This window comes from Actinacidiphila paucisporea, assembly GCF_900142575.1.
GTDB lineage: Bacteria > Actinomycetota > Actinomycetes > Streptomycetales > Streptomycetaceae > Actinacidiphila > Actinacidiphila paucisporea.
On sequence record NZ_FRBI01000006.1, the window covers coordinates 285,758 to 342,317 of the forward strand.

52 protein-coding genes and 1 riboswitch (2 of these 53 cut by a window edge) are annotated in these 56,560 nt (G+C 72.9%); of the genes, 28 read left to right on the forward strand and 24 right to left on the reverse strand.

The genetic code is table 11. The features are described 5' to 3' along the window. Positions 1–234, reverse strand: partial view of an AMP-dependent synthetase/ligase gene (locus BUE44_RS12710; protein WP_073497351.1) — the 5' portion only. Its footprint begins 1,563 nt before the window's first position; 234 of the gene's 1,797 nt are visible here — the first part of the coding sequence; it begins with the start codon at positions 232–234; its stop codon lies beyond the left edge, outside the window. A 232-nt stretch (positions 235–466) separates the two neighbouring features. Between BUE44_RS12710 and BUE44_RS12715 the strand changes: the two genes are divergently transcribed. The 6 genes from BUE44_RS12715 to BUE44_RS12740 all read left to right on the forward strand — a co-directional run bounded on the left by BUE44_RS12715 (position 467) and on the right by BUE44_RS12740 (position 5,339). After that, positions 467–1,228, forward strand: a complete 762-nt coding sequence (locus tag BUE44_RS12715; RefSeq protein ID WP_073497353.1) for a metallophosphoesterase family protein — start codon at positions 467–469, stop codon at positions 1,226–1,228. A gap of 121 nt (positions 1,229–1,349) precedes the next feature. Continuing rightward, positions 1,350–1,832, forward strand: coding sequence for an SRPBCC family protein (locus BUE44_RS12720; protein ID WP_073497356.1), 483 nt, complete (start codon positions 1,350–1,352; stop codon positions 1,830–1,832). After that, a complete protein-coding gene (locus BUE44_RS12725; protein WP_073497358.1) occupies positions 1,832–2,989 on the forward strand; it encodes an ArsA family ATPase in 1,158 nt (385 codons plus the stop codon). The genes BUE44_RS12720 and BUE44_RS12725 overlap by 1 nt, the downstream gene beginning before the upstream one ends. A gap of 204 nt (positions 2,990–3,193) precedes the next feature. Beyond that, the gene (locus BUE44_RS12730) at positions 3,194–3,592 is read left to right on the forward strand and encodes a DUF5304 family protein (protein ID WP_073497553.1); all 399 of its coding nucleotides are present in this window, start codon (positions 3,194–3,196) and stop codon (positions 3,590–3,592) included. A 54-nt stretch (positions 3,593–3,646) separates the two neighbouring features. Then, entirely contained in the window at positions 3,647–4,588 is a 942-nt protein-coding gene (locus tag BUE44_RS12735; protein ID WP_073497360.1) for an ROK family glucokinase, read from the forward strand. 4 nt (positions 4,589–4,592) lie between these two features. Beyond that, entirely contained in the window at positions 4,593–5,339 is a 747-nt protein-coding gene (locus tag BUE44_RS12740) for an endonuclease/exonuclease/phosphatase family protein (protein ID WP_073497362.1), read from the forward strand. A gap of 35 nt (positions 5,340–5,374) precedes the next feature. Here BUE44_RS12740 and BUE44_RS12745 read toward each other — a convergent pair whose 3' ends face one another. Next, entirely contained in the window at positions 5,375–6,505 is a 1,131-nt protein-coding gene (locus BUE44_RS12745) for a glycosyltransferase family 4 protein (RefSeq protein WP_073497364.1), read from the reverse strand. Between the two features lie 83 nt (positions 6,506–6,588). Here BUE44_RS12745 and BUE44_RS12750 point away from each other — a divergent pair, with 83 nt between their 5' ends. Continuing rightward, a complete protein-coding gene (locus tag BUE44_RS12750; protein WP_235002084.1) occupies positions 6,589–7,830 on the forward strand; it encodes a glycosyltransferase 87 family protein in 1,242 nt (413 codons plus the stop codon). 29 nt (positions 7,831–7,859) lie between these two features. Here BUE44_RS12750 and BUE44_RS12755 read toward each other — a convergent pair whose 3' ends face one another. From BUE44_RS12755 to BUE44_RS12780, 6 genes are all read right to left on the reverse strand, one after another. Then, positions 7,860–9,020 (reverse strand): M48 family metalloprotease, encoded by a 1,161-nt coding sequence (locus BUE44_RS12755; RefSeq protein WP_073497379.1) that lies wholly within the window; start codon positions 9,018–9,020, stop codon positions 7,860–7,862. 46 nt (positions 9,021–9,066) lie between these two features. Further along, entirely contained in the window at positions 9,067–10,332 is a 1,266-nt protein-coding gene (locus BUE44_RS12760; RefSeq protein ID WP_200804404.1) for a hypothetical protein, read from the reverse strand. A gap of 99 nt (positions 10,333–10,431) precedes the next feature. Next, positions 10,432–11,484, reverse strand: coding sequence for a C40 family peptidase (locus BUE44_RS12765; RefSeq protein ID WP_073497383.1), 1,053 nt, complete (start codon positions 11,482–11,484; stop codon positions 10,432–10,434). A gap of 199 nt (positions 11,485–11,683) precedes the next feature. After that, positions 11,684–12,718, reverse strand: a complete 1,035-nt coding sequence (locus tag BUE44_RS12770; RefSeq protein WP_073497385.1) for a C40 family peptidase — start codon at positions 12,716–12,718, stop codon at positions 11,684–11,686. A 288-nt stretch (positions 12,719–13,006) separates the two neighbouring features. Next, positions 13,007–14,347: an NYN domain-containing protein gene (locus BUE44_RS12775; protein WP_073497557.1), complete on the reverse strand. Its 1,341-nt coding sequence runs from the start codon at positions 14,345–14,347 to the stop codon at positions 13,007–13,009. A gap of 348 nt (positions 14,348–14,695) precedes the next feature. Beyond that, positions 14,696–15,001: a hypothetical protein gene (locus BUE44_RS12780; RefSeq protein WP_235002086.1), complete on the reverse strand. Its 306-nt coding sequence runs from the start codon at positions 14,999–15,001 to the stop codon at positions 14,696–14,698. Positions 15,002–15,139: 138 nt separating this feature from the next. On the opposite strand from BUE44_RS12780, the gene BUE44_RS12785 reads away from it, so the two are divergent. Next, the gene (locus tag BUE44_RS12785; RefSeq protein WP_073497388.1) at positions 15,140–15,919 is read left to right on the forward strand and encodes a rhomboid family intramembrane serine protease; all 780 of its coding nucleotides are present in this window, start codon (positions 15,140–15,142) and stop codon (positions 15,917–15,919) included. Next, positions 15,916–16,197 (forward strand): Lrp/AsnC family transcriptional regulator, encoded by a 282-nt coding sequence (locus BUE44_RS12790; protein ID WP_073497390.1) that lies wholly within the window; start codon positions 15,916–15,918, stop codon positions 16,195–16,197. Before BUE44_RS12785 ends, BUE44_RS12790 begins: the two co-directional genes overlap by 4 nt. A 27-nt stretch (positions 16,198–16,224) precedes the next feature. On the opposite strand, the gene BUE44_RS12795 is transcribed toward BUE44_RS12790, so the two are convergent. The 6 genes from BUE44_RS12795 to ctaE form a co-directional block, all read right to left on the reverse strand. Continuing rightward, positions 16,225–17,622, reverse strand: a complete 1,398-nt coding sequence (locus BUE44_RS12795) for an aminotransferase class V-fold PLP-dependent enzyme (RefSeq protein WP_073497392.1) — start codon at positions 17,620–17,622, stop codon at positions 16,225–16,227. A 170-nt stretch (positions 17,623–17,792) separates the two neighbouring features. After that, a riboswitch (SAM riboswitch) is annotated at positions 17,793–17,910 on the reverse strand. Between the two features lie 84 nt (positions 17,911–17,994). Then, positions 17,995–19,059 carry an anthranilate phosphoribosyltransferase gene (trpD, locus tag BUE44_RS12800; protein ID WP_073497394.1) on the reverse strand — a complete coding sequence of 355 codons (1,065 nt, stop codon included), beginning with the start codon at positions 19,057–19,059 and terminating at the stop codon, positions 17,995–17,997. 141 nt (positions 19,060–19,200) lie between these two features. After that, positions 19,201–20,841 carry a cytochrome bc1 complex cytochrome b subunit gene (gene qcrB / locus BUE44_RS12805; RefSeq protein WP_073497396.1) on the reverse strand — a complete coding sequence of 547 codons (1,641 nt, stop codon included), beginning with the start codon at positions 20,839–20,841 and terminating at the stop codon, positions 19,201–19,203. Next, positions 20,838–21,908 carry a cytochrome bc1 complex Rieske iron-sulfur subunit gene (gene qcrA / locus BUE44_RS12810; RefSeq protein WP_073497399.1) on the reverse strand — a complete coding sequence of 357 codons (1,071 nt, stop codon included), beginning with the start codon at positions 21,906–21,908 and terminating at the stop codon, positions 20,838–20,840. The genes qcrB and qcrA overlap by 4 nt, the downstream gene beginning before the upstream one ends. Then, positions 21,905–22,717 carry a cytochrome bc1 complex diheme cytochrome c subunit gene (gene qcrC / locus BUE44_RS12815; protein WP_073497402.1) on the reverse strand — a complete coding sequence of 271 codons (813 nt, stop codon included), beginning with the start codon at positions 22,715–22,717 and terminating at the stop codon, positions 21,905–21,907. The genes qcrA and qcrC overlap by 4 nt, the downstream gene beginning before the upstream one ends. An 80-nt stretch (positions 22,718–22,797) precedes the next feature. Then, positions 22,798–23,418 carry an aa3-type cytochrome oxidase subunit III gene (gene ctaE / locus BUE44_RS12820; protein WP_073497404.1) on the reverse strand — a complete coding sequence of 207 codons (621 nt, stop codon included), beginning with the start codon at positions 23,416–23,418 and terminating at the stop codon, positions 22,798–22,800. Between the two features lie 215 nt (positions 23,419–23,633). On the opposite strand from ctaE, the gene BUE44_RS12825 reads away from it, so the two are divergent. Then, positions 23,634–24,053, forward strand: a complete 420-nt coding sequence (locus BUE44_RS12825) for a response regulator transcription factor (protein WP_073497406.1) — start codon at positions 23,634–23,636, stop codon at positions 24,051–24,053. A gap of 7 nt (positions 24,054–24,060) precedes the next feature. On the opposite strand, the gene BUE44_RS12830 is transcribed toward BUE44_RS12825, so the two are convergent. The 4 genes from BUE44_RS12830 to ctaC form a co-directional block, all read right to left on the reverse strand. Beyond that, the gene (locus BUE44_RS12830) at positions 24,061–25,344 is read right to left on the reverse strand and encodes a L,D-transpeptidase (protein WP_073497408.1); all 1,284 of its coding nucleotides are present in this window, start codon (positions 25,342–25,344) and stop codon (positions 24,061–24,063) included. Between the two features lie 121 nt (positions 25,345–25,465). Then, positions 25,466–25,864: a cytochrome c oxidase subunit 4 gene (locus tag BUE44_RS12835; RefSeq protein ID WP_073497410.1), complete on the reverse strand. Its 399-nt coding sequence runs from the start codon at positions 25,862–25,864 to the stop codon at positions 25,466–25,468. Next, the gene (gene ctaD / locus BUE44_RS12840; RefSeq protein ID WP_073497411.1) at positions 25,861–27,600 is read right to left on the reverse strand and encodes an aa3-type cytochrome oxidase subunit I; all 1,740 of its coding nucleotides are present in this window, start codon (positions 27,598–27,600) and stop codon (positions 25,861–25,863) included. Before ctaD ends, BUE44_RS12835 begins: the two co-directional genes overlap by 4 nt. Continuing rightward, positions 27,597–28,586, reverse strand: a complete 990-nt coding sequence (ctaC, locus tag BUE44_RS12845) for an aa3-type cytochrome oxidase subunit II (RefSeq protein WP_073497413.1) — start codon at positions 28,584–28,586, stop codon at positions 27,597–27,599. The genes ctaD and ctaC overlap by 4 nt, the downstream gene beginning before the upstream one ends. Positions 28,587–28,835: 249 nt before the next feature. Between ctaC and BUE44_RS12850 the strand changes: the two genes are divergently transcribed. Then, positions 28,836–30,197 carry a cysteine desulfurase/sulfurtransferase TusA family protein gene (locus BUE44_RS12850; RefSeq protein WP_073497415.1) on the forward strand — a complete coding sequence of 454 codons (1,362 nt, stop codon included), beginning with the start codon at positions 28,836–28,838 and terminating at the stop codon, positions 30,195–30,197. 34 nt (positions 30,198–30,231) lie between these two features. Here BUE44_RS12850 and BUE44_RS12855 read toward each other — a convergent pair whose 3' ends face one another. Beyond that, the gene (locus tag BUE44_RS12855) at positions 30,232–31,209 is read right to left on the reverse strand and encodes a carbohydrate kinase family protein (protein WP_073497425.1); all 978 of its coding nucleotides are present in this window, start codon (positions 31,207–31,209) and stop codon (positions 30,232–30,234) included. A gap of 201 nt (positions 31,210–31,410) precedes the next feature. Between BUE44_RS12855 and BUE44_RS35760 the strand changes: the two genes are divergently transcribed. Both BUE44_RS35760 and BUE44_RS12860 read left to right on the forward strand, forming a co-directional pair. Next, entirely contained in the window at positions 31,411–31,641 is a 231-nt protein-coding gene (locus BUE44_RS35760) for a hypothetical protein (RefSeq protein ID WP_079189686.1), read from the forward strand. A gap of 96 nt (positions 31,642–31,737) precedes the next feature. Beyond that, a complete protein-coding gene (locus tag BUE44_RS12860; protein ID WP_073497427.1) occupies positions 31,738–33,411 on the forward strand; it encodes a hypothetical protein in 1,674 nt (557 codons plus the stop codon). Positions 33,412–33,523: 112 nt separating this feature from the next. On the opposite strand, the gene BUE44_RS12865 is transcribed toward BUE44_RS12860, so the two are convergent. Next, positions 33,524–33,877: a HesB/IscA family protein gene (locus tag BUE44_RS12865; RefSeq protein ID WP_073497429.1), complete on the reverse strand. Its 354-nt coding sequence runs from the start codon at positions 33,875–33,877 to the stop codon at positions 33,524–33,526. Positions 33,878–34,124: 247 nt separating this feature from the next. Here BUE44_RS12865 and nadA point away from each other — a divergent pair, with 247 nt between their 5' ends. Further along, the gene (gene nadA, locus BUE44_RS12870; RefSeq protein ID WP_073497431.1) at positions 34,125–35,321 is read left to right on the forward strand and encodes a quinolinate synthase NadA; all 1,197 of its coding nucleotides are present in this window, start codon (positions 34,125–34,127) and stop codon (positions 35,319–35,321) included. 41 nt (positions 35,322–35,362) lie between these two features. Then, positions 35,363–36,250, forward strand: a complete 888-nt coding sequence (locus BUE44_RS12875; protein WP_073497433.1) for a GNAT family N-acetyltransferase — start codon at positions 35,363–35,365, stop codon at positions 36,248–36,250. A gap of 24 nt (positions 36,251–36,274) precedes the next feature. Here the strand turns inward: BUE44_RS12875 and BUE44_RS35765 are convergent, their stop codons facing one another. From BUE44_RS35765 to BUE44_RS12890, 3 genes are all read right to left on the reverse strand, one after another. After that, positions 36,275–37,342, reverse strand: coding sequence for a sensor histidine kinase (locus BUE44_RS35765; RefSeq protein ID WP_235002088.1), 1,068 nt, complete (start codon positions 37,340–37,342; stop codon positions 36,275–36,277). Between the two features lie 98 nt (positions 37,343–37,440). Beyond that, positions 37,441–37,719 carry a PspA-associated protein PspAA gene (gene pspAA, locus BUE44_RS12885; protein ID WP_073497435.1) on the reverse strand — a complete coding sequence of 93 codons (279 nt, stop codon included), beginning with the start codon at positions 37,717–37,719 and terminating at the stop codon, positions 37,441–37,443. Positions 37,720–37,743: 24 nt separating this feature from the next. Next, entirely contained in the window at positions 37,744–38,535 is a 792-nt protein-coding gene (locus tag BUE44_RS12890; RefSeq protein WP_073497437.1) for a PspA/IM30 family protein, read from the reverse strand. 195 nt (positions 38,536–38,730) lie between these two features. Between BUE44_RS12890 and BUE44_RS12895 the strand changes: the two genes are divergently transcribed. The 3 genes from BUE44_RS12895 (at position 38,731) to BUE44_RS12905 (ending at position 41,337) form a co-directional block, all read left to right on the forward strand. Beyond that, a complete protein-coding gene (locus tag BUE44_RS12895) occupies positions 38,731–39,315 on the forward strand; it encodes a DUF3043 domain-containing protein (protein ID WP_235002090.1) in 585 nt (194 codons plus the stop codon). Between the two features lie 68 nt (positions 39,316–39,383). After that, positions 39,384–40,157: a class I SAM-dependent methyltransferase gene (locus BUE44_RS12900; protein WP_407640023.1), complete on the forward strand. Its 774-nt coding sequence runs from the start codon at positions 39,384–39,386 to the stop codon at positions 40,155–40,157. Between the two features lie 121 nt (positions 40,158–40,278). Further along, positions 40,279–41,337, forward strand: coding sequence for a S1C family serine protease (locus tag BUE44_RS12905; RefSeq protein ID WP_073497441.1), 1,059 nt, complete (start codon positions 40,279–40,281; stop codon positions 41,335–41,337). Positions 41,338–41,376: 39 nt separating this feature from the next. On the opposite strand, the gene BUE44_RS12910 is transcribed toward BUE44_RS12905, so the two are convergent. Next, complete coding sequence (locus BUE44_RS12910; protein WP_073497443.1) at positions 41,377–41,583, reverse strand: hypothetical protein; 207 nt, start codon at positions 41,581–41,583, stop codon at positions 41,377–41,379. 140 nt (positions 41,584–41,723) lie between these two features. Here BUE44_RS12910 and BUE44_RS12915 point away from each other — a divergent pair, with 140 nt between their 5' ends. From BUE44_RS12915 to aceE, 10 genes are all read left to right on the forward strand, one after another. After that, on the forward strand, positions 41,724–42,926 hold the full coding sequence (locus tag BUE44_RS12915) for a bifunctional adenosylcobinamide kinase/adenosylcobinamide-phosphate guanylyltransferase (protein ID WP_073497445.1): 1,203 nt from the start codon (positions 41,724–41,726) through the stop codon (positions 42,924–42,926). Between the two features lie 292 nt (positions 42,927–43,218). Then, positions 43,219–44,304, forward strand: a complete 1,086-nt coding sequence (gene cobT, locus BUE44_RS12920; protein ID WP_073497447.1) for a nicotinate-nucleotide--dimethylbenzimidazole phosphoribosyltransferase — start codon at positions 43,219–43,221, stop codon at positions 44,302–44,304. Between the two features lie 93 nt (positions 44,305–44,397). Further along, positions 44,398–46,146 (forward strand): phosphatidylglycerol lysyltransferase domain-containing protein, encoded by a 1,749-nt coding sequence (locus tag BUE44_RS12925; RefSeq protein WP_073497449.1) that lies wholly within the window; start codon positions 44,398–44,400, stop codon positions 46,144–46,146. A 73-nt stretch (positions 46,147–46,219) separates the two neighbouring features. Next, positions 46,220–46,879, forward strand: coding sequence for a hypothetical protein (locus BUE44_RS37430; RefSeq protein ID WP_159450244.1), 660 nt, complete (start codon positions 46,220–46,222; stop codon positions 46,877–46,879). 37 nt (positions 46,880–46,916) lie between these two features. Next, complete coding sequence (locus BUE44_RS12935; protein WP_073497451.1) at positions 46,917–47,708, forward strand: adenosylcobinamide-GDP ribazoletransferase; 792 nt, start codon at positions 46,917–46,919, stop codon at positions 47,706–47,708. A gap of 220 nt (positions 47,709–47,928) precedes the next feature. Continuing rightward, positions 47,929–49,437, forward strand: coding sequence for a leucyl aminopeptidase (locus BUE44_RS12940; RefSeq protein WP_073497453.1), 1,509 nt, complete (start codon positions 47,929–47,931; stop codon positions 49,435–49,437). 233 nt (positions 49,438–49,670) lie between these two features. Beyond that, positions 49,671–51,059 (forward strand): dihydrolipoyl dehydrogenase, encoded by a 1,389-nt coding sequence (gene lpdA / locus BUE44_RS12945; protein WP_073497455.1) that lies wholly within the window; start codon positions 49,671–49,673, stop codon positions 51,057–51,059. Between the two features lie 123 nt (positions 51,060–51,182). After that, on the forward strand, positions 51,183–52,961 hold the full coding sequence (gene sucB, locus BUE44_RS12950; protein WP_073497458.1) for a 2-oxoglutarate dehydrogenase, E2 component, dihydrolipoamide succinyltransferase: 1,779 nt from the start codon (positions 51,183–51,185) through the stop codon (positions 52,959–52,961). Positions 52,962–53,112: 151 nt separating this feature from the next. Beyond that, positions 53,113–53,751 (forward strand): GntR family transcriptional regulator, encoded by a 639-nt coding sequence (locus BUE44_RS12955; RefSeq protein WP_073497460.1) that lies wholly within the window; start codon positions 53,113–53,115, stop codon positions 53,749–53,751. Positions 53,752–53,969: 218 nt separating this feature from the next. Continuing rightward, positions 53,970–56,560 carry the 5' portion of a pyruvate dehydrogenase (acetyl-transferring), homodimeric type gene (gene aceE / locus BUE44_RS12960; protein WP_073497462.1) on the forward strand. It continues 79 nt past the right edge of the window, so 2,591 of the gene's 2,670 nt are visible here — the first part of the coding sequence; it begins with the start codon at positions 53,970–53,972; its stop codon lies beyond the right edge, outside the window.

Here is a 56,560-nt window from a genome sequence, read left to right on the forward strand (position 1 = left end):
GGACATCAGGGCGACGCGGTCGCCGGGCTGCACGCCCTCGGCGATCAGCCCGCGGGCGGCGGCCCGCACCTCGGCGAGGAAGCGGGTCGCGGTGACGTCCTGCCAGTGGCCGGCGGAATCCTTGCGGCCGATGACGGCGGTGTCCGGGTGCTGGGCGGCGTTGCGGCGGATCAGGTCCGTCAGGTTGCCGTCGGCGGGGACCTCGTACAGGGCCGGAAGGCTGAACTCACGCAAGGCGACTGCTCCTCATCGGTGCCACGGCGCACCCGGAGGGAAGGTGATGGACGGGCTGGACGTTACCCATCGGTAAAGCTCCGGCGATAGGGGGGCACGACAAGATGTTTTAAGCATCACACACCGTGTGGGACGGGGGCACCGATGCCCGGAAGACTAGACCAGTGCCCCGCCGATCCGCAGGTGCCCCGCAAGCGGGGCGGCCCGTGCCCGGCGCTATAAAGTGGCATGCATGCGGGTGCATGTGGTGAGTGACGTCCATGGTGCGGCCGAGGCGCTGGCCCGGGCCGGCCAGGGCGCGGACGCGCTGGTCTGCCTGGGCGACCTGGTGCTCTTCCTTGACTACGCCGACCACTCCCGGGGCATCTTCCCCGACCTCTTCGGCGTCGAGAACGCCGACCGGATGGTCGAACTGCGCACCGCCCGCCGCTTCGAGGACGCCCGCAGGCTCGACGCCCGGCTGTGGTCGGGCATCGACCGGCACGACGCGATCGAGACCGCGGTGCGCAAGCAGTACGCCGAGCTCTTCGCCGCCTTCCCGAACCCGACCTACGCCACCTACGGCAACGTCGACATCCCCGACCTGTGGCCCGAGTACGCCGGCCCGGGCACCACCGTGCTGGACGGCGCCACCGCGGAGATCGGCGGCCGGGTCTTCGGCTTCGTCGGCGGCGGCCTGCGCACCGCGATGCGTACGCCGTACGAGGTCGGCGAGGAGGAGTACGCGGCCAAGGTCGCCGCCCTCGGCCCGGTCGACGTGCTGTGCTCGCACATCCCGCCGGCCATTCCGGAGCTGTGCTACGACACCACCGCCCGCCGCTTCGAACGCGGCAGCCAGGCGCTGCTCGACGCGGTCCGCGACGTCCAGCCGAAGTACGCCCTCTTCGGCCACGTCCACCAGCCGCTGGTGGCCCGCACCCGCGTCGGCCGCACCGAATGCGTCAACGTCGGCCACTTCAACCACACCCGCACCCCGTGGGTATTGGAGTGGTGAGGCACGAGGCGAACCGCGCCCCGCGTGGTGCCGGCCCCGCCACCTGGGCGCGATAGCCTCTCAGCACACTCCTCAGCATCTTCACGCAGCATCCTGCACCAGTAGCCCGGAGGCCACGGCGATGGCGGAACACACACGGTCGAGCATCACGATCGACGCGGCCCCGGCCGCCGTCATGGGCGTCATCGCCGACTTCGACCGCTACCCGGAGTGGACCGGCGAGGTCAAGGAGGCGGAGGTCCTCTCCCGCGACGGGGAGGGCCGCGCCCAGCAGGTGCGGCTGCTGCTCGACGCCGGCGCGATCAAGGACGACCACACCCTGGCGTACACCTGGATCAGCTCGGACGAGGTGCGCTGGTCGCTGGTCAGGTCGCAGATGCTGCGCACCCTCGACGGCTCCTACGCGCTCGCCGCGCTGGACGGCGGCCGGCGTACCGAGGTCACCTACCAGCTCACCGTGGACGTCAAGATCCCGATGCTCGGCATGATCAAGCGCAAGGCCGAGAAGGTCATCATCGACCGGGCGCTCGCCGGGTTGAAGAAGCGGGTCGAGGCCGCGCCCGAGGAAGCCGCGGGCGCGACCGACGCCGAGACCGCGAGCTGATGCCGGCGGCTCCGGCGCGCACTGTCCTGATCACCGGCGCCGGCGGCGCGGGCCGCACCACGGTCGCCGTCGCCACGGCCGCCGCGGCCGCCAGGGCCGGCACCCGCACCCTGCTGCTGACCTACGACACGGAGGCCGCCGCGGCGCTGTCCGGCGCCGTCCCCGGGCTCGGCGTCGCCTCGATCGACCCCGGCGCCGCCTTCCAGGACGCGCTGCTCGACCTGCAGAGCCGGGGCGGCACCCTGCTCGCGCTGCTCGGGGCGGCGCCGCTGGACCCGGAGGAGCTGACGCCGCTGCCCGGCGCGGAGGCGCTGGCCCTGCTGCGGGCGGTGCGCGCGGCCCACGACGGTACGTGGGAGCTGGCCGTCGTCGACCTGCCGCCGGTGCGCGAGGCGGTGGGGCTGCTGGCGCTGCCGGGGCAACTGCGGCGCTACCTGGCCCGGTTGCTGCCCGAGGACCGGCAGGCGGCCCGCGCGCTGCGGCCCGTGCTGGCCCAGCTGGCCGGGGTGCCGATGCCCACCGAGTGGGCGTACGAGGCCGCCGCCCGCGCGGACCGCGAACTGGCCGCCGTCCAGGCGGTCGTCGAGCACCCGGGCACGTCGGTGACGGTCGTGGTGGAACCGGGGGCGCGCGCCGCGGACGTCGTCCGCACCGCGCGCACCGGCCTGGCGCTGCACGGGCTGGGCCCGGCGTCGGTCGTCGCCAACCGGCTGCTGCCGGCGGACGCGGCCGACCCCTTCCTCGCCGCCCTGTCCGGCACCCAGCAGACCCACCTCAAGGCGCTGGCCGAGGTCTGCGCCGCCGACGGCGTCCCCCTGTACGAACTCCCGCACCTGGGACGCGAGCCGCAGGGCCCCGAGGAAGCGCTCGCCGTGCCGTACGAGGCCGCTCCCGCGGCCGGCGGCGAGCCCTGGACCGTGGAGGACCGCCTGCGCGACGAGGGCCACTTCGTGTGGTCGCTGCCGCTGCCGGGGGCGACCAAGGACGGTCTGGACCTGGTGCGGCGCGGCGACGAACTGGTCGTGGACGCCGGGGGTTTCCGGCGGATCCTGCCCTTGCCGTCGGCGCTGCGGCGCTGCACCGTGGAGGGGGCCGCGCTGCGCGACGGGGCGCTGCGGGTGCGGTTCACCCCCGATCCCGGACTCTGGCCGCGCTGACCGGCCGGTCCCGGGCCCGCTTCGGGTACCGTCGGGAGTCGAGGGCTGACGCCCGAGCTGCCGCGGTGACCGGCCGACGTACCGACGTACGAGGCCGTCCGCCGGGGCTGGGGTGCTCCTCCCGCCGAAAGCAGGGGGGAGCACGACGACCGACAGCCAGAGGATCCGCGCGCATCCGACCACCGCGCCCGTTTGGAGCCGATCATGAGCGAAGCCACCGACCGTCCGGACGCCGACGCGTGGGCCAAGGCCAGCGCCGAGGACATCGCGGCCGAGCATGCCAGGCGGCGCGAGCAGGCGGGCCAGCCCGGCGCCGCCGAGGAGCTGCGGCGTTTCGCGGAGGCGGTCGGCGACGCGGTCGGTGACCGGCTGGCCGCGCTGCGCAACCCGGCGGTGCAGCTCGCCGCGCAAGGCGTCCTGTCCCAGGTGCGTTCTGTTGTCGAACCCATCAAGGAGCGGAATCCCGACGTATTCGATCATCTGACGGCCGCGGGGGCCGAATTGCTGGCGGCATACCGGTCCGCGGTGGCGGGAGCGGAATCCCGCTGGACCTCCGGCGGGGCCTCCTCGCGTTCAACCGCTGAACACATCGACCTCGACTGACCCCCTCTCCGGTACGGTTCTCTTAGCGGGGATCGACCGAAAACTGAGGGACACATGGGACTCACCATCGGCGTCGACATCGGCGGCACCAAAATCGCGGCCGGCGTGGTCGACGAGGAAGGCTCGATTCTTGAGACCGTCAAGGTGCCGACGCCGCCGACTCCCGAAGGCATCGTGGACGCGATCGTGGAGGCGGTGCGCCAGGTCAGCGCCGGTCACACGATCGAGGCCGTCGGCATCGGCGCCGCCGGCTACGTCGACGACAAGCGTGCCACCGTGCTGTTCGCGCCCAACATCAACTGGCGGCACGAGGCACTGAAGGACAAGGTCGAGCAGCGCGTCGGTCTCCCCGTCGTCGTGGAGAACGACGCCAACGCGGCGGCGTGGGGCGAGTACCGCTTCGGCGCCGGACAGGGCCATTCCGACGTGATCTGCATCACACTCGGCACCGGCCTGGGCGGCGGCATCATCATCGGCAACAAGCTGCGCCGCGGCAGGTTCGGCGTCGCGGCCGAGTTCGGCCACATCCGGGTGGTGCCCGACGGTCTGCTGTGCGGCTGCGGCAGCCAGGGCTGCTGGGAGCAGTACGCCTCCGGGCGCGCCCTGGTCCGCTACGCCAAGCAGCGGGCCAACGCCACCCCGGAGAACGCCGAGACCCTGCTCGCGCTGGGCGACGGGTCCGTGGAGGGTATCGAGGGCCGGCACATCAGCGCCGCCGCCCGGCAGGGCGACCCGGTCGCCGTCGACTCCTTCCGCGAGCTGGCCCGCTGGGCCGGTGCGGGCCTCGCCGACCTGGCGTCGCTCTTCGACCCGTCCGCCTTCATCGTCGGCGGCGGTGTGGCCGACGAGGGCGAACTGGTCCTCGACCCGATCCGCAAGTCCTTCCGGCGCTGGCTGATCGGCGGGGAGTGGCGTCCGCACGCCCAGGTCCTCGCCGCCCAACTCGGCGGCAAGGCAGGGCTGGTCGGGGCCGCCGACCTGGCACGACAGGGCTGAGGCGATGACCGTGGAGGATCTGCCGGGTTCCAGCACCGAGCCGTCCTCGGCGGTCGTCCGCGTGCTCAGCTACAACATCCGCTCGATGCGGGACGACACGGCGGCGCTGGCCCGGGTCATCCGGGCCTGCGCCCCCGACCTCGTCCTGATCCAGGAGGCTCCGCGGTTCTTCCGCTGGCGCAAGGCCGCGGCCCGCCTCGCCAATGCCACCGGTCTGGTCCATGTGACCGGTGGCGCCACCGCGGCGGGACCGATGATCCTGTCCTCGCTGCGGGCCCATGTGGAGCGCACCGAGGACGTCCTGCTGCCGCACCACCCGCCGCTGCACCAGCGGGGGTTCGCCACCGCCGTGCTGCGGATCGGCGGTGCCAGGCTCGGCGTGATCAGCACCCATCTCAGCCTCAGCCCGGCCGAGCGCTACGACCAGGCCGGGCTGCTGCTGGACCGGGTGGCCGCGATGGGCGAGGCGAACGTGGTGGTCGGCGGCGACTTCAACGAGCCGCCCGACCACCCCGGCTTCGCCCGTATCGCCGCCCACCTCCAGGACGGCTTCGCCGTCGCCCCGTGGGGCGGCGAGGTCACCAACATGCGGGCGCCCTTCCAGCGGATCGACGCGGTCCTCACGACCAAGCCGATCGAGGTGCTGGGCTGCGGGGTGCCCGCGTCGGTCCCCGGCGTCACCGGGGCCGACCTGCACGCGGCCACCGACCACCTGCCGGTGCTGGCCGCGCTGCGTATCCCCAAGGCCTGAGGCGCCCGCCCCCACGGGGGCGGGCGCCTCCCGGCTCAGAGCAGGTCGCGCAGCCGCTGGGCCAGCAGGTCCCAGCGCCAGGCCTCCTCCACCCACGCCCGCCCGCGCTCGCCCATCCGGCGGCGCAGGTCGGCGTCCCGCAGCAGGGTCAGGATGCGCTCCGCGGACTGCTCGGGCGAACCGCCGCGCACCACCCAGCCGGTCTCGCCGTCCAGCACCGCGTCGGGGGCGCCGCCCGAGTCGCCCGCGACGACCGGCAGCCCGGTGGCCGAGGCCTCCAGGTAGACGATGCCGAGGCCTTCCACGTCCAGGCCGCCGCGCCGGGTCCTGCACGGCATCGCGAAGACGTCGCCGGCCCCGAAGTGCGCGGGCAGTTCGTCCCCCGGCACCGGCCCGGTGAAGCGGACGGCGCCGGCGACGCCGGTGCGCGCGGCGAGCGCCTCCAGTTCGGCGCGGTACGGTCCGCCGCCGACGATCAGCAGCGCCGTGTCCGGCTTCTCGCGCAGGATCCGCGGCATCGCCAGGATGAGCGTGTCCTGGCCCTTGCGCGGCACCAGCCGCGACACGCACACCACGACCGGGCGGTCCGCGAGTCCCAGCCTGGCCCGTACGACCGCACCGCCCGACCCCGGGTGGAAGGTCTTCTCGTCGACGCCCGGCGGCAGTTGGACCATCCGCTCGGCCGCCCGCGCGGTCAGCGCCGAGGCGATACGGGAGCGGGTGTACTCCCCCAGATAGGTGAGGGTGTCGGTGCCCTCACCTATCCTGCGCAGCAGCTGGCGGCTCGCGGGCAGTTGCGCCCAGGCCGCCTCGTGGCCGTGCGTGGTGCCCACCAGCCGCAGCGCGCCCGCCTTGCGCAGCGCCGGGGCCATCAGGCCCAGCGGGGCCGCCGCCCCGAACCACACCGACGAGCAGCCGTGCTGCCGCAGCAGCCGCACCGCGGTCCGCGTCACCCTCGCCGTCGGCAGCAGCATCGTCGAACGGTCCCTGACCACCGGGAAGGGCTGCTCGGCGTCGAACCGCGCGACCGCCGCGGCGTCCTTCCACGTCGAGGCGTAGACGACGACCCGCTCCGGATCGAGGCGCAGCGCCATGCTGTGCACGAAGGACTGGATACCGCCCTGGCGCGGCGGGAAGTCATTGGTGACGATCAGGGTCTTTTCCATCGCCGCCGAGATTACTCCGGCGGCACGGGCCGCCGCGCGCGTCCCTCCCCGCTGCCGGGCGCCGCGGGCCGCAAGATGCAGGGGTGAGATATCGGCTCATGAGCGGTCCGGTGCCGGTGGTCGTCGTGTGGGCGCTCAGCCGCGCGATGCTGCTGGCCTTCGTCTTCCAGCTGCTCCCCTTCCCCGGCCACGCCGCCGTCCACGACGTGACCGCGGTCTACCGGAACTGGTATCCGACGCTGCGCTCCGGCGCCTTCCCCGCGCACGACGTGGCCTGGCAGTACCCACCGGGCGCGGCGGCCGTCCTGGTCGCGCCGGCCGCGCTGCCCTTCCTCGACTACCCGGCCGCCTTCTTCTGGCTGGCCTTCCTCGCCGACGCCGCGGTCCTCGCCGCGCTGCTGCACGACGCCTCGCGCCGCGCACGGCGGCTCGACGGCGCATGGGTGTGGGTGACCGGCGTCCTGCTGCTCGGCCCCATCGTCTACGCCCGCTACGACATCATGGCCACCGCTGTCGGCGTCGCCGCCCTCCTGGCAATGCGCCGCCGTCCCGCCCTCGGCGGCCTGCTCGCCGGAGCCGGCGCGCTCATCAAGCTCTGGCCGCTGCTGCTGCTCATCGGAGCCCCGCCGGGCCGGGCCACCCGCCGCGCCTGGCTCGCCGCCGGCGCCACCGTCGCCGGCGGCTCCCTGCTCTTCTACGCCACCATGCCGGGCGCCTTCTCCTTCCTGGCCTTCCAGCGCGACCGCGGCACCGAGGTCGAGTCCCTCGGCGGCCTCACCCTCCACCTCGCCCGGCACGCCGGCTGGCACGGCGTCACCGCCCTCCACTACGGCTCCGTGGAATTCATCGGCCCCTACGTGGACCTGGTCAGCACGCTGTCGCTGGCGCTGAGCGTCCTGGCCCTGTGCTGGCTGCTCCTGTGGCGCCTGCGGGCCCGCGTCTTCACGGCCGCGACCCCTTACGACGCCGGATTCACCGCGGTGCTGCTGTTCACCGCCACCAGCCGGGTGATCAGCCCGCAGTATCTCGTCTGGCTGGTCGGCATCGGGGCGGTGTGCGTCACCCTGCGGGAGAGTGCGGTACGCCTGCCCGTCCTCCTGCTGCTGCCCGCGGCGCTGCTGACGACCCTGGAATTCCCCGTGTACTTCGCCCACGTCGTGCGCAGCGACCTCCTGGGCGTCGCCCTCATCCTCACCCGCAACGCCCTGCTGGCCGCCGCCTGCCTCGTCGCCTGCCGCCATATCCGGCGCGCCGCCGCCCCCGTCCCGGCGCCCGCCCCCCTACCGCCCCGCGCCGGCCGGGAGCGCAGCTCCCCGCGCGCCTGAGGTGCCGCGCCGTGCGGTCGGGGCAGCGCTCAGGCGGGGCCCTGGGCGCGGGCCAGTGCGATACGTCGGGCGGGGGTCGGGTGGGTGCCGAAGAGGAGGTGGAGGGCGGCGGGCGGGGCCGGCTCGGCCACGTTCGTGACGGTGAGCCGGCGCTGCATGGCGATGAAGTGGGCCGGATCCCCCGTCAGGCGCAGGGCGTGGCGGTCGGCGCGTACTTCGACGCGCCGGCTGATGGCGCAGCCGAGGGGCCCGGCGAGCGCCCCGCCGACCGAGGCGACGGCGGCGAGGAGCCACGCCGAGCGCGGGTCGGCGAAACGGTCCGCGCCGGCGAGGTCGAGCAGCGGACGCCAACTGACGACCGCGGCCAGCACGCACACCCCCAGGGCGGAGCCCACCGCGCCGAGCGCCGTGCCGCGGGCGACGTCGCGGTGCACCACGTGCCCGAGTTCGTGGGCGACGACCAGCTCGACCTCGCGCGGTTCCGCCGTGGTCAGCAGCGTGTCGTAGACGACGATCCGCCGGGTCCGGCCGAAGCCGGAGACGTACGCGTTGAGCGCCGTGGTGCGCCGCGACGCGTCGGCGACCAGGACGTCCCGCACGGTGACTCCGTCGCGGGCGGCGAGTGCGAGCAGGGCCTCGCGCAGGGGGCCCGGGTCCATCGGGGCGAAGCGGTTGAAGAGCGGCTCGAAGAGCACCGGCGCGGCCCAGGACAGGGCGACGGTGACGGCCGCCGCGCCGAGTGCGGCCCACGCCCACCACCAGCGGGTGGCGCCCGCGAGCGCGTAGACGGCGAAGAGGGCACCGCCGACCAGCGGCAGCGAGATGAGCAGGCCGCGCAGCACGTCCAGCGCCCAGCCGCCCCAGCCCTGGGTCACCAGGCCGAAGCGGACCCGTACGGCCCGGGTGCGGGCCCCGAAGGGCAGGGAGAGCAGCTGCGGGAGCAGGACCAGGGTGAGGGCGGCGCCGGCGACCCGGGCGGCCCACGCAGCGCCGAATGCGGCGACGAGCCCGGCGCCCGCCGGGGTGAGCCCGAGCGCCAGGACCAGCGCGAGGCCGGCCGCGCGGCCGGCGAGCGCGACCGGCCAGACCCCCTGCCGCAGGGCCCGGGACCGGGCGATGTGCTCGGCCGTGAAGTCCCCCTCGTCGAAGTCCCCCTCGTCCGCTCCCCCGGTGACCTCGGTTCCGTTCATCGCGACTCCCCCCGCACGCGTCGGTGGCGCTCGGCGCCGGCCCGTCTCATCCCAGCTCCTGCTTGACATACTCGCGCCACCGCAAGGTGAAGTCGGCGAGCGACAGGTGCAGTCCGGCCCGCAGCACCGCGTCAAGGTCCGCGTCGGCGCCGGCGGCGCGGTAGAGCGCCGTCAGGGTCGCCGGCGACCACTGGTCGGCGATCATGCGGCAGGCGAGCCAGCCGCCCTCGTAGGCCTGGGCGAGGTCCGTGGAGGTGGGGCGGAAGTCCGCGGCGGCGGGGAGGGCGGCGGGGACGTGGCCCGCGGCGACGTCCTTGGCCAGCTCCGGGGCGATCTCGGGGGCCGGGCGGCCGGACTCGCGGTAGGCGACCCAGTCGGCGAAGCCCTCCGACAGCCACAGGGGGGTGCGGGTGCTGGTCGCCAGCCGGGTGGCGACGTGGGTGGTCTCGTGGGTGAGGACGACCTGGCGGCCGAAGGCGGAGAGCTGCCCGAAGGCGGCGGGGTTGACCAGGACGCGGTCGGCGGGGGCCTTGGGGCTGCCGCCCAGTTCGCCGGTGGTGACGGCGGCGATGCCCTTGTAGTCGGCGGGGTCGGCGGCGAGCAACGCGCCGAGCTGGTCGAGGGTGCCCGGCGCCTCGATCACGACGCTGCCCGGCCAGCCGGCCCGCCCCCAGGCATGCTGCACCTGTGGCACCGCCAGGTCGGCGTCCGCCGCGTAGCCGCGCAGCGTCCGGGCGTCGCCGAGGCCGAGCACCAGGCTGTGCGCCCCGCGCACCACCGTGACCTTGCCCTGGTCCCAGAGCTGTACGGCGCTGCGCCGCCCGGCGGAGGCCCCTTCGTCGTCGGCGGCGACGTACCAGCGTCCGGCACGCTCGGTGAGGGTCAGATACGACGTGGAGACCACCGGCTCGGCGTCGTATCCGCTGAGCCGGTAGCGCAGCTGGACCTCCGCGGCCGTCCTGCGGGTCCCCTCGGTGCCGGCCTCGGGCGGCAGCGGGAAGGCGTCGGTGCGGACCAGGCGGTAGGACCAGTCGGCGAGCGGCACCTGGGCGAGGTTGCCGAACATCCGCCGCTGGGCGGCCAGGAAGCGGGTGGCCTGGGGGTCGACGCCGGCGAGGAAGGCCTGCTGGTCGTGCAGCCGCACCGCTGCCGCCCGCCGGTCGAGCAGCTGCTGCACGGCGGGGTCGGCGGTGGCCCGCCCGGCGCCGTGCGGCGCTCCCCCGCAGCCGGTGAGCGCGGCGAGCAGCCCGATCAGGGCCAGGACGGCGGTCACGGCGCCGGCCGTCGGGCGTCGTGGGTCCACCGCGGTCATGCGCCCGATCGTACGACCCGTCCCCGGCGGCCGCCCGGGGCCTGCCCACCTCGCGGCCCGCGGCAGCCCCCGGTCCACCGCCCCGACGAGGTCCCCGCCCTACGGCCGGGTCACCACCGTGATCGGCATCATGCCCACCGGGTCGTAGCGGACCCTGGCGCCCGGGTAGGGGGCGTGGATGACGCGGCCGGCGCCGACGTACATGGCGACGTGGCCGGCGTCGCCGCGGTAGACGATCAGGTCGCCGGGGCGTGCCTGGTCGAGGGGGACGTGGCGGCCGGCGTTCATCTGCTCCTGGGAGGTGCGGGGCAGGGACACACCGGCGCGGCCGTAGGCGTACTGCATCAGGCCCGAGCAGTCGAAGGCGTGCGGGCCGGTGGCGCCCCAGACGTAAGGGGCGCCGAGGACCTGGCGGGCGGCGGCGACCGCGAGGGCGGCGCGGCCGGAGGCGGCGGGCAGGTCGGGGAGAGCCGGGAGGGCGGCGCGGTCGCGGGAGGCACGGTCGGCCGTGCCCGGGGCGTAGCCGGCCTGCTGGGCGGGGGGCAGGGTGTGCAGCACACGTTGGGCGGCGGCCAGCGCCTGCTGCACCGCGGCCTTGCGGCGGCCGAGGTCCGCGGTGGTCTGGTTCAACTCGGCGAGCTTGCCGGCCGCCTGGCTGCGCTGGGCCTGCAGCGCCCTTTCCGCGTCCTGGAGTTGGCGCAGCCGGCCGGTCTGCCGGGCGCCGAGCCGGTCCAGGGTCGCGGCGCGGTCGAGCGAGTCCTCGGGGTCGTCGGACAGCAGCAGCGCGAACGACGGGTCGAGGGCGCCGCCGCGATATTGCTCGGCGGCCAACGCGCCGAGCTCGTCCCGCAGTTCGTTGACCCGCTGCTGGCCCTGTGCCGCGCGGTCCTGGAGCGTGGCGAGGTCGGCGCGCAGCCGCTGGGCGCGTTCCTGGGCGGCGTCGTAACTCTCGGTGGCCTGCTCGGCCTGCTGGTAGAGCCGGTCGAGCCGGGTCGCGGTGTCCTGGCCCGCGGCGGGCGAGGGGGCGGCCGCCGCGACGGGGGCGGCGCCGCCGGCCAGTGCCGCGGTGGCCGCTGCCGCCGCGGACAGCACGGTGACCCGGGTGGTGCGGACGGCCAGGCCCGGCTGCGGTGAGCGTCGATGGGATGCCACAGCAACGGACAGTAGCCAGCCGGACACCCGCAGGCCAAAGAGGCCGTGACCCGCACGCCTGAACGGTCGGCACCGCGCCGCAGGTCACAGGCCCCGTACCGTCACCGGCCGGTGTCCGGCACCACCCGAACGCCGTATTCCCGCGTGCCGCGGGCCGTGCCGCGGGAGAACGCGCCGCGACAGGCCGTAGCGCGGGTGGTCAGATGCGGACGCCGAACTGGAAGGGCATGTCGCTCATCGCCTCGTAGCGCACGTACGCACCGGGCTTTGGAGCGTGCAGCACCATGCCGTTACCGGCGTAGAAGGCCACATGGTGGTGGTCGCCGTAGAAGATGACCAGGTCGCCGACCTGGAGCTCCGACTTGCTCAGGTGGGTGCCGGCGTTGGCCTGCTCGGCCGCGGTCCTGGGGATGGTCACCCCGGCCTGGCGGAAGGCCCAGGAGGTGAGCCCGGAGCAGTCGAAGGAGTTGGGGCCGTTGCCGCCGCGGACGTACGGCTTGCCCACCCGGCCCTGGGCCGCCGCGTAAGCGGCTGCGGCGATCCCGCTGGCGGGGGTGCCGCCCATCGGCGCGCGGGCGCTGTCACGGCTCGCACGGGCGTCGTCGTTGGCTATCTGCCGGCGCTGCGCGGCGGTCAGCGAGTTGAGGATCTTCTGGGCCTGCGCCAGCTTGGTGTTGGCCTCGGCCTTGCGCTGGCCCAACTCGGTGCGGGTCGCTTCGAGTTCGGTGAGCTTCGCGGTCGCCTCGGCGCGCTCCTGGTCCAGGGTCCGCTTGGCGTCCTGGAGTTGCTGGAGCGCGGTGCTCTGCAGCGAGCTGATCTGGTCCAGCGCGGTGGCCTGGTCGAGATAGCTGTCCGGGTTGGAGGACAGGAAGAGCTGGAGCGACGGGTCGATTCCGCCGGTGCGGTACTGCGAGGCCGCGATCGTGCCGAGGCTGTCGCGCAGGGTGTTGAGGTGCTGCTGCTGCCGCGCCACCTGGCCCTGGAGGGTACCTGCCTCCGTCTGCAGGGACTTGAGCTTCTCGCTGGCCCCGTTGTACTTCTCGGTGGCCTGTTCCGCCTGCGTGTAGAGCGCGTCCACCTGGGACTTGGCGTCCTTGACCGAGGTGGGCTTGCTGGGCTTCGCCGGGGCGGCGTTGGCCGCCTGGGCGGAGAGCGCGACCGCGGCTGCGGCGGTCGCGGTGAGCACGGTCACGCGCGTGCGGCTTGCCGGCTTGGGACGACGGTGGGACGCCACGAAGGCGAGCTCCTTCTTCCTTCAGCCGCCTACCGGTTGACGACTGGCGGGCGGCCCCCGAGCGCCATCCGGATTGGATGATCGACTGCGCGGAGGTTCGAGCCCTGACCTTAGTGACCTTTCCGTGATCGGTTCAAATCCTTGATGGCAAAATCTCGACCGGTTCGCGTTTTCTTTACAGGCTTCATACGTACAGTGATGACTGTTTGACGGAGCGTGCACACTGATGTGCCAGTGACCACCCTTGAGGGTGACAGCGGTCAGGAACCGGCCGGCAGGGGCGTGCGGTCAGACCCGCGCGAGGCGGCGCAGCAGCAGCGTCGAGGCGACCGGGCGGGCGCCGGCCTTGGCGACCCCGTCGGCGACCTCGCGGTCGGCGGAGACCACCACGATCTGCCGTCCCGGCGGTTCGGCCCGCACCAGCCGCCTGATCAACTCGTCGGCGGTCTCACCGGCCTTGCTGAACAGCACCCGCACCCCGCGCGGCGGCGCGAGCAGCACCGGCATGTCCAGGTCGGCGCCGTCGAAGACGCAGGTCACCTCGGCGCCGCTCTGCGCGGCGAGCGCCGCGAGACCGCCCAGCAGCCGCAGCCGCTGCTTCTCCAACGGCAGTGACGGATAACCGGTCTTGGTGACGTTGTAGCCGTCGACCACCAGATGCGCCTGCGGCAGCGCGAGCAGCTGGTCGAGCAGGGCGGGGTCGGTCTCGGACAGTGCCCGGGTGGCGATGTCGCGGGCGCTGAAGGCGCCGGGCGCCACCGCGTCCACGGTGTCCGCGGGGCGTACCGCCATGGTGTCCCGTGGCGGCAGGGCGAGTTCGCGGCGCAGCCCCGAAGCGGCGTCCAGGACCGTGTCGAGCAGCAGCCGCAGCCGTACGTCCTCGATGCTGCGGCCTTCGCGGGCCGCCTTGCGCCCGGTCTCGATGACGGCCTCGGCCTCCGCGAGCCGGGTCCGCAGCCGGCGCGCCTCGCTGTCGGACGCGGCCTTGTCGTGGGCGGCGGCGGACCGCAACTCCTCCACCTCCGCCTGGAGCCTGCGCTGCGCCGCCTCGGCCCGCTTGACGTCGCTCAGCGCGCTCCGCAACTTGCGGTGCAGCGCGTCGCCCTCCTTGCGCACCGCTTCCAGCTCGGCCCTGGCCCTGGCCGCGTCCGCCCTGCCGTGCTCGTGCAGCGCCTCGACCTCGCTGCGCAGCGCGGCCAGTTCGCGCAGCGCCTCCTCGTCGGCCCGCTCGGCGTCGGCCCGTTGGGCCTCCTCGCCCGCGGTCGCGACCAGCTTGGCCCAGCCCGCGGGGCGCAGCAGATACGCGGCGGCCGCCACGTCCAGCGGATCGGCGGCGGGCGGCGGAGTGCCGCCCTCCAGCGCCCCGGCCAGCTCCGCCTGCGTGTCCCGCAGCCGGCCGGCGACCTTCTGCCGGAAGGCGGGGTCGTGCTCCAGGGCGGCGGCCAGCGCCGTGCCCGCGTACTTCACCCGCCGGGTGGGCGTGAAGCGGGCGTAGGGCCGCAGCGAGACCGGCAGCTCCTGGTAAGTGAAGCCGCCGAAGGCCTCCGCGGCGATGGCGACGACCCGGTGGCGTACGCCCTCGGGCAGCGGCCGGTCGAGCGCGGGCTCCGCGCCGACCGCCACTTCCACCGCGCCGTCGCCGGAGCCGCCACGCGATTCGCCGGCGTCGTCGCGGGACACGTTGTCGTCGCCCGAGCCGCCGTCGTCGTCCGCCCCGCCGTGGTCCCCGCTGTCGCGGGAGTCACCGGAGGCGCCCGCGTCGCCTGAGTCGCCGTGGTCGCCCGGATCACCGGGGTCGGCGGGTCCGGCCGGCGCGGGGGGCACGGCGGGCTCCGCCGCGGCACCACTCGCCCCGGCATGCGGAAAACCGCCGATACCGTCCACCAGTCACTCCCGTCCGGTTCCTCGGCGTCCTCCCGGCCCCCTTCGATCCCTCCGGCCCGCCGCCCTGCTGCTTCCATTGTCCTCGCCCGGCGCTCAGCCGGACGCGGAACCGCTCCCCGCGGCGCTTTCCGTACTGCCGTTCCCCTCGCCGTCACCGCCGGCGGCGCCCGCACCGGGGCGGTCCACCAGTTCGATCCGGTCCACCGCGTTGCACCAGCGGCAGCGCACCGACTCCACGGTCTCGGCCAGCACCTCGGTCTCCTCGACCGACGGCTCACCGCCGAGGTCCAGGTGCACGTACTCGACGACCCGCGACGAGCGGGTCACGTCGAAACGGGTCAGATTCCCGCACAGAGTGCAGCGCCAGCGCGTCGTCGCGGTCGGCAGCGGAACCGGCATCGCGGGTACCTCTTCCTCTGGTTCCTCTGGGATCCCTGCGTGGGAGCGTGCGTCCCGGTCACCCTAAGGCCTCGGAGGTGCGCCGCGCTGCGGCGAGGCGGCCTATGTCCGTTACGACCGCTGCGTCATGATCGGTCCATGGTCATCCCGGTGTACGACAAGAACCCGGTCCGCCGTACGCCGGTCGTCACGTACGGGTTGATCGCCGTGTGCACCGCGGTCTTCCTGCTCGGCCCGCTGTCCGGCTTCACCCCGGTCTACGGCACCGGCCACCGGCTGGCGTGCGAGCAGGCGCTGTACTTCGACCGCTGGGGGGTGATCCCCAGCGAGCTGGTCCACGGCAGGATGCCGCCGGCCGGCCTGGGCCTGCCCGCCGGATGCGCCGCGCCCGCCTCGTACGGCAAGACGCCGTTCCTGTCCGTCTTCACGTCGATGTTCCTGCACGGCAGCTGGCTGCACCTGATCGGCAACATGCTCTTCCTCTACGTCTTCGGCGACAACGTCGAGAACCGTATGGGCCGGGTGCGCTTCACGCTCTTCTACCTGGCGGCGGGCTTCCTGGCCACGTACGGCTTCGCCTTCGCGCACGCCGACGACACGCAGAGCCTGGTCGGCGCGTCCGGGGCGATCTCCGGCGCGCTGGGGGCCTATCTCTACCTCTATCCGAGGGCCCGGGTGACCAGCTTGTTCCCTTTTCTCTTCTTCCTCCCGCTGCGCTTCCCGGCGTGGATGGTGCTCGGCTTCTGGTTCGTGCTCCAGTGGTTCGCCGCCCAGAGCGCGGCGGGCGGCCCCGGAGTGGCCTACCTGGCCCATGTGGTGGGCTTCGCCTTCGGCTTCACGTGCGCGTGGGCCTGCTATCGGCCCAGGTCTAAGCTGGGCGTCGTTGCCGGGACGACCCAAGGAGACGTTCAGTCGTGATCACCGCGATCGTGCTCATCAAGACCACTGTGGATCGGATTCCCGAGATCGCCGAGGAGATCGCCGCGCTCGAGAACGTCAGCGAGGTCTACTCGGTCACCGGTACGTACGACCTGATCGCCCTCGTGCGGGTGGCCCGGCATGACGACCTGGCGGACATCATCCCGGGCCGGATCAGCAAGATCCCCGGCGTCGAGGTGACCGACACCCACGTGGCCTTCCGCACGTACTCCCAGCACGACCTGGAGGCGGCCTTCGCGATCGGCCTCGACTCCTGAGGCCGTGCCGCTCCAACGTCCCGGGCCCTACGCGGTGGGCGCGGGGACGCAGCGGCCCGACTCGGTGCGGTAGGTCCACGCGGCGCCCTCGCGGACGAGCTTGGCCAGGGCGCCGGTGAAGCGCCGGACGTGCTCGTGCGGGGTGCCGACGCCGAAGCTGACGCGGACCGCGTTGAAGGACAGGTTCTCGGGCGAGCCGCAGGCGCCCGGGTCCTCCGGTTCGCCGCCGAGCAGGTGCCGCACCAGCGGGTGCGCGCAGAACAGGCCGTCGCGTACGCCGATGCCGTGTTCCGCGGACAGCGCGGCGGCCAGGTGGGAGCTGTTCCAGCCCTGGACGACGAAGCTCAGCACGCCGACCCGGTCGGCGCCGTCGCCGAAGAGCGAGAGCACCCGCACCTCGGGGATCCCGGCGAGCCCGTCCCGCAGCAGGTCGAGCAGCTGCCGCTCGTGCTCGGCCAGCCGGTCGAAACCGGCCTCGGTGAGCGCCTTGCAGGCCGACGCGACGGCGTAGGCCCCGATGACGTTGGGCGATCCGGCCTCGTGCCTGGCGGCGGGCGACTCCTGCCACTCGGCCTCGACCTGGCCGTCGGCCCGCCGGACCACGGTACGGGTGGCGCCGCCGCCCGCGAGGTAGGGCTCGGCGTCGCGCAGCCAGTCAGGGCGGCCGGCGAGCACTCCGGCGCCGAAGGGCGCGTAGAGCTTGTGGCCGGAGAAGGCGACCCAGTCGACGTCGAGTTCGGCGACGTCCACCTTCCGGTGCGGCGCGAGCTGCGCCGCGTCCAGCACGATGCGGGCGCCGTGCCGGTGCGCGGCGGCGGCGAGTCGGCGTACCGGCCACACCTCGCCGGTCACGTTGGACGCGCCGGTGACGCACACCAGCTTGGGGCCCTTGGGTGCCGCGTGCAGGGCCACGTCCAGCGCGGCGACGGCCTGTTCGGGGGTGCGGGGCGCGGCCAGACAGGTGACCCGCGCGCCCTTCGCCCGCTGCCAGGGCAGCAGCGCCGCGTGGTGCTCGGTCTCGAAGACGAAGATCTGCGTCCCTGCGGGCAGCACCGCGGCCAGCAGGTTGAGCGAGTCGGTGGTGGAGCGGGTGAAGATCACCTGGTCGGCGGGGCGACAGCCGAGGAAGTCCGCGACGGTGGCCCGGCTCTGCTCGAAGAGTTCGGTGGACAGCTGGGACAGGTACCCGGCGCCGCGGTGCACGCTGCCGTAGTAGGGGGCGTACGCGGCGACGTCGTCCCACACGCGCTGGAGGGCGGGCGCGCTGGCGGCGTAGTCCAGGGCGGCGTAGCTGACTTCGCCGCCGGTGACCAGCGGTACGGTCACGTCCCGGCCGAGCACCGGCAGCGGCGGGGCGTCGCAGATCGCAGGAGTGGTGGCGGAGGTGGTGGCGGTCGAGGCGGTGGAGGTGGAGGTGACGGTCATGGCGGGCTCCTGGCGCGAGGGCAGGCGACAGCGCCGTGCGCCCGGCAGGGGCGCGACGAGGCGGTCGAACGGCGGCGTACGGAACGGGGACCGGTGCACGGCGGCACCGCGGTAGGGCGGAACCGGGGCCTGAGGCCCTATCGCATTCGCTTGCGCATGAAAGAACTCCCGAGTCCGGCTTGCTGCGAGCCTTGCTTGCTCACAGCCCGGTCATCACCCGGGGCACCCCGCCTCGGACGGAGGGTTGCCGGACAGCGAGCCGGGGCCTTTGCGCTGTCACTCGTGACCTGAAAAGGATTCTGCCACAGGTCGCCGTTTGCGCAAGGCGCCGTCCGAGGTACGGACGGCGCCCTGTTCTCGCGGCGGATCGGGTCAGGCGTGGGTGGCGGCCGCCCAGCGCTCCAGCACGGCGGCGGCCGCGCCGGAGTCGAGGGATTCCGCGGCCCTTGCCATGCCGGCGGCCAACTGGTCCTCCAGCGGGCCGCTGCCGGGGTCCAGCGCCACCAGCGCGGCGGCGGAGTTCAGCAGCACCGCGTCACGTACCGGCCCGGTCTCACCGGCCAGCAGCCGGCGGGCCACGTCCGCGTTGTAGGCCGGGTCGCCGCCGCGCAGCGCCTCGACCGGCACCAGCTCGATGCCGATGTCCCGCGGGTCGAAGGAGTGCTGGGCGACCTTGCCGTCGCCGACCACCCACACCTGCGAGGTGGCGGTCGTGGTCAGCTCGTCCAGGCCGTCGTCACCGCGGAAGACCAGTGCGGACGAGCCGCGTTCGGCCAGCACGCCGGCCATGATCGGCGCCATCCGCGGGTCGGCGACCCCGGTCGCCTGCGCCCGCACCCGGGCCGGGTTGGTCAGCGGGCCGAGGAAGTTGAAGGTGGTGGCCACGCCCAACTCCCCTCGTGCGGTGGCCACATGACGTAGCGCCGGATGGAATCTGACGGCGAAGCAGAAGGTGATGCCCGCCTCGTCCGCGACCTCCACGACCCGCTCGGGGGTCAGGTCCAGGTTCACCCCGAGGTGCCCGAGCACGTCGCTGGCGCCGCTGGCGGACGACGCGGCCCGGTTGCCGTGCTTGACGACCTTCGCGCCCGTGCCGGCGACCACGATCGCCGACATGGTGGAGATGTTGACGGTCCTGGCCCGGTCGCCGCCGGTGCCGACGATGTCCACGGTCGCGCCGGGCACGTCGATGGTGTTGGCGTGCGCGTACATCGCCCGCACCATGCCGGTGACCTCCTCCACCGTCTCGCCCTTGGCCCGCAGGGCCACCGCGAACCCGGCGATCTGCACGTCGGTCGCGGTGCCGCGCATGATGGCGTCCATCGCCCAGGCGGTGTCCTCGACCCCCAGGTCCCGCCCGGCGATCAGCGTCGACAGGACGTCGGGCCACGTGCGCAGCGCCCCGGTCTCGTCACCTGCCGGGTTCACAACGCTCATGGTCCACACTCCTGGGGGTGTAAGGGTCTGCGCGCGCTCAGCCTAGCGGCGCGGGGCGGCGGAAAAGCCCCGGGCCGGTCGGTCACCCTTCGCAGGGTGTCCGACCGGCCCGGGGCGGATCGTCGAAGCCGGGGCAACGGGTCAGTGGTGACCGTGGCCGCTCGTGATCTCGTCGTACTCCTCGACGGTCGGCTTCGGGATCTGGCTGTGCTCGCCGTAGAAGTTGCGGGACAGCCTCGCCCGCACCTTCGTGACCGCGCTCACCTTGCGCTCCACGCCGTTCTCGTCGACCTCGGGGCCGATGTCGAGCGGCTGGGGCTGCGGGTGGGCGGTGAGGATGTGCAGCTCCGTCTGGTCCAGCGGCTCGTGCACCTCGATGAACTCACCGTGCGGCAGCCGCTTGATGATGCCGGACTCGCGGCCGTGCAGCACCTTGTCGCGGTCCCTGCGCTGCAGGCCGAGGCAGATGCGCTTGGTGACGAAGTACGACAGCACCGGCACCACGAAGAAGCCGATCCGCACCGACCAGGTGATCGTCTCGATCGACAGGTGGAAGTGCGTGGCCCACAGGTCGTTGCCGCCACCGATCAGCAGCGTGAAGTACAGCATCAGCCAGGCGACACCGAAGCCGGTGCGCACCGGGCGGTTGCGCGGCCGGTCCAGGAGATGGTGTTCACCCCTGTCGCCGGTGACCCACGACTCGAGGAACGGCCAGACCGCGATGGCGATCAGGACGGTCGGGAACACTATCAACGGGATGAACACGCCGAGCACGAGCGTGTGGCCCCAGGCGCTGATCTCCCAGCCGGGCATCACCCGGATCAGGCCTTCGGAGAAGCCCATGTACCAGTCGGGCTGCGCGCCGGTGGACACCTGGTCCGGCCGGTACGGGCCCATGGTCCAGATCGGGTTGATGGTGGCGATCGCCGCGATGGCCGCGATGACGCCGAAGACCAGGAAGAAGAAGCCGCCGGCCTTCGCGGTGTAGATCGGGAAGAACGGCATACCGACGACGTTCTTCTCGGTCTTGCCCGCACCCGCGAACTGGGTGTGCTTGTGGTAGAAGACCAGGATCAGGTGGGCGACCAGCAGGGCCGCCATGATGCCCGGCAGCAGCAGGATGTGCGCCGAGTAGAAGATCGGCACGAAGTTGTGGCCGGGGAATTCGCCGCCGAACAGGAACATCGACAGATACGTGCCGACGATCGGCGTGGACAGCACCGCGCCCTCGGTGAAGCGGACACCGGTGCCGGACAGCAGGTCGTCGGGCAGCGAGTAGCCGGTGAAGCCCTCGAACATGCCGATGAACAGCAGCGTCCAGCCGAACAGCCAGTTCAGCTCGCGCGGCTTGCGGAACGCTCCGGTGAAGAACACCCGCATCATGTGCACGATCATGCCCGCGATGAAGATCAGCGCGGACCAGTGGTGGATCTGCCGGATCAGCAGACCACCGCGCACCTCGAAGCTGATGTGCATCGTGGAGGCGTACGCCTCCGACATCCGCACGCCCTGCAGCGGAGCGTAGGGGCCGTTGTAGACGGTCTCGCTCATGCTGGGGTGGAAGAACAGCGTCAGGTACACACCCGTGAGGATGAGGATCGTGAAGCTGTAGAGGCAGATCTCACCCAGCATGAACGACCAGTGGTCGGGGAAGATCTTCCGCAGGTTGGACTTGCCGAGCTTGTACAGACCGAGTCGGGCGTCTGTCCACTCCGCAACGCGCTGTCCGGGGTGTTTGGGGCCTCGCCGAGTGCTCGACGGGGTCTCTGTCGATGTAGTCATCCGCGCTCCCAGAAGGCCGGACCGACGGGAACCTCGAAGTCGCTCATCGCAACGAGGTTGCCCTCACCATTGACGCTGATCCGAAGCTGCGGCAGCCGGTGACCCGCGGGACCGAAGATCACCCTGGCGCCGTCCGACAGGTCGAACGTCGACTGGTGGCAAGGGCAGAGTACGTGGTGCGTCTGCTGCTCGTACAGACTGACCGGGCAGCCCACGTGCGTGCAGATCTTGGAGAAGGCGACAATTCCCTGGTGGGACCAGTCGAGTTCCTTCTTGTCCTTGATGTCCTCCGGCTTGAGCCGGACGACCATCAGGGCCGCTTTCGCGATCTGCGTCTGGAAGTCCTCGTCCTGCTCGTTCAGCCCCTCGGGCTGGGCGAAGGTGAGCGAGCCGACGGGGATGTCCTCGGGGCGCAGCGGCTTGTTGGTGTTGGGGTTGATCAGCGCCTTGCCCTTGGCCCAGGCGGTGTGCCTGAGCTTCTCCTCCGGCAGCGGGCCGAGGTCGCGCAGGATCACGACCGCGGACAGCGGGACCAGGGTGAGCGCGCCGAGCATCGTGGTGCGGACCAGCTTGCGCCGGCCGAACCCGCTCTCCTTGACGCCCTGCTGCCACTGGGCCTCGATGTTGGCGCGCAGCTCGTCGTCGGCGCTCGCCTGGTGCCGCTCGTCCGGCATCTCCTCGTCGGACATCAGCGTGCGGGCCCAGTGCACCGCACCGGCGCCGATGCCGATCAGCGCCACGGCCAGCGAGAGGCCGAGCGAGAAGTTCAGCGCGCTGACGTGGCCGAGCGGGAAGACGTAGATGTACTTGTCGACCGGGAAGATCACGAAGCTGGTGATGAAGGCGAGAGTGCCCAGCATCGACAGCGTGAACAGCCCTGCGACAACCCGCTCGGAGTGCGTCGCGGCCTTCTCGTCGATGTCCTGACGCCGGAATTCGTGCTCCGGGTGGCCGGGGTCGGCGAACGGGTCGCCGGGGACCGCCGCTTCGGCGCCGTGGGCGCCGCGGGTGGCCGGGAGGTGTTCCTCTGGCTCTGCCATGTCGTTGTGGGGTCCGGTTTCGCTCATGACTTCTTGGCCTTGGTCGTGCGAGCCGCGATCCAGGCGGCGACGGCGATCAGCGCGCCGAGGCCGAAGATGTAGGCGAACAGCCCCTCAGGCACCGGGCCGAGGCTGCCGAGCGTGAAGCCGCCCGGGTTCTTGCTCTTGGCGGTGTCGACGGCCTGGAGGTACGCGATGATGTCGGCCTTGTTCTTCGACGGCATCGTGGTGTCGGGGAAGGACGGCATGTTCTGCGGGCCGGTCTGCATGGCCTCGTAGATGTGCTTGGGGTCGACGCCCTTGAGGGTGGGCGCGTACTTCCCGTCGGTCAGCGCGCCGCCCTTGCCCACGAAGTTGTGGCACTGCGAGCAGTTGGTGCGGAAGAGCTCACCGCCCTTGGCCACGTCACCGCCGGCCGGGTCGTACTGGTCCGGGGTCGGCGTGACGGGACCGGGGCCGAGCGACGCGATGAACGCGGCCAGCTGGTCGATGTCCTTCTGGGTGTACTGCGTCTTCTTCTTCTGGATCTGCGGGCCGGGCTGCTGCGCGGGCATCCGGCCGGTGCCGACCTGGAAGTCCACCGCGGCCGAGCCGACGCCGACCAGGCTGGGGCCGTCCGAACTCCCCTGGCCGTGCGCGCCGTGGCAGCTGGCACAGCCCACGGAGAACAGCTTCCTGCCCTCGGTGATCTCAAGGGACTGGGACGAGGAGTCGTCGGCCTGCGCCTTGGGTGCCGGCGCGAGCGCGGAGTAGAGCCCCCCGATGGCCGCTAGCGCGAAGAGTAGGACGACAAGCGCCGCCAGCGGGTGGCGCCGTCGTGCGGAGAGCTTTTTCACGGATTACCCCGGTGTCAGGATCTCTTGTGTCGATGCTTCGGGTTGTGCCTGTCCGGCACCGTGCTGCGGTACGCGACCGACTACTTGATCAGGTAGATCGTGGCGAAGAGGCCGATCCAGACGACATCGACGAAGTGCCAGTAGTAGGACACGACGATGGCAGCGGTGGCCTGCTGGTGGGTGAACCGCTTGGCCGCATACGTACGGCCCAGCACCAGCAGGAACGCGATCAGACCACCTGTCACATGCAGTCCGTGGAAGCCGGTCGTCAGGTAGAACACCGAACCGTAGGGGTCGGAGCTGAGTGAGATCCCGTCCTTCTTGACCAGGTTCGTGTACTCGAAGATCTGCCCGCCGATGAAGATCGCGCCCATCACGAACGTCACGATGAACCACGAGCGCAGCTTCTTCACGTCGCCGCGCTCGGCGGCGAAGACGCCCATCTGGCAGGTGAAGGAGGAGAGCACCAGGATCGTGGTGTTCGTCGCGGAGAACGGCACGTTCAGCGCATGGGCGTGTTCCTTCCAGAAATCGGCACCCGTGACCGACCGAAGGGTGAAGTACATCGCGAAGAGGGCCGCGAAGAACATCAGCTCGGAACTCAGCCAGATGATGGTTCCGACGCTGGTGAGGTTCGGCCGGTTGACCGACGGGTGCGCGTGCCCGGTTTCTACTGCTGTTGCTGTCGCCACGTCCGACATTATGTCGGTCGCTTATCCGGCGCTCACTCCGGGGGGTCCCCTTCGGTGTGTCAAGGTCCCGCTGACGACCGTGTCGGCCGCCGCCGGCGTCCCTCGAACGAGGGATGACGATCCGTTCGCGGGATCTTGGGCGGCCGCGGACCCTCCACGGACGGCGCCCGCGGGAGTAGCATCCGAAGCACTTGAGAAACCGTTCACGAGCCGGAGGATCCAGGATGCAGGCGACTGCCACGGTGCTGGTCTACAGCGACGACGCGAACACCCGGGAGCAGGTCCGGCTCGCCGTCGGCCGCAGGCCCGCCGCCGACCTGCCGCCGGTGGAGTTCGTGGAGTGCGCGACGCTGCCCGCGGTGCTGACCGAGCTGGAGAACGGCGGCATCGACCTGTGCGTCCTGGACGGCGAGACGGCTCCGGCGGGCGGTATGGGCGTGTGCCGGCAGATCAAGGACGAGATCTTCCGCTGCCCGCCGGTGCTGGTGCTGATCGGCCGCCCGCAGGACGCCTGGCTGGCCACCTGGAGCCGCGCCGACGCGGCGGTGACCCACCCGGTGGACCCGGTGGCGCTCAGCGACACGCTGGCGGTCCTGCTGCGGCGCAGGATCGAGCCGGCCTCGAAGGCGGTCGCGTCCCGCTAGGGGCGGCTCAGGCCGCCTCGGGGCGCAGCCGCGCCGGGTCGGACAGCGGGTTCTTCGCGACGGCCGCCGAGCCCTGCTCGGCCAGGCCTGCCGCCTTGGCGCCGAGCGCGCTGCCCTGCTGCCATTTGGCCGCGTCCAGGTTCCAGTCGCCGTAGCCGTTGTCGAACGGCGTCATCGTGGGGCCGTGGCTGTTGACGACCTGGACGATGTCGCCCTGGCGCACGTGGTCGAAGAACCAGTGCGCGTTCTCGGTGCTCATGCCCGTGCAGCCGTGGCTGACGTTGGCATAGCCCTGCGAGCCCTCGGACCAGGGCGCGGCGTGCACGTATTCACCGCTCCATGTCACCCGGGTGGCCCAGTAGACCGGCAGGTCGTACGAGTCGGAGCTGCCGGCGGCGATTCCGACGGTGGCGCTCTTCATCTGGACGAAGCTCTCCTTCGCCAGCACGACCTTGATGCCGTTGCGGGTGTCGAAGCCGGGCTTGCCGGTGGTGACCGGGATGGTCTTCACGACCTTGCCGTCGTCCTTGAAGGTCATGTGGTCGGTCGCCGCGTCGGTGATCGCCTCGATCCGGTCGCCGGTGTGCAGGGTGAGCGGCTTGTCGTTGCCGCCGAAGAGCTTGTCCTGCACCTTGACGCCGCCCAGCGTGCTGCGGACGTCGATCTTGGCGTGCGCGGGCCAGTAGCTGCTCGGCCGGTAGTGCAGGGTGCGGTCGTCGACCCAGTACCAGGAGCCGTGTGCGGCCTGCGGGACGCTGGTGACGAGCAGGTGGGACTCCACCGCGGCGCGCGCGGCCTGGGTCTTCACCGGGGCGCTCAGGGCCGCGGTGATGGGCTGGCCCACGCCGTAGGTGCCCGCGTCGGGTCCGAAGGTGACGTGGAAGCCGGCGTCGGCGGGTGTCGTGTCGAAGGTCAGCGTCTTGCGGCCGGGGTGGCCGTCGGCGTCCTCGGTGCTCACCCGCACCGTGTAGTGGGCGCCCGCGGCCAGCTCGGTGGTGGACTGCCAGCTGAGGCCGTCCTCGCTGAGCTTGCCGCTGACGTAGCGCCCTGCGGCGTCCGTGGTGGTGACATCGGTGATCCGGCTGCCGTCGTCCTTGACGGTGACCTTGAGCGGCTTGGCGGGGTCGGCCTTGCCGCCCTCGGCGGCCGAGTAGGCGACCTTGGCCGCGGATTCGTAGGGCGGGGCGGCGAGCGGGTTGCCGTCTCCACCGCAGGCGGTGAGCCCCACCGCGAGGGGCGCCACGAGAAGGGCGCAGCGCAACGTTATCCGGCGTCGAGGATTGTGGCTCATGGCATCACGCTAAGAAGGGGCCGCGGATCGCGCACGGCGGAGGGGTGCAAAAGGGGCGGGCCGCGGCACCTGGTGGGGTGCCGCGGCCCGCCCCGGGCCGCTTCGCGCGTTCAGCGGGTGGTCACTGGGTGCGGTTCTCACCGCGGTAGTACTCGAACACCCAGCCGAAGATCCCCATGAGGATCACCGGCAGCGAGAAGAACAGCAGCCACCAGCCGAAGATGACGCCCATGAAGGCCAGCGCGCCACCGGTGCCCAGCATCAGCGGCTGCCAGCTGTGCGGGCTGAAGAAGCCCACCTCGCCGGCGTCGTCGGCGACGTCCGCGTTCTCGTTGTCCATCGCCCCGGTGTCGGCCCGGTTCGCGGTGAAGCCCAGGTAGAACGCGATCATGGTGCAGAGCGCGAACGCCAGGAACAGCGCCGTCGTGCCGGTCGGCTCCTTGGACCACAGCCCGTACACGATGGCGGTGGCCAGGATGAACAGGGCGAAGCCGCCGAACATCCAACCTTGGATCCTCACTGACCCGCCCCCTTGCTCTCAGCACCGGAAATGGCCGTGCTCGCGCCATGGCCCGCGAGGGCGTCGATCGCCGCGATCTCCGGGTGGTGCAGGTCGAAGGCCGGGGATTCGGAGCGGATACGCGGCAGCGAGGTGAAGTTGTGCCGCGGCGGCGGGCAGGAGGTCGCCCACTCCAGCGAGCGGCCGTAGCCCCAGGGGTCGTCCACCTCGACCTTCTTGCCGTACTTCGCGGTCTTCCACACGTTGTAGAGGAACGGAAGGATCGACAGGCCGAGCAGGAACGAGCTGATCGTGGAGACGGTGTTCAGCGTCGTGAAGCCGTCGGCGGCCAGGTAGTCGGCGTACCGGCGCGGCATGCCCTCGGCGCCCAGCCAGTGCTGGACGAGGAAGGTGCCGTGGAAGCCGAGGAAAAGCGTCCAGAAGGTGATCTTCCCGAGCCGTTCGTCGAGCATCTTGCCGGTCATCTTCGGCCACCAGAAGTGGAATCCGGCGAACATCGCGAAGACGACGGTGCCGAAGACCACGTAGTGGAAGTGCGCCACGACGAAATACGAGTCGGACACGTGGAAGTCCAGCGGCGGCGACGCCAGGATCACCCCGGTCAGACCACCGAACAGGAAGGTGACCAGGAATCCCGTCGCCCAGAGCATCGGGGTCTCGAAACTCAGCGACCCCTTCCACATGGTGCCGATCCAGTTGAAGAACTTCACGCCTGTCGGCACCGCGATCAGGAAGGTCATGAAGGAGAAGAACGGCAGCAGCACACCGCCGGTCACGTACATGTGGTGCGCCCACACCGTCACGGAAAGGCCCGCGATGGAGATGGTCGCCGCGACCAGGCCGATGTAGCCGAACATCGGCTTGCGGCTGAAGACCGGGATGACCTCGGAGATGATGCCGAAGAACGGCAGGGCGATGATGTACACCTCTGGGTGGCCGAAGAACCAGAAGAGGTGTTGCCACAGGAGCGCCCCGCCGTTGGCGGAGTCGAAGACGTGCGCGCCGAATTTGCGGTCGGCCTCGAGTGCGAGCAGCGCGGCGGCGAGCACCGGGAAGGCCAGCAGCACCAGGACGGCGGTCAGCAGCACGTTCCACACGAAGATCGGCATGCGGAACATCGTCATGCCGGGTGCGCGCATGCAGATGATCGTGGTGATGAAGTTGACCGCGCCGAGGATGGTGCCGAAGCCGGACAGCGCCAGACCCATGATCCACATGTCGGCACCGACACCGGGCGAGTTGACCGCGCTGGACAGGGGCGAGTAGGCGAACCAGCCGAAGTCGGCCGCGCCCTGCGGGGTGACGAAACCGCCGACCGCGATCAGCGAGCCGAACAGGTAGAGCCAGTAGGCGAACATGTTCAGCCGCGGGAAGGCGACGTCGGGCGCGCCGATCTGCAGCGGCATGATCCAGTTGGTGAAACCGGCGAACAGCGGTGTCGCGAACATCAGCAGCATCACGGTGCCGTGCATCGTGAAGGCCTGGTTGAACTGCTCGTTCGACAGGAACTGGTTGCCGGGCCTGGCCAGCTCGGCGCGCATCAGCAGCGCCAGCACACCGCCGATCAGGAAGAACGCGAACGACGTGACCAGGTACAGGGTGCCGATGGTCTTGTGGTCGGTGGTCGTCAGCCACGTGACCACCACCGATCCGGGCTTCTTGCGGCGGGCCGGGATCTCGTCCGCGTAGGACTCGTCGGCCGTCGCAGCGCCCTGCGGTTCGTTGAGAATGCTCATGTGGTCTTGGGCTCCGAGTTCTTCGCGTTGCCCGTGGTGGCGATACCTGACGGGAGGTAACCCGTCTGCCCCGCCTTGGCGAGGTCCTTGAGGTGCTGCTGGTATGCCTCGGGCGATACGACCTTCACGTTGAACAGCATCCGGGAGTGGTCGACACCGCACAGCTCGGCGCACTTGCCCCTGAAGGTGCCCAGCTTGTTGGGGGTCACCTCGAAGACGTTGGTGTGGCCGGGGATGACGTCCTGCTTCATCAGGAACGGCACGATCCAGAACGAGTGGATGACGTCACGCGAGGTGAGCACGAAGCGGACGGTCTGGCCCTCGGGCAGCCACAGCGTGGGGCCGGGGTTGCCGGTCTGCGGGTTGCGGCTGTTCGGGGTGCCGACGTCGTAGACGCCCTCGGCACCCGGCGGGAACAGCAGCTTGTTCGCCGGGATCTCGCTCAGCTCGGCCGGCGGCTTGGCCGGACCCGCCGAGCCGTCGACGTTCTCGACGTAGTTGAAGCCCCAGCTCCACTGGAAGCCCACCACGTTGATGATGTGCTGCGGCTTCTTGGAAGTCGACAGGAGCTTGTTCTCGTCGCGGGCGGTGAAGTAGAAGAGCACCGCGATCACCACGATCGGCACGATCGTGTACAGCGCCTCGATGGGCAGGTTGTAGCGGGTCTGCGCAGGGACCTCGACCTTGGTCCGGCTGCGGCGGTGGAAGATCACGCTCCACAGGATCAGGCCCCAGACCAGCGCACCGGTCGCCAGTGCCGCGGCCCAGGAGCCCTGCCACAGGGCGAGGATCCGTGGTGCCTGTTCGGTGGCCGGACTGGGCATGCCGAGCCGGGGATAATCCTTGTACGAGCAACCAGTGGCCGTCGCCAGGACCAGACCCGCTGCCAGCGCCTGCGGCAGCTTCCGCCGCAACCCACGCCGCGACGTGGGGGTGCCGCCCACGCCCTTGGGGCGGTGGGGGAGGTCGGAGCCGTTGGGACTCACGTAGCGCCTTCCCGAGAGTCTCGCCCGCGCGTCCGGGTGTTCCGGCCGTGTGCTGGTCGGTCGGCCCGAGTGCAGGCATTGAGGTGTGGATGTTTATGCGGACCAAACCCTACTGGACGCTATTTGGGGTCGCGCGGGGAGGGGGTCCAACGCGCCGGGGCTCTCCCCGAAGGGGTGGAATACCGCGCCGGGGAGGGGTTCTGACACAGCGCCCGGCTGCCGGCGGGAGCCGGGTTGTAGCGTGCTGAGGTGTCCTATTTCGATATGGCGTCCGCCGCACCGCTGCATCCGGTGGCCCGCCAGGCGCTGCTGGCGGCCCTCGACGAGGGGTGGGCGGACCCGGCCCGGCTCTACCACGAGGGGCGGCGGGCCAGGCTGCTGCTCGACGCGTCCCGGGAGACCGCGGCCGACGCCGTCGGGTGCCGGCCCGACGAGCTGGTCTTCACCCCTTCGGGGACCCGCGCGCTGCACGACGGTGTCGCCGGGGCGATGGCCGGGCGGCGCAGGACCGGCCGGCACGTCGTGGTCTCGGCGGTCGAGCACTCCGCGGTGCTGCACGCGGCGGACGCGTACGACAGCACGGCGGTCGGCGTGGACCGCGCCGGGCGTGTCGCGCCGGCCGACGTGACGGCGGCGCTGCGGCCCGACACCGCGCTGGTGTGCCTGCAGTCCGCGAACCACGAGGTGGGTACGGTCCAGCCGGTCGCCGAGGTCGCCGAGCTGTGCCGGACCGCGGGGGTGCCGCTGCTGGTGGACGCGGCCCAGTCGCTGGCCTGGGGCCGGGTCGACGGCGGCTGGTCGCTGCTGGCCGGCAGCGCGCACAAGTGGGGCGGCCCGCCCGGGGTGGGGCTGCTCGCGGTGCGCAAGGGCACCAGGTTCGCGCCCCGGCACCCCGCGGACGAACGGGAGTCGGGCCGCTCCCCCGGCTTCGAGAACCTGCCGGCGATCGTCGCCGCCGCCGCGTCGCTGCGGGCGGTACGGGAGGAGGCCGCGCGGGAGGCGGCCCGGCTCTCGGCGCTGGTGGACCTGATCAGGACGCGGGTGCCCGAAGTGGTCCCCGACGTCGAGGTGGTCGGCCACGGCACGCTGCGGCTGCCGCACCTGGTGACCTTCTCCTGCCTCTACGTCGACGGCGAGGCGCTGCTGACCGCGCTGGACCGGGCCGGCTTCTCGGTGTCGTCCGGCTCCTCCTGCACGTCGAGCACGCTGACCCCGAGCCATGTGCTCAAGGCGATGGGCGTGCTCTCCGAGGGCAACGTCCGGGTCTCCCTCCCGCCGGGCACCGCGGAGGCGGACGTCGCGCGCTTCCTCGACGTGCTGCCCCCGCTGGTCGCCGAGGTGCGTTCCCACCTCGGCCCGCCGCCGGCCGTGACGCCCGCCCCCGGCGCGGGCCTGGTCGTCGACTCCCTCGGCAAGCTGTGCCCGATCCCGGTGATCGAACTGGCCAAGGTCATCGGCGACGTCCCCGTCGGCGGCACGGTGACCGTGCTGTCCGACGACGAGGCGGCCGCCCTGGACATCCCGGCCTGGTGCTCGATGCGCGCCCAGGACTACCTCGGCGCCACCCCCGCCGCCCCCGGCACGGCTTACCTCGTCCGTCGCCGGACCTGAGTCTCGCGGGGGGGCGGGGCGGGCTCCGAGCGGGTCAGGCGCCCAGGTGCCGGCGGACCTCGGAGGCGGCGTCCTCGCCGTAGGCCTTGGTGAAGCGCTCCATGAAGTGCGTGCGGCGCAGCTCGTACTCCTGGGTGCCGAGGGTCTCGATGACCAGGGTCGCGAGCATGCAGCCGACCTGCGCGGCGCGTTCGAGGCCGACGCCCCAGGCCAGGCCGGACAGGAAGCCGGCGCGGAAGCCGTCGCCGACGCCGGTCGGGTCGACCTTGGCCTGCTCCTCCGCACAGCCGACGACGATCGGGGGCTCGCCCTTGCGGTCGATCCGCACGCCGCTGGCGCCGAGCGTGGTGACCCGGGTGCCGACCCGGTCGAGGATCTCCTCGGCGCTCCAGCCGGTCTTGGTCTCGATCAGGCCCTTCTCGTACTCGTTGTTGAACAGGTACGCGGCCCCGTCGACCAGCACCCGGATGTCGTCGCCGTCCATCCGGGCGATCTGCTGCGAGAAGTCCGCGGCGAAGGGGATGCCGCGGGACCTGCACTCCTCGGTGTGGCGGATCATCGCCTCGGGGTCGTCCGCGCCGATCGAGACCAGGTCGAGGCCGCCGACCCGGTCGGCCACGTGCTGCAGCTCGATCAGCCGGGCCTCGCTCATGGCGCCGGTGTAGAAGGAGCCGATCTGGTTGTGGTCGGCGTCGGTGGTGCAGATGAAGCGGGCGGTGTGCAGCACCTCGGAGATGCGGACCGAGGCGGTGTCCACGCCGTGCCTCTGGAGCCAGGCGCGGTATTCGCCGAAGTCGTTGCCCGCGGCGCCGACCAGGATCGGCGAGGTGCCGAGCAGGCCCATGCCGTAGCAGATGTTGGCGCCCACCCCGCCGCGCCGCACGTCGAGGGCGTCGACCAGGAACGACAGCGAGACCGTGTGCAGCTGATCGGCGACCAGCTGGTCGGCGAACCGGCCGGGGAAGGTCATCAGGTGGTCGGTGGCGATGGATCCGGTGACGGCGATACGCACGGCGGCAGGCTCCTGGGGGCGAGGGATTCGTACGCGGGGGTTGCGTCGGTCTGGGCAGTCGTCCACGCTACCGGCAAACCCGGGCAGGGCCGGGACATCCGCGGAGTTGCCCGCCCTTCCCGCCGGTGAACCGCGGGAAACGGCGAAACTACCCGATAGTAGGGCTTTCTCCCCGGACCACCCGTGCCTAGTGTCGGTGATATGAGGTCTACCCCGCGTGTCACTGGTGTCACATCCCCGCTCGCTCCGCTCCCGCTCGCCGAGCCGGACTCGATGGAGCAGCTGATCGGCGACTGCCGGCAGATGGCCGCGCACTGGCGTGTCCCGGTGTCCGGCGAGCGGACCGCGCCCGCCCCGGCCGGCCTGCACGGCATCACGGTGCCGGCGGCGTCGGCCCACGTGGTGGCCGGTATGGCGGAGTTCGGCGACTGACCCCTCCCGCCACGTACCCGCGGCCCGCGGAACCGGCGGGCCGCTCGCCGCGTCACATCGCCACCTGACGGTCGACCGAGCCGAGGAGGGTGCGCGGTGAGCAGCGAGCACGACGATCATGAGGTACGCCCGCGGGGCGAAGACCACGAGTCCGGTCGGGACGACGACGTCCTCGTCGGCGGGGCCCTCGGGGGGCACCCGCGGAACGGGGCGCCGCACAGGCGGCGGACGACGGTGGCCCTGGTGGCCGCCGCGGTGCTGGCCGCGGCGGGCGGCGGCGCCTACTGGGCGGTGACCGCGGGCGGCGGCGGGAAGTCGCCGACCGCGCACGCGGGCCCGGTCACCACGCTTCCGGGCACGGCGGACGGCGGGCCGGGCACGGTGGCCGACACGGGCATCGGCAGCGTCTACCGGCTGACCGGCACCCTGCCGAAGGACATCCCGGGGCCGTCCCCCCTCTACCGCCCGGACGGCGGCGCCGGCCGGGCCGCGGTCGGCCGGCTGGCGGCCCTGCTGGGCGTGGCCGGGCCGGTGGTCGCCGACCACGGTTCCTGGCGGGCCGGCGCCGCGGACGGTACGGGCCCCGCGCTGCTGGCCGGGCCTGACGCGCCGGGCACCTGGTCGTACGCCCGCAACGGCCAGGGCGTCGCGGGCGCCACGACGGTGGTGCCGCCCGCACTGCCGCAGGTACCGCCCACGGCGGCCGCCCCTTCGGCGGGCCCGAACGCGGCGGACTCGAACTCGACCGACTCGGCGACGGTGGCGCCCCCGGCCGCGTCCGCCCCGGGCTCCGCCCCGGCCGCGGGCTCCGGCTCCGGTACGGGCGCGGACGCGGGCACCCCGCCGGTCTCCGCGCAGCGGGCCGAGGCGGTGGCGGCGCCCGTACTGGCCGAGCTGGGCCTGTCCGGCGCGCGGGTCGACGCCACCAGGACGGCGGGCTCGATCCGCACGGTGACCGCGGACCCGGTGGTCGGCGGGCTGCCCACGCACGGCTGGGAGACCGGCCTCGACATCGACCCGAACGGCCGGATCGTCGGCGGCCACGGACGGCTCTCGGCGCTGGCCAAGGGCAACAGCTACCCGGTGATCAGCGCCGACCAGGCGTTCAGGAGCCTGTCGGCCCGGATGATGCAGCCGCAGTACCGGAAGTCCTGCCAGGAGCCGATGCCCGACGACAAGGGCCAGGCGCAGCCGGCGCGGCCCGGCGGGAACGCCGCGGGTTCCGCCGCGTCGTCCACCGTCCCGGGCCAGGACAGGACGCTGCCGACCAGCCTGCCGTGCGTGGCGCCGCACCTGCCGCCGACCGACATCACGGGCGCGGAATTCGGCCTGGCCCCGCAGTTCGTCCCCGGCGGCCAGGCACTGGTGCCCGCCTGGCTCTTCGAAGCGCGGCCCGAGGGCTCCGCCACCACCTCGGTCATCGCCCGGCAGGCCGTCACCCAGGACGACCTCCAGGGCGGCCAGGGCGGCCAGGGCGGCGGCAACGCGCCCGGCGGCCCCTCCCCCGCGTCACCCGAGAAAATCTCCGGCTACCAGGCGAACGGCAACACGCTGACGCTGACCTTCTGGGGCGGGGTCTGCGACACGTACGCCGCGTCGGCCTCCGAGCAGGCCGGCGCCGTGACGGTCAGGGTGACCGGCACGGCGAAGAATCCGGGGGCGTTCTGCCCGGCGATGGTCAAGGCCCAGACGACCTCGGTCACCCTCAGGTCACCGCTGGGGACCCGTACGGTCGTGGACGCCACGACCGACCTGCCGGTCCGGCACTAGCGGGGTCTCGCTGCCCCGCCGGGCATGCAGACAGGGGCGCGGGCCCGCACCTGATGGTGCGGGCCCGCGCCCCTGGTGCTTGCCCTGCGCCGCGGGGGCGCGGGGCGGAGGCTCAGTGGAAGGAGTCGCCGCAGGCGCAGGAGCCGGTCGCGTTCGGGTTGTCGATCGTGAAGCCCTGCTTCTCGATCGTGTCCACGAAGTCGATCGACGCCCCGCCCAGGTACGGCGCGCTCATCCGGTCGGTGACGACCTTGACGCCGCCGAAGTCCTTGACGACGTCGCCGTCGAGCGAGCGCTCGTCGAAGAAGAGCTGGTAGCGCAGGCCCGAGCAGCCGCCGGGCTGGACCGCGACCCGCAGCGCGAGGTCTTCCCGGCCCTCCTGCTCCAGCAGGGTCTTCACCTTGCCGGCGGCGGCGTCCGACAGGAGGATGCCGTCCGTCGTGCTGGTCTCGTCCTGAACCGTCATCTGCTTACTCCCGGGTTGTACGGACTACTGGCTTACCGACTGCTAAACCGGCGCTCTTCCGGATTCATTCCGGTCGGGCCGAGCGGGGTCGAGCGAGTCCGCGGGGTCTTCGTCCTCACCATGCTCGCACACCGGCACCCCCGCGCGGCGGGGAGGGACGAATGCGTCACATTGACGAGACCGGACATCGTCAATCTGACGCGAACGGGCTATGATAGATAGCGTCAAGTAGACGAAAAGGTCTGCGATGCAAAGAAAGGGCGTCCGGCCCGTGACCACCACAGAAACCCTGGACGTACAGCCCACCCCGCTCGCGCTGCTGCTTCTCGGCCGCGAGTCCGACCCTCGCAGCGAGCGGGGTGTGGACTGCCCCGGTGACCTCCCGGCGCCGTCCGACCCGCACCTGGTGGAGCGCGCCAGGGCCGCCAAGGCCCGCCTCGGCGACAAGGTCTTCGTGCTCGGCCACCACTACCAGCGCGACGAGGTGATCGAGTTCGCCGACGTCACCGGCGACTCCTTCAAGCTGGCCAGGGACGCGGCGGCCAGGCCGGAGGCGGAGTACATCGTCTTCTGCGGTGTCCACTTCATGGCGGAGTCCGCCGACATCCTCACGTCGAGCCGGCAGCAGGTGATCCTCCCCGACCTGGCGGCCGGCTGCTCGATGGCCGACATGGCCAGTGCCGAGCAGGTCGCCGAGTGCTGGGACGTGCTGGCCGACGCAGGGGTCGCCGACGTGACCGTCCCGGTGTCGTACATGAACTCCTCGGCCGACATCAAGGCCTTCACCGGCCGGCACGGTGGCACGATCTGCACCTCGTCCAACGCGCAGCGCGCGCTGGAATGGGCCTTCTCGCAGGGCGAGAAGGTGCTCTTCCTGCCCGATCAGCACCTGGGGCGCAACACCGCGGTGCGGGACCTGGGCATCCCGCTGGAGGAGTGCGTCGTCTACAACCCGCACAAGCCGGGCGGCGGGCTGACCGCCGAGCAGCTGCGGAACGCCAGGATGATCCTGTGGCGCGGCCACTGCTCGGTGCACGGCCGCTTCTCGCTGGAGTCGGTCGAGGACGTCCGGGCCCGCATCCCCGGCGTCAACGTGCTGGTGCACCCCGAGTGCAAGCACGAGGTCGTCAGCGCCGCCGACCACGTCGGCTCGACCGAGTACATCATCAAGATGCTGGACGCGGCCCCCGCCGGCTCGGCATGGGCGATCGGCACCGAGCTGAACCTGGTGCGCAGGCTCGCCAAGGCGCACCCGGACAAGCAGATCGTCTTCCTCGACAAGACCGTCTGCTTCTGCTCGACCATGAACCGCATCGACCTGCCGCACCTGGTGTGGGCGCTGGAGTCCCTCGCGGACGGCAAGACGGTCAACCGCATCGAGGTCGACGCCGAGACCGAGCACTTCGCCAAGCTGGCTCTGGAGCAGATGCTCGCACTGCCGTAAAACCCCTGCCGCCGGGGGCGGCCCGGAGCAATGATGGACGGGTGATCCTTCGACCGGTTCGGGACGACGAGGAGGACGCCGAGGTCGTGCGGGAGGTCGCCGCCGCCGCCTTCGGCGCCTCGCGGGCGATCGGCGGCGACCCGGCGCTCCTCGAGGAAGCCGGCGGCCGGCCCGAGGCCGCCGCACGGGAGCGCGGCCGCACCCGCCACCTGGCCACGACCGACCCCGGCGGCTGCTGGATCGCGCAGGACGAGGCGGCGGGCCCGGTGGGCGCGGTGCTGTCGTCCCGGCGCGAGGGCACCTGGGGCCTGTCGCTGCTGGCGGTGGCGCCGGGCGCGCAGGGCAAGGGAGTCGGCAAGGCCCTGATGGCGCGGGCGCTGGTGCACGGGCGGGCCTGCCTGCGCGGCATCATCTGCGGCACCCGGCACCCGGCCGCACCGCGGACCTTCCGCAGGGCGGGCTTCACGCTGCATCCGGCGATGCGGCTGACCGGGGTGGTCGACCCCGCGGGCCTCGCGCCGCTGGACGGCGCCGTGCACGAGGGCACCGCCAGGCACCGGGATCTGATGGACTCCGTCGACCGCCGCACCCGCGGCGGTGCCCACGGGCCCGACCACGAGGAACTGCCGCGGCACTTCCGGCTGTTCGTCGTGGACGACCTGGCGGGCAGCGGCTACTGCTACGCCGACGACCGCGGTGTGGAGCTGCTGGCCGCGACGTCCCGCCGGCTGGCCACCCGGCTGCTGACGGCGGCCCTGGTGAGCATGCCGCAGGGCCGCCCGGTGCGGGTGGCCGGGCTGACGGCGGAGCAGGAGTGGGCGGTGGACGTCGGGATCGCGGCCGGCATGGAGATCTCCAACGCCGGTTACGTGTGCCTGCGCGGGATGCGCCCGCCGAACCCGTACATCCCCTCGCAGCTCTTCCTCTGAAGCCCGCGGCCCCGCGTCCGCGCGTCAGCCGCAGGTCCGGTCCGCCGGGGCCGGGGACGCCGGGTGGTGGCGCGGGGCGGACAGCGGGAGGCGGACCCAGACCCGGAAGCCGCCGCCGGGGCGGGCGCCGGCCCGGCAGATACCGCCGAGGGCGCTGGCCCGCTCGTACATCGCCAGCAGGCCGGGGCCGCCGGTGCCGCGCTCGGTGGGGCGGCCGGGGCACGGGATGCCCGGCGGCACCTGCGAACTGCCGTCGCCCGCCGCGTCGGGGCGCGGCCTGCTCGGCGCGGGCAGCAGCGACTCGGCGGTGCCGGGCGCCCCGTCGTCGTCCACCACGACCTCAAGTGCCCCCGGGTCGCGCCTGATCCGTACGACCGCGTCCGCGCCGGGCCCGGCGTGCTTGCACACGTTGGCCAGCGACTCCTGGATCACCCGGTAGGCGGCGAGGTCGACGCCGGCCGGCAGCGGCTCGCGCGGCAGCGGCGCCGGGTCGCCGCCGGTGCGCTCCTCGACGGTGACCCGCAGCCCCTCCCGCCGGAAGCCGTCGAGGAGTTGATCGAGCAACCCGAGCCCCGGGGCCGGCTCCATCGGCGCGGCGGGCTCACCGCGCTGCGTCAACAGCCCTACGGTGGCGCGCAGTTCGTCCAGCGCGGACCGGCTCGCCTCGCGTACGTGCGCGAGCGCCTGCTGCGCCTGGTCGGGGCGGCGGTCCATGACGTGGGCGGCGACACCCGCCTGCACGTTGGCCAGTGCGATCTGGTGGGCGACGACGTCGTGCAGCTCGCGGGCTATCCGCAGCCGCTCCTCGGCGACCCGGCGCTTGGCCTCTTCCTCGCGGGTCTCCTCGGCCCGCAGCGCCCGCTCGGCGATCGCGGCGGCGTAGGCCCTGCGGCTGCGTACGGCGTCGGCCGCGGCCGCGGCGGTGCCCGTCCAGGCGACGACGGCGACGATCCGGCCGTCGACCCGGTGCCGGGCGACGAGAACGGCGGACAGCGCGCAGGCCAGCAGCAGCACGGCCCACAGCGCCCTGCGGTGCGGCACGCCCCTGCGCCACCGCACGGGCAGGCCGGAAGCTCTCCTGGGATACTGCACGGTAACCACTGTATTCCCGGGGCGAAGCCCCCGCCGTTGGCGCCGGATGGCCTGCCGGTCAGCCTGGGATCAGCTCGGTCGGCCCTGGAGCAGCCCGGTCAGCCCGGGATCAGCCCGTCGTCCTTGAGCATGGCCTTGACCTCGTCGAGGGTGGCGTCCGCCGTGGGCAGGATCAGCTCGGACGGCTCCAGCGCATCGTCGGGCAGTGGTACGCCGCGGCTGCGGACCTCGTCGAGCAGGGCGCCCAGCGTGCGCCGGAAGCTCTCCTCGTCACCGGCCTCCACCGCGGCGAGCAGCTTGGTGTCCAGCTCGTTGAGCCGGGCGAGGTCGGCCTGCGCCAACCTCACCTGGCCCTCCCCCATGATCCGCGCGATCATGACGGCCTCCTCCGTTGCGGGCGCCTACTGCTTGTCGAACCTCGGGGTGTCCTGCGGCCGGCCCTGGGCGTCTCGACCGCCCTGGCCGCCCTCGATCGCCTGCGGGGCGCTGCCGCCCGCCAGCTCGGCCTTCATCCGCTGCAGCTCCAGCTCCACGTCGCTGCCGCCGGAGATCCGGTCCAGCTCGGCCTGGAGGTCGTCCTTGGCCATGCCCGTCGGGTCGTCGAGGGCGCCGGAGGCGATCAGCTCGTCCAGCGCGCCCGCGCGGGCCCGCAGCTGCTCGGTCTTGTCCTCGGCGCGCTGGATCGCCATGCCGACGTCGCCCATCTCCTCGGAGATGCCGGAGAACGCCTCGCCGATCTGGGTCTGCGCCTGGGCGGCGGTATAGGTGGCCTTGATGGTCTCCTTCTTCGTACGGAAGGCGTCCACCTTGGCCTGCAGGCGCTGGGAGGCCAGCGTGAGCTTCTCCTCCTCGCCCTGCAGCGTCGTGTGCTGCGTCTCCAGGTCGGTGACCTGCTGCTGCAGGGCCGCCCGCCGGGACAGCGCCTCGCGGGCCAGGTCCTCACGCCCCAGCGCGAGCGCCTTGCGGCCCTGGTCCTCGTAGGTCGACGACTTCTTCTGCAGCTCGGTCAGCTGCAGCTCCAGCCGCTTGCGGGAGGTGGCGACGTCGGCCACACCCCGCCGTACCTTCTGCAGCAGCTCCAGCTGCTTCTGGTACGAGTAGTCAAGCGTCTCGCGCGGGTCCTCGGCCCTGTCCAGGGCCTTGTTGGCCTTCGCGCGGAAGATCAGTCCCATCCGCTTCATGACACCGCTCATGGGCCTCGCGCGCCCCCTTCTCCGGCAACTGCTCCAGCACCTCTACAGACCCCAGCCTACGGGCCTTGGTTCCATTACCGCACTGTTCGGACCCGGATGCGCTCATCCGCAAGGACGATCACGGTTCGGCCACCCCATGCCCAGGGAGGAGACGGGGGCTGGGGTCGGGCGGCGGAAGCACGTAACCTTGTAAACGTGTACCGACGCCGTTCCGAAGATGAGCAGGCCCTCGCAGTAGCCGCAGTGCTCGAGGACCAGACCCGCGACCCGCAGGCTCCCAAGGGTCGCCCCACGCCCAAGCGCAGCGAGGCCCAGCAGCAGCGCCGCAAAGCGGTCAACACCCCGACCGACCGCAAGGCGGCCGCCAAGCAGGCCCGCGAGGCCCGCCGCGTCGACCTCGCCAAGCGCCGCGAGGCGCTGGCCAACGGCGACGAGCGCTACCTGCCGGCCACCCACCAGGGCCCGGTGCGCAAATTCACCCGCGACTACGTCGACTCCCGCTACCGGGTCGCCGAGTTCTTCCTGCCGATGGCCGTGCTGATCCTCGTCGGCAGCCTCATGCCGGCCGTGCAGACGCTCTCGCTGTTCCTGTGGGTGCTGGTCATCGTGCTGATCCTGGTCGACTCGGTGATCACCGGCTTCAGCCTGCGCCGCCAGCTGGCCACGCGCTTCCCCGACCAGAACACCGGCCGGGCCGTCACCTACGGTCTGATGCGGACCCTCCAGATGCGCCGGATGCGACTCCCCAAGCCGCAGGTCCAGCGCGGCGCCAAGCTCTGAACGGCTTCGCCCCCGGCGGGCCCGCCGCCCCGGGCGCGGGCGGCTTCCAGGGCGGCGCGGACACCTGGCTGGCCGGCCTCGGCGGCCTCCGGAACACCGTCAGGCAGGAACTGGTCGCGCGGCAGCTGGACGAGCAGCTCGCCGCGCACTTCCCGCCGGCCGGCGGCGCCCACGCGGTGCGGCGGCTGCGGGTCCTGGACATCGGCCCCGGCCAGGGCACGCAGGCCCTGCGGCTGGCCCGCGCCGGGCACCTCGTCACGGGCCTCGAAGCCGACCCCGCCATGCTCACCGCCCTGCGGGCGGCGGTCGCCGCGGAGCCCGCCGACGTGCGGGCCCGCTTCGTCGCCCTCCAGGGCGACGGGCGCGAGACCGGCCGGCACTTCGGCCCCGCGTGCTTCGACGTGGTCCTCTGCCACGGCGTGCTCATGTACGTGCCCGACCCCGAGCCGATGCTCGCCGCGCTCGCCCGGGTGCTCGCACCCGGCGGGCTGCTGTCCCTCGTCGTCCGCAACGGCGACGCCCTGGCCATGCGGCCGGGCCTGCTCGGCGATTACGCCTCGGCGCTCCAGGCCTTCGGGTCCCCCGGCTACGTCAACCGCCTCGGGATCGCCACCCGGGCCGACCGGCTGGCGCCCATGACGACGACGCTGGCCGGCATCGGGGTGCCGCTGCACACCTGGTACGGGGTGCGGGTCTTCACCGACACCGCCCCCGACCACGCGCTCGCCCCCGCGGACCCGGGCGCCCTCGCCACCCTCCTCGACGCGGAGGACGCCGCCGGGCGCAACGACCCCTATCGCGCGGTGGCCGCGCTCCTCCACCTCTGCGGCCTGCGTTCCTGACGGTCCGCTCCCTGCTCCCCGCCTCCCTGGCGGGCGCCGTCACGCTGTACGGCGGGGCGCAGGGGCACCCGGATGGACCTCGGGGCGGGTGAGGGGGGCGGGGCGAAGGGAGGATGCGGGTATGAGGCGACCTCGTACGCTCCTTCCGCCCGGCGCAGCCGCCCTGGCGCTGGCGGTCAGTGCCTGCACCTCGGGCGCGGCCGGGAATCCGTCCCCGCCGGAGGCCAACGCCCGGGTCGCCGCGACGGGCGGCGGCAACGACCTCCAGACGGCGTACCAGAACACCGTCAAGAACGTCCTGCCGTCCGTGGTGCAGATCACCACCGAGCAGGACCTCGGCTCCGGCGTCGTCTACGACGGCAAGGGCGACATCGTCACGAACGCCCACGTCATCGGCAGTGCCACCAGTTTCCAGGTGTCGCTGGCCACCGGCGGCAGCCCGCTCGGCGCGAAGCTGGTCGCGTCCTTCCCCGCCAACGACCTCGCCGTGATCCGCCTGACGTCCCCGCCGAAGGGCCTCAAGCCAGCCGACTTCGGCGACTCCGGCAAGGTCGCGGTCGGCCAGATCGTGCTGGCGATGGGCAATCCGCTCGGCCTGTCCAGCAGCGTCACGCAGGGCATCGTCTCGGCGACCGGCCGCACCGTCAGCGAGGGCTCCGCCGACGGCGGCACCGGGGCGACCATCCCCGACATGGTGCAGACGTCCGCCGCGATCAACCCGGGCAACAGCGGCGGCGCCCTGGTCAACCTCGACAACCAGGTGATCGGCATCCCCACGCTGGCCGCCACCGACCCGCAGTTCGGCAGCGGTGCCGCGCCCGGCATCGGCTTCGCGATCCCGGCGTCCACCGTGAAGCGGATCGCCGACCAGATCATCAAGCACGGCAAGGTCACCGACTCGGGGCGGGCCGCGCTCGGCGTGACCGTCCGCGGTGTCGTCGACCAGAACCAGCAGCCCGCGGGCGTCGCGATCGTCTCCGTCAGCAAGGGCGGCGCCGCCGCCAAGGCCGGACTGCGCTCCGGCGACGTCATCACCAAGGTCGGCGGTACGCCGATCACCACCGTGCAGAGCCTCACGACGGTGCTGGCGTCGCTCACACCGGGCACCAAGGTCGCGGTGACCTACGACCGGGACGGCGCGACGAAGACCGCGCAGGTCACGCTGACGTCGCTGGGGTGACGCGGGTGGCGTCCCCCGCGCGCACGGGGGACGCCACCGTCACGCGTCGGCGTGCAGGCTCATCGGGCCGTAGATCCTGGCGTCGCCCTCGGAGAGGACGACCTGGTCGGCACCGCCTTCGAGCAGGTCCTTCCAGACCTCGCCCAGCCAGGACTCGGCGTCGCCCTGCGTGGTGAACTCCTCGGGCTCCACCGCGGGCGCCACCTCGGTGCCGTCGGCCTTCTCGAACCGCCACGTCCACGCCATGTGTGTCTCCTCGGTGCCGAGTCCAGAGTGCTGCGGGAAGCTGCCAGGGCAGCGTAACTCGCGGGATCGGCGGTGGTGGGGCCGTCGCCACATGGCGGCCCCCGCGCGCCCCGCGCGGCGCGACGCGAGACGATCGTGCCGTGGAAGCGACTCTCCTCGGCACCGCGGGGCCCGAAGGCCTGCCCGTCCCCGACTGCCCCTGCGCGGCCTGCGCCCTCGCCGTGGACCACGGCGCCCGGGCCCCGAGTTCCGTCCTGGTCGACGGTGTGGTGCTGCTCGACCTGACGCCGGGCGTGGCCCTGGCCGCGGCCCGCGCCGGGCACAGCCTCGCCGGGCTGCGCCTTGCCCTGCTCTCGCACCCGCACGACGGCCCGGCCGTGGAGATCCCGGCCGGGCTGCCCGCGCCCACCCGGCTGCCCGACGGGCAGCGGCTCACCCTGATCACCGGCCACGAGGTGCGGGCGCTGGCGATGGACGCGCCCGGCACGGGTTACGCCGTCGAGTCGCCCGACGGCCTGCGGCTGCTGTACCTGCCGCCCGGCTGCGCCCCCGCGGGTCTCGACGGCGCCGACGAGCCGCCGTACGACCTGGTGCTGCTCGACGCGATCGGGCGGCCCGACGCGCTCGCCCGGCTGCGGGCGGCCGGCGCGGTCGCCGGCACGACCGACGTGGTCGCCGTCCACCTCGGCCACGACGCGCCGCCGCAGCCCGAGCTGAGCCGGCGGCTGGCCGCGTACGGTGCCAGGGCCGTGCCCGACGGTACGACGCTGGTCGCCGGCGACTACCACGCCGTGCCCGACGTGCCGCGCCGCACCCTGGTGCTGGGCGGCGCCCGCTCCGGCAAGTCCGCCGAGGCCGAGCGCCGCCTCGCGGCCTTCCCCGAGGTCGTCTACGCCGCCACCGGCGGCACCCGCGACGGCGACGCCGACTGGGCCGACCGTGTCGCCCGGCACCGCGAACGCCGCCCGTCCGGCTGGCGCACCCTGGAGACCCGCGACCTCCTCCCGCTCCTCGCCGACGCCGCCGGCCCCCCGCTCCTCATCGACTGCCTCGCGCTGTGGCTCACCGACGTCCTCGACACGGAGGGCGCGTGGGACGACGACGCCTGGCACAACGGCGCGGCCCGCCGCGTACGCGCCCGTGCGGACGCGCTGGCCGCGGCATGGCGTGCGACCCGTCGCACCGCCGTGGCGGTCTCCAACGAAGTCGGCTCCGGCGTCGTCCCCGCGACCCCCGCGGGTCGTCGCTTCCGCGACGAACTCGGCCGGCTCAACGCGATGATGGCTGCCGAGTCCGAACACGTCCTCCTCCTCATCGCCGGCCTCCCCCTCCCCCTCCGCTGACGCGGCCCCCTCGAAGCCGGCCCTCCGCCCCGACCCGCGCGCGGGTCGCCACCGGCCCAAAGGGGCCGCCCGGTCCGACCCCGGAGCACCCGCCGGTGACCGGCTGAGCGCGCAGTTCCCCGCGCCCCTGGTGGGCACCCCCCACCGCAAGGGGCAACCCCCCAGGGGCGGGGGGAACCGCGCGAGCACACGCCGCCCGGGCGCGGGGAAGTGCCGGCGTGGAGAGGCCGCCCGCTGGCGGGGGTGCGGGGCCGGAGGACCCGGAGAGCCGGGCTAGGTTACTGTTCGGCGGGTGAGTGGCATCGTGCTGGACGACTTCGGCTCCCTGGTGGAGCGCCCCGACGCAAGGCTGCGGCGGGACTCGGCAGACAGGTGGCGGGCGCTGGTGCGGCCGGCCGACGGGCTGGGGAAGGCCGCGGAGTTGGCCGACTGGCTGGCCGCCGTGCAGGGGGTGGTCCCGGTGCGGCCCATCACCGCGCCCCGCGTCGTCCTCTTCGCCGGCGACCACGGCGTCGCGGCGCTGGACGTCTCGGCCAGGAAGCCCGGCACGGCAAGTGCCTTGGCGCGGGCCGCGATCGACGGCACCGCCCCGGTGAACGTGGTCGCGCGCCGCCTCGGCGTACCGGTCGACGTCGTCGACATGGCGCTGGACTGCGACCCGGCGGACCTGCCGGACGAGGTGACGGCGTATCGGGTGCGCCGCGGTTCGGGCCGTATCGACGTCGAGGACGCGCTGACCCGCGAGGAGGCCGAGCAGGCCTTCCGTACGGGTACCGAACTGGCCGACCGGTACGCGGACTCCGGCACGGACCTGGTGCTGCTCGGTGACCTGAGCGTCGGCGGTACGACGACGGCCGCCGTGCTGATCGCCGCGCTGTGCGGCACGGACGCCTCCGTGGTGACCGGCCGCGGCTCCGGCATCGACGACCTCGCCTGGATGCGCAAGTGCGCCGCGATCCGGGATGCCCTGCGCCGCGCCCGCCCGGTGCTCGGCGACCAGATCGCCCTGCTCGCCACCGTCGGCGGCGCCGACTTCGCCGCGATGACGGGCTTCCTGCTCCAAGCCGCGGTACGCAAACTGCCCGTCGTGCTCGACGGCGTCGTCAGCGCGGCCTGCGCGCTGCTCGGCCAGCGCGTCGCCTTCCGGGCACCGGACTGGTGGCTGGCCGGCCACGCCACCGGTGAGCCGGGCCAGGCGAAGGCGCTGGACCGGATCTCCCTCGACCCGCTGCTCGACCAGGGCATCCGGCTCGGCGGCGGTGTCGGCGCCCTGCTGGCGCTGCCGCTGATCCAGGCCGCGGCGGCGCTGTCCGCCGAACTCCCGGTCGACGAGGGAGCCGAGCCCGTCGATGAGGCCGTGGAGGCCGTGGAGGCCTAGCCTCCAGCCTGCCCGGAGCCGCCCCGCCGCGCCCCGACGCGCCCATAGAGCGTAATGCCGTAAATCAGACATTACGCTCTATGCTTCCCACCCATGGGAAGTGCCCGGCCAACACGCCGCCTGGCGGCGCGCAGCGCGGTCTTCACGGTCTGGTACCTGCGCCTGGTGGCCGCGCTGAACTTCCTCGGCGCCGTCTGGGTCTCCTTCGGCACCGACATCCGGCGGCACAACGCGCAGGACTACTTCACCCCGTATCTGCTGACCGCGGGCTTCACCTCGGGCGCCATCGCCCTCTTCCTCGCCGTCACCATGCGCCGCCGCAAGCGGGCCGCCTGGATCCTCAACCTCGTCCTGTGCGGCCTGTTCTTCGCCGCGCTCGCGCTGAGCATGGTGTGGCCCGACATCCACGACCACGCCCAGAACTGGATCTCGCTCGCCCTGACCACCGCCTTCCTGGCCGCGCTGCTCGCCGGGCGGCGGGAATTCCGCGCCAAGGGCGACCCCGCCAACCCGTGGCACGCGGCGGTGACCGCCGTCACCGGCCTGGTCCTGGCCGCGCTGATCGGCACCGTCCTGGTCACGGCGACCGACTCCCAGCACGACGGCACCTTCGGCGACAGCTTCGGCTACGCCCTGCTGCGGCTGATCTCCCTGGTTCCCGACGACCACGCGTTCATGGCCATCTCCACCCCGGGCTGGGTGGACGTCGTCATCAACGTCATGAGCACCCTGCTCTTCGTCCTCATCCTCTTCGTCGCCTTCCGCTCGCCGCGGGGCCGGGAGCTGCTGGGCGCGGAGGACGAGCGGCGGCTGCGCGCCCTGCTCGACAGGTACGGCGAACGCGACTCGCTCGGCTACTTCGCGCTGCGCCGCGACAAGAGCGTCATCTGGTCGCCGAGCGGCAAGGCCGCGATCGCCTACCGGGTGCTGGGCGGCGTCTCCCTCGCCTCCGGCGACCCCATCGGCGACCCCGAGGCCTGGCCCGGCGCCATCGACGCCTGGCTGAACGAGGCCGGTGAGCACGCCTGGGTGCCGGCCGTCATGGGCGCCGGCGAGGAGGCAGGCACGGTCTACGCCCGGCACGGTCTGGACGCCCTCGAACTCGGCGACGAGGCGATCGTGGAGACCGCCGACTTCACCCTCGAAGGGCGCGCGATGCGTACGGTCAGGCAGGCGTACAACCGGGTACGCCGCTCGGGCTGCACGGTACGCGTGCGGCGGCACGCCGACATCCCGCCGGGCGAGCTTGCCGTACTCGTGGAGCGCGCCGACGACTGGCGCGACGGCCAGACGGAACGCGGGTTCTCGATGGCGCTCGGCCGACTCGGCGACCCCGCCGACGGCCAGTGCGTGATGGTCGAGTGCGCGGACGGCGACGGCAGGCCGCGAGCGCTGCTGAGCTTCGTGCCGTGGGGTCCGCGCGGCCTGTCCCTGGACCTGATGCGGCGTGACCGCGGCTCGGACAACGGCCTGATCGAGTTCATGGTCATCGAGCTCATCCAGCACGCCGAGGAGGTCGGCGTCGAGCAGGTCTCGCTGAACTTCGCGATGTTCAGGTCGGTCTTCGAACGCGGCTCCCGGCTCGGCGCCGGACCCGTACTGCGCCTGTGGCACTCCCTGCTGACGTTCTTCTCACGGTGGTGGCAGATCGAGTCCCTCTACCGCGCCAACGCCAAATTCCGGCCGATCTGGGAGCCGCGCTATGTCCTCTTCGGCAAGTCGAGCGAACTCCCGCGCATCGGCCTCGCCGGCGCCCGCGCCGAAGGCTTCCTCGGCGTCCCCCGTCTTCCCTCGCCGCTGCGGCGGCGACCGGCGGGGCGGGTGGAGAGGACGGCCCGGTGAGGGCCGCCCGGCCGCGGGGCGCCGGCGGGACGGCGGATACGGCGGTGGGCGCGGCGGCTTTCGCGGGGTCGGCGTGACGCGGCTGTTCGCCGAGTGGGGCGCCATGCTCGGGGACGTGCGCGGGCGGTTGCGGGCGCGGGGGGCGCGGGCCGTACCCGTCACGCTCGGCGCGGGTGCCGGGATCCTGCTGCTCCAGCTGCTCCAGCACGGGCGCGGCACCAGCGGGTGGGTGGAACGGCTCGGCGGGGTCTACGCCGGCCTGCCGTGGTGGCAGGCGCTGCTGCGTACTCCCCTGTCGGTCTTCCTGCCCGACCCCTGGCTGCCGGTGTGGGGGCTGCTGCTCCAGGTCGTGGTCGTCTTCGGGATCGCCGAGGCCACAGTGGGCCCGCGCCGCACGCTCGGCGTCGCGCTGCTCGCCACGCTGGCCGGCACCGGTTTCGCCCGCTACTCGCTGTGGGCCGGCCCGCACTGGCCGCTCGGCCTGCCCGCGCACGACCTCCTGGTCCGGGACACCGGGCCGTCCGCGGCGGTCGTCGCCCTCGGCGTCTACGTCGCCCTGCGCTACCGGGCCTGGTGGACGGTCGGCGCGATCGTCTCGGCGATGGTCGTGGAGGTCGTCTCCCTCCCCAACCTCGCCGGCTACGAGCACCTCGCGGGCGTGACGCTCGTCCTGACCCTCTTCGGCCGCGCCCCGGGCCACGCCCTGCGCGGTCCGGCCCCGCCGGGGCACTGACCTCGGGCCCCGCACCGGCGGCCGATAGCCTCGCGCGATGGACAAGCCTCCCCCGGCCTCGGCCGGTGACGCGCTGCGCTTCGCCTTCGGCACCCTCACCGTGCTGCCCGCGCGGCTCACCCGATGGGACCGGGCCGCCGCCCGGGGCGGCATGCTCGCCGCGCCGCTCGTCGGGGCCGTGATCGGGCTGGCGGCCGCCGTGTGCGGCGGGCTGCTCGTCGCGCTCGGCGCCGGGCCGCTGCTCGCGGCGGCCGGCGCCGTCGCGGTGCCCGCGGCGCTCACCCGGGGGCTGCACCTCGACGGGCTCGCCGACACCGCCGACGGGCTCGGCTCGGGCAAGGAGGCGGACGACGCCCTGCGCATCATGAGGCAGTCCGACATCGGGCCGTTCGGGGTCGTGGTGCTGGTCTTCGCCCTGCTCTTCCAGACCGCCTCGGTCGCGGCCTGCTACGGGCACGGGTGGCGGTACGGCGGCGCCGCCGCACTGATCGCCGCGGTGTCCGCGCGGGCGGCGCTGCTCGCCGCGTGCCGGCGGGGGGTTCCGGCGGCCAGGCCCGGCGGGCTCGGCGCGGCCGTCGCCGGCGCGGTGCCACCGTCCCTGGCCCTGGGTGCCACCGGCCTGTGCGCCCTGCCCGCCGCGGTCGGCGGCCTGGGCTTCGGGGGGCTGACCTGGCTGCGCTGCGGTGTCGCCGTGCTGGGCGCGGCGGGGGCGGGCGAGGCGGTGGTGCGGCGCTGCGTCCGCCGCTTGGGCGGAGTGACGGGGGACGTCTTCGGCGCCGTGACCGAGACGGCGGGCACGGCGGCGCTCCTGGTGCTGGCCCTGCGCTGACGTCGCGGGCGCCGCCGGAGCCGGCCGAGGCCGGCCGAGGCCAACTGCGGGGCGCGGCCGACGGTGGCGCGGGCCGCAGGGGGGCGGCGTAGTCTCAGGCGAGCCGGTGGGCACCGCGGACTGCCCCGATGGTGCGGCGGAATACGATGCGGGGACCGGCCCGGCCGGGCCATCCACCGGCCTTTGACAAGGACCTCGACCGAATAGGACCTGAGCCACCGTGACAGCTCTGACACTCAGTACCTCCGCCGCCGCAGCGCTGCGCGCGGACGCCGTCGTCGTGGGGGTGAGCAAGGCCGCCAAGGGCGGCCCGCGCCTCGCCCCGGGGGCGGAATCGGTGGATGCCGCGTACGACGGCAAGCTCGCCTCGACGCTGGAGACGCTCGGCGCGACCGGCGCCGAGGGCGAGCTGACGAAGCTCCCGTCGCCGGCCGGCGTGAAGGCCGCGGTCGTGGTGGCGGTGGGCCTGGGGGAGGCGCCCGAGGACGGCGCGGGGTTCGACCCCGAGGTCCTGCGCAAGGCGGCGGGCACCGCGGCCAGGGCGCTCTCGGGGGCGAAGAAGGCGGCGTTCGCGCTGCCCGCGGCGGACGCCGCGGACGTCGAGGCGGTCGCGGTCGGAGCCCTGCTCGGCGCGTACGCGTTCACGGCGTACCAGGCCGACTCGGGCAAGGGCCCGCTCGGCGAGGTCGCGGTGGTGGGTGCCAAGCCGCGCGACAAGGCGCACAAGGCGGCGGCGGAGCGGGCGGCCGCGGTGGCCGAGGAGGTCAACCGGGCGCGCGACCTGGTGAACACCCCGCCGAACGACCTGAACCCGAAGGCCTTCGCCGCCGCGGTGCAGGCCGCGGGCAGGGAGTACGGCCTCAAGGTCGAGGTGCTGGACGAGAAGGCGCTGGTCAAGGGCGGCTACGGCGGCATCATGGGCGTCGGCCAGGGCTCGGCGACGCCGCCGCGGCTGGTGCGGGTGGCGTACTCGCACGCGAAGGCGACCAGGACGCTGGCCTTCGTCGGCAAGGGCATCACCTACGACTCGGGCGGCATCTCGCTGAAGCCGCCGGGGCACAACGAGACGATGAAGTGCGACATGAGCGGCGCGGCCGCGGTCTTCGCCGCGGTCGTGGCGGCGGCCAAGCTGGGCCTGGCGGTCAACGTGACCGGCTGGCTGGCGCTGGCCGAGAACATGCCCGGTGGCGGCGCGACGCGTCCCGGTGACGTGCTGAGGATGTACAGCGGCAAGACGGTCGAGGTGCTGAACACCGACGCCGAGGGCCGGCTGGTGCTGGCCGACGCGCTGGCCAGGGCGTCGGAGGAGGCGCCGGACGCGATCGTGGACGTGGCGACGCTGACCGGTGCGATGGTGCTCGCGCTCGGCGACGGCCGGTTCGGGATCATGGCGAACGACGACGGCTTCCGTACCGCCGTGCACACCGCCGCGCTCGCCGAGGGCGAGGACTCCTGGCCGATGCCGCTGCCGCAGCAGCTGCGCAAGACCTTCGACTCCCCGACCGCGGACATCGCCAACATGGGCGTACGTCCGGGTGGCGGTCTGATCGCCGGGCTGTTCCTGCGCGAGTTCGTGGGCGAGGGCATCACCTGGGCGCACCTGGACATCGCGGGCCCGGCCTTCAACGAGGGCGGACCGTTCGGCTACACCCCCAAGGGCGGCACTGGCACGGCCGTGCGCACCCTGGTGGCGCTGGCCCGGCAGACCGCCGACGGCGACCTGCTCTGACCGGCGGGCGGCACCGCCGTCCGGGTGAGATGTGTCACGTGCGGCCCCCGGCGACATGCCGGGGGCCGCTCCTGGTGTTCCCCCGGCAGGGCCGGTGGCCCGCGAGCCCCTGAGAAGTGCGAAGATGTTGTCTCGGCACGACAGGGCCCCCTTTAAGACAAAGCGGCCGAACCAAAGCCGCCGCCCGGTCATGGTGGACCGGCTCCGGCGAACCCATGCATGGAGGACGTGACGTGGCGAACGACGCCAGCACTGTTTTCGACCTAGTGATCCTCGGCGGCGGCAGTGGCGGCTACGCAGCCGCACTGCGTGCTGCGCAGCTGGGACTGGACGTCGCCCTGATCGAGAAGAACAAGCTCGGGGGCACCTGTCTGCACAACGGCTGCATTCCCACCAAGGCACTGCTGCACGCCGGTGAGATCGCGGACCAGGCTCGCGAGAGCGAGCAGTTCGGTGTGAAGGCCACCTTCGAGGGCATCGACATCGCGGCCGTCCACAAGTACAAGGACGACGTGATCTCCGGCCTCTACAAGGGCCTGCAGGGCCTGGTGGCGTCACGCAAGGTGACGTACATCGAGGGCGAGGGACGGCTGTCGTCCCCGACCTCGGTCGATGTGAACGGCCAGCGCGTCCAGGGCCGCCACGTGGTGCTCGCGACCGGTTCCGTACCGCGCTCGCTGCCCGGGCTGACCATCGACGGCAACCGGATCATCTCCTCTGACCACGCGCTGACCCTCGACCGGGTGCCCAAGACGGCGATCGTGCTGGGCGGCGGCGTGATCGGCGTCGAGTTCGCCTCGGCGTGGAAGTCCTTCGGGACCGACGTGACCATCGTCGAGGGCCTGCCGCACCTGGTGCCGGTCGAGGACGAGAACAGCTCGAAGCTGCTGGAGCGGGCCTTCCGCAAGCGCGGCATCAAGTTCAACCTGGGCACCTTCTTCCAGAGCGCCGAGTACACCGCGGACGGTGTGAAGGTGACGCTGGCGGACGGCAAGACCTTCGAGGCGGAGGTGCTGCTGGTCGCGATCGGCCGCGGCCCGGTCTCGCAGGACCTGGGCTACGAGGAGCAGGGCGTCGCGATGGACCGCGGCTACGTCCTGGTCGACGAGTACATGCGGACGAACGTGCCGACCATCTCGGCCGTCGGCGACCTGGTGCCCACCCTGCAGCTGGCGCACGTCGGCTTCGCCGAGGGCATCCTGGTCGCGGAGCGGCTGGCGGGCCTCAAGGCCGTGCCGATCGACTACGACGGTGTGCCGCGGGTGACGTACTGCCACCCGGAGGTCGCGTCCGTCGGCATCACCGAGGCCAAGGCCAAGGAGGTGTACGGCGCCGACAAGGTCGTGACGCTCAAGTACAACCTGGCGGGCAACGGCAAGAGCAAGATCCTCAAGACCTCGGGCGAGATCAAGCTCGTCCAGGTACGCGACGGTGCCGTCGTGGGCGTCCACCTGGTCGGTGACCGGATGGGCGAGCAGGTCGGCGAGGCGCAGTTGATCTACAACTGGGAGGCGCTGCCCGCCGAGGTCGCGCAGCTCATCCACGCGCACCCGACGCAGAACGAGGCCATGGGCGAGGCCCACCTCGCTCTCGCGGGCAAGCCGCTGCACTCGCACGACTAGGTCCTGCCCCGGGGGTCGGGCGGGAGCTGGGAGCGGACACCGCCAACCCGGCAAGATCCCCCAGGCAGCGCCCGACCCTCCACCACGCCACCCATTCGTAGATCGTGAGGAGTAACCGCAACCATGGCGGTTTCCGTAACCCTGCCGGCGCTCGGCGAGAGCGTGACCGAGGGCACCGTCACCCGCTGGCTCAAGGCCGAGGGTGAGCGCGTCGAGGCCGACGAGCCGCTGCTCGAGGTCTCGACCGACAAGGTCGACACCGAGATCCCCTCCCCCGCGTCCGGCGTGCTCGCGTCCATCAAGGTCGCCGAGGACGAGACGGTCGAGGTCGGCGCCGAGCTGGCCGTCATCGACGACGGCAGCGGCGCCCCCGCCGCCGCCCCGGCCGCCCCGGCGGCCGAGCCGGCGCCCGCGCCGGTGCCCACCGAGGCTCCGACGGCCCCGTCGACCGAGGCCGCGGCGCCCGCTCCGGCCCCGACCGCCGAGGCGGCCGCCGGTGACTCCGGCGCGTCCGGCACCGACGTCGTGCTGCCCGCACTGGGCGAGTCGGTCACCGAAGGCACCGTCACCCGCTGGCTGAAGGCCGTCGGCGACAGCGTCGAGGCCGACGAGCCGCTGCTGGAGGTCTCGACCGACAAGGTCGACACCGAGATCCCCTCCCCGGTGGCGGGCACGCTGCTGGAGATCCTGGTCGAGGAGGACGGTACGGCCGAGGTCGGCGCCCGGCTCGCGGTGATCGGCGCGGCCGGTGCCGCCCCCGCCGCGGCTCCGGCACCTGCCGCGCCCGCCCCCGCCCCGGCGGCCCCGGCTCCCGCAGCTCCGGCTCCGGCTCCGGCAGCTCAGGCTCCCGCGCCGGTGGCGCCCCCGGCCCCCGCGCCGGCCGCCGCCGCGCCCGCTCCGGCCGCTCCTGCGCCGGCCCCGGCTCCCGCTCCGGCTCCGGTCGCCCCGGCCGCGCCCGCTCCGGCGGCCACGACCGGTGACGACGGCGCGTACGTCACCCCGCTGGTCCGCAAGCTCGCCGCCGAGAACGGCGTGAACCTCGGCTCCGTGCAGGGCACGGGCGTCGGCGGGCGGATCCGCAAGCAGGACGTCATCGCCGCCGCGGAGGCCGCGAAGGCCGCCGCCGCCGCGCCGAAGGCGGCCCCGGCCGCCGCCCCGAAGGCCGCCGCCGCGGTGTCCCCGCTGCGCGGCCAGACGGTCAAGATGACCCGGATGCGCAAGGTCATCGGCGACAACATGATGAAGGCCCTGCACTCGCAGGCGCAGCTCACCAGCGTCGTCGAGGTGGACGTCACCCGCATCATGCGGCTGCGCGCCCAGGCCAAGGAGGCCTTCGCGGCCCGCGAGGGCGTCAAGCTCTCGCCGATGCCCTTCTACGTCAAGGCGGCCGCCCAGGCCCTCAAGGCGCACCCGGTGGTCAACGCCAGGATCAACGAGGACGAGGGCACGATCACCTACTTCGACTCCGAGAACATCGGGATCGCGGTGGACTCCGAGAAGGGCCTGATGACCCCGGTCATCAAGGGTGCGGGCGACCTGAACATCGCCGGTATCGCCAAGAAGACCGCGGAGCTGGCGGCCAACGTCCGGGCCAGCAAGATCACCCCGGACGACCTGGCGGGTGCGACCTTCACCATCAGCAACACCGGGTCGCGCGGCGCGCTGTTCGACACCGTCATCGTGCCGCCGAACCAGGCCGCCATCCTGGGCATCGGCGCGACCGTCAAGCGCCCGGTGGTCGTGGAGACCCCCGAGGGCACGGTCATCGGCATCCGCGACATGACCTTCCTGTCGCTGTCCTACGACCACCGGCTGGTGGACGGCGCCGACGCCGCCCGCTACCTGACGGCGGTCAAGGAGATCCTGGAGGCGGGCGAGTTCGAGGTCGAGCTCGGCCTGTAACCGCCCGCGGCAGCGCCGCACGGCACTCGGCGCCCCCGTCCCGGTCCACCCGGGGCGGGGGCGCCTGTCCGTGCCCGTCGCGGCCGGACGGGAGGCACGGTTGCTTCTTCGTCGTATGGTCGGTGTCACGCAACACGTGAAGGAGCGCCCCATGGCCCCTGCCGCCGTCCCGCACCTTGTCGTGCACAGCCTCCGGGAGCAGATCCGCGAGCACATCCTGGAGGGGATCGTCAGCGGGCGCTGGAAGCCGGGCGAGCGGATCGTGGAACGCCGGATCGCGGCGGAGCTGCAGGTCAGCCAGACTCCCGTGCGGGAGGCGCTGCGGGAGCTGGAGGCGCTGCGGCTGATCGAGTCGGCGCCGAACAAGGGGGTGCGGGTGCGCGGGCTGACCGCTGCCGACCTCAAGGAGAGCTATCCGGTGCGCGCCGGGCTCGAACAGGTCGCCGCCGAGCTGGCCGCCCCGGCGCTCGCCTTCGCCCCCGCCGCCCTGGAGCGCGAGGTCGCCGCGCTGCGGCTGGCCGACGCGGCACTCGACAGCGAGGCCCAGGTGCGGCACACGGTGGCCTTCCACCACGAGCTGGTCCGCGCGGCGGACAACGCGGTGCTGCTGCACGCGTGGGAGTCGCTCGGCATCGAGGTGTGGACGACGCTGTCCATCCGCTGGCTCAGCCCCGCACCCCGCGCCTACGCGGCGGAGCACCAGGACATCGTCGACGCCTTCACCCGCCGCGACCCGAACATCTGCGCCCTGATCAAGTCGCACGTCCTGAGCTGCGCTCCGCAGGTCTGATCTCCGCCCGGCCCTTCCACCCCTGGGAATCGAAGATTCCCGGGGGGCGGCACTGCGTGCCTCCAAGGCTGGCACGCTGTGCCGACTTGGAATTCAGCGCTGAGAATGATTGATCGATCATCGATCGAAGGCGTAAAGTCGGTGCCGAGGGCGAGCCCTGTCTGCCGACTCCCACCACTCGCACTCAGCACCTCCCTCCATTCGGAAGGCGGCACCCCATGCCTGACGCCGTTGGCCGTACCCGGCCGAGTCAGCTCGATCAGATCCCGGACCGCGACCCGGAAGAGACCACCGAGTGGCTCGCGTCGCTCGACGCCGTCACCAAGGCCGCCGGGCCGCACCGGGCCGCGTACCTGATGCGGCGCACCCTCGAAAGCGCGAGCGGCAACCTGCCCTCGCTGCTGGAGACCGAGTACATCAACACCATCCCGACCGCCGCCGAGCCCGCCTATCCGGGCGACGAGGCGATCGAGGCGAGGATCACCGCCTGGAACCGGTGGAACGCCGCCGCCATGGTGACCCGCGGCAGCAGGCTCGGCCTCGGCGGCCACATCGCCACCTTCGCGTCGGCGGCATGGCTGTACGAGACCGGCTTCCAGCACTTCTTCCGCGGCAAGGAGGGCACGGGGTCCGGCGACCAGCTCTACATCCAGGGCCACGCCTCCCCCGGCATATACGCCCGCGCCTTCCTCGACGGCCGGCTGTCCGAGGGCCAGCTCGACCGTTTCCGGCAGGAGACCGGCGGCGACGGCCTGCCGTCGTACCCGCATCCGCGGCGGCTGCCGTGGCTGTGGGAATTCCCCACCGTCTCGATGGGCCTCGGCCCGCTGTCCGCGATCTACCAGGCCCGCTTCAACCGCTACATGGAGCACCGGGGCATCAAGGACACCTCCGACTCGCACGTGTGGGCCTTCCTCGGCGACGGCGAGATGGACGAGCCCGAGTCGACGGCCGCCCTGGCGCTGGCCGGCCGCGAGGGCCTGGACAACCTGACCTTCGTCGTCAACTGCAACCTGCAGCGGCTCGACGGCCCGGTCCGCCCCAACTTCAAGATCGTGCAGGAGCTGGAGTCGCAGTTCCGCGCGGCCGGCTGGAACGTCGTGAAGGCGCTGTGGGGCGCGGCCTGGGACGAGGTGCTCGCCCAGGACGTGGACGGCGCGCTGCTGCGGCGGCTGCGCGAGGTGCCGGACGCGCAGTTCCAGACGTACGCCACCCGCGACGCGGCCTACATCCGCGAGCACTTCTTCGGCGCGGACGCCTCGCTGCGGACGATCGGCGGCCGGCTCGCCGACGCCAAGCTGCTCGAACTGTTCCAGACCTCGCGGGCGGGACACGAGCCGCGCAAGGTCTACGCGGCCTACCGGGCCGCCCTGGACCACAAGGGCGCCCCGACCGTGGTGCTCGCCCAGACGGTCAAGGGCTACACCCTCGGCGCCGGCTTCGAGTCGCGCAACGCCAACCACCAGATGAAGAAGCTCACCGGGGCGCAGTTCCGCGCGATGCGCGACCTGCTGGAGCTGCCCATCCCGGACAGCGCGCTGGACGCGGACACCGTCCCGTACTGGCACCCCGGCGAGGACTCGCCGGAGATGCGCTACCTGCGCGAGCGGCGCGCGGCCCTGGGCGGCCCCGCCCCGGCCCGCAAGGTCGTCGCCAGGCCGCTGCCGCTGCCGGCGCCCGGGAACAAGGCGTACCTGGCGCTGGAGAAGGGCTCGGGCTCGCAGGAGATCGCCACCACGATGGCCTTCGTGCGGCTGGTCAAGGACCTGATGCGGGAGAAGGAGACCGGCCGCCGCTGGGTGCCGATCGTCCCCGACGAGGCGCGCACCTTCGGCATGGAGTCGCTCTTCCCGTCCGCGGGCCTGTACTCGCCCAAGGGCCAGACGTACGACCCGGTCGACCGCGACCAGCTGCTGTACTACAAGGAGGCGAAGGACGGCCAGATCCTCAACGAGGGGATCACCGAGGCCGGTTCGCTCGCCGACTTCACCGCGGCGGCCACCGCGTACGCCACGCACGGCGAGCCGATGATCCCGTTCTACATCTTCTACTCGATGTTCGGCTTCCAGCGCACCGCCGACCAGTTCTGGGCACTGGCCGACCAGCTGGGCCGCGGGTTCGTGATCGGTGCGACCGCGGGCCGCACCACGATGACCGGCGAGGGCCTCCAGCACGCGGACGGCCACTCGCACCTGATCGCCTCGACCAACCCGGCGGCGATCTCCTACGACCCGGCGTTCGCGTACGAGGTCTCGGTGATCGTCCGCGAGGGCCTGCGGCGGATGTACGGCCCCGACGCCGAGGACGTCTTCTATTACCTGACGGTCTACAACGAGCCGAAGGTGCAGCCCGCGATGCCGGCCGGCGTCGAGGAGGGCATCCTCAAGGGCCTCTACCGCTACCGGGCCGCAGCCGACCCGGCGCCCGGCGCCCCGCGGGTGCAACTGCTGGCCTCGGGAACCGCCATCCACTGGGCGCTGGACGCGCAGCGGCTGCTGGCCGAGGACTGGGGGGTGGCCGCCGACGTGTGGTCCGCGCCGTCCTGGACCGAACTGCGGCGCGACGCGCTGGAGTGCGACGCGGCCCGGCTGCGCGGCGAGGAGCGTACGCCGTACGTGACGCGCGCGCTGGAGGGTGCGCCCGGCCCGGTGGTCGCCGTCAGCGACTGGATGCGGGCGGTGCCCGACCAGATCGCGCCGTGGGTCGAGCAGGACTGGACGTCGGTCGGCACCGACGGCTTCGGCCTGTCGGACACCCGCGACGCCGCCCGCAGGCACTTCGGGGTGGACCCGCAGTCGCTCACCGTCCA

Excerpts from the sequence above, each read along its gene's own strand:
- BUE44_RS12715 (WP_073497353.1), top strand. The coding sequence starts at position 467 with ATGCGGGTGCATGTGGTGAGTGACGTCCATGGTGCGGCCGAGGCGCTG.
- BUE44_RS12720 (WP_073497356.1), top strand. The coding sequence starts at position 1,350 with ATGGCGGAACACACACGGTCGAGCATCACGATCGACGCGGCCCCGGCC.
- BUE44_RS12725 (WP_073497358.1), top strand. The coding sequence starts at position 1,832 with ATGCCGGCGGCTCCGGCGCGCACTGTCCTGATCACCGGCGCCGGCGGC.
- BUE44_RS12730 (WP_073497553.1), top strand. The coding sequence starts at position 3,194 with ATGAGCGAAGCCACCGACCGTCCGGACGCCGACGCGTGGGCCAAGGCC.
- BUE44_RS12735 (WP_073497360.1), top strand. The coding sequence starts at position 3,647 with ATGGGACTCACCATCGGCGTCGACATCGGCGGCACCAAAATCGCGGCC.
- BUE44_RS12740 (WP_073497362.1), top strand. The coding sequence starts at position 4,593 with ATGACCGTGGAGGATCTGCCGGGTTCCAGCACCGAGCCGTCCTCGGCG.
- BUE44_RS12745 (WP_073497364.1), bottom strand. The coding sequence starts at position 6,505 with ATGGAAAAGACCCTGATCGTCACCAATGACTTCCCGCCGCGCCAGGGC.
- BUE44_RS12755 (WP_073497379.1), bottom strand. The coding sequence starts at position 9,020 with ATGAACGGAACCGAGGTCACCGGGGGAGCGGACGAGGGGGACTTCGAC.
- BUE44_RS12760 (WP_200804404.1), bottom strand. The coding sequence starts at position 10,332 with ATGACCGCGGTGGACCCACGACGCCCGACGGCCGGCGCCGTGACCGCC.
- BUE44_RS12780 (WP_235002086.1), bottom strand. The coding sequence starts at position 15,001 with ATGCCGGTTCCGCTGCCGACCGCGACGACGCGCTGGCGCTGCACTCTG.
- BUE44_RS12785 (WP_073497388.1), top strand. The coding sequence starts at position 15,140 with ATGGTCATCCCGGTGTACGACAAGAACCCGGTCCGCCGTACGCCGGTC.
- BUE44_RS12795 (WP_073497392.1), bottom strand. The coding sequence starts at position 17,622 with ATGACCGTCACCTCCACCTCCACCGCCTCGACCGCCACCACCTCCGCC.
- trpD (WP_073497394.1), bottom strand. The coding sequence starts at position 19,059 with ATGAGCGTTGTGAACCCGGCAGGTGACGAGACCGGGGCGCTGCGCACG.
- qcrB (WP_073497396.1), bottom strand. The coding sequence starts at position 20,841 with ATGACTACATCGACAGAGACCCCGTCGAGCACTCGGCGAGGCCCCAAA.
- qcrA (WP_073497399.1), bottom strand. The coding sequence starts at position 21,908 with ATGAGCGAAACCGGACCCCACAACGACATGGCAGAGCCAGAGGAACAC.
- ctaE (WP_073497404.1), bottom strand. The coding sequence starts at position 23,418 with ATGTCGGACGTGGCGACAGCAACAGCAGTAGAAACCGGGCACGCGCAC.
- BUE44_RS12825 (WP_073497406.1), top strand. The coding sequence starts at position 23,634 with ATGCAGGCGACTGCCACGGTGCTGGTCTACAGCGACGACGCGAACACC.
- BUE44_RS12830 (WP_073497408.1), bottom strand. The coding sequence starts at position 25,344 with ATGAGCCACAATCCTCGACGCCGGATAACGTTGCGCTGCGCCCTTCTC.
- ctaD (WP_073497411.1), bottom strand. The coding sequence starts at position 27,600 with ATGAGCATTCTCAACGAACCGCAGGGCGCTGCGACGGCCGACGAGTCC.
- BUE44_RS35760 (WP_079189686.1), top strand. The coding sequence starts at position 31,411 with ATGAGGTCTACCCCGCGTGTCACTGGTGTCACATCCCCGCTCGCTCCG.
- BUE44_RS12865 (WP_073497429.1), bottom strand. The coding sequence starts at position 33,877 with ATGACGGTTCAGGACGAGACCAGCACGACGGACGGCATCCTCCTGTCG.
- nadA (WP_073497431.1), top strand. The coding sequence starts at position 34,125 with ATGCAAAGAAAGGGCGTCCGGCCCGTGACCACCACAGAAACCCTGGAC.
- pspAA (WP_073497435.1), bottom strand. The coding sequence starts at position 37,719 with ATGATCGCGCGGATCATGGGGGAGGGCCAGGTGAGGTTGGCGCAGGCC.
- BUE44_RS12890 (WP_073497437.1), bottom strand. The coding sequence starts at position 38,535 with ATGAGCGGTGTCATGAAGCGGATGGGACTGATCTTCCGCGCGAAGGCC.
- BUE44_RS12905 (WP_073497441.1), top strand. The coding sequence starts at position 40,279 with ATGAGGCGACCTCGTACGCTCCTTCCGCCCGGCGCAGCCGCCCTGGCG.
- BUE44_RS12910 (WP_073497443.1), bottom strand. The coding sequence starts at position 41,583 with ATGGCGTGGACGTGGCGGTTCGAGAAGGCCGACGGCACCGAGGTGGCG.
- BUE44_RS12925 (WP_073497449.1), top strand. The coding sequence starts at position 44,398 with ATGGGAAGTGCCCGGCCAACACGCCGCCTGGCGGCGCGCAGCGCGGTC.
- BUE44_RS12935 (WP_073497451.1), top strand. The coding sequence starts at position 46,917 with ATGGACAAGCCTCCCCCGGCCTCGGCCGGTGACGCGCTGCGCTTCGCC.
- sucB (WP_073497458.1), top strand. The coding sequence starts at position 51,183 with ATGGCGGTTTCCGTAACCCTGCCGGCGCTCGGCGAGAGCGTGACCGAG.
- BUE44_RS12955 (WP_073497460.1), top strand. The coding sequence starts at position 53,113 with ATGGCCCCTGCCGCCGTCCCGCACCTTGTCGTGCACAGCCTCCGGGAG.